Source organism: Enterobacter cloacae complex sp. EB5, assembly GCF_031432835.1.
In the GTDB taxonomy this organism is placed as follows: Bacteria; Pseudomonadota; Gammaproteobacteria; order Enterobacterales; family Enterobacteriaceae; genus Enterobacter; species Enterobacter hormaechei_C.
The window spans coordinates 1-56,112 of the sequence record NZ_CP133863.1 but is presented as its reverse complement, the minus strand read 5'-3'; the positions used below and the strand labels follow the sequence as shown (position 1 = coordinate 56,112).

General features: G+C 54.1%; 54 protein-coding genes and 10 pseudogenes (1 of these 64 only partly in view). 32 read left to right on the top strand and 32 right to left on the bottom strand.

Going from position 1 to position 56,112, the window contains the following annotated elements; all coding sequences use genetic code 11:
* The 3 genes from RHN82_RS23580 to RHN82_RS23570 all read left to right on the top strand — a co-directional run.
* Positions 1-149, top strand: the 3' portion of a protein-coding gene (locus RHN82_RS23580; protein ID WP_015572068.1) for a hypothetical protein. Its footprint begins 82 nt before the window's first position; 149 of the gene's 231 nt are visible here — the last part of the coding sequence; the start codon falls outside the window, past its left edge; it ends in the stop codon at positions 147-149.
* The gene (locus tag RHN82_RS23575; protein WP_004146150.1) at positions 146-370 is read left to right on the top strand and encodes a hypothetical protein; all 225 of its coding nucleotides are present in this window, start codon (positions 146-148) and stop codon (positions 368-370) included. The genes RHN82_RS23580 and RHN82_RS23575 overlap by 4 nt, the downstream gene beginning before the upstream one ends.
* 221 nt (positions 371-591) lie before the next feature.
* Positions 592-1,961, top strand: a protein-coding gene (locus tag RHN82_RS23570; RefSeq protein ID WP_100247355.1) for an IS3 family transposase whose coding sequence is annotated in 2 segments (ribosomal slippage) — positions 592-1,075 and positions 1,075-1,961 — 1,371 coding nt in all. Because the reading frame shifts where the segments join, the coding sequence is not laid out codon by codon here.
* Positions 1,962-2,533: 572 nt separating this feature from the next.
* On the opposite strand, the gene RHN82_RS23565 is transcribed toward RHN82_RS23570, so the two are convergent.
* Together RHN82_RS23565 and arsH are read right to left on the bottom strand one after the other, a co-directional pair.
* Positions 2,534-3,049, bottom strand: a complete 516-nt coding sequence (locus tag RHN82_RS23565) for a hypothetical protein (protein WP_032664851.1) — start codon at positions 3,047-3,049, stop codon at positions 2,534-2,536.
* Between the two features lie 157 nt (positions 3,050-3,206).
* Positions 3,207-3,905, bottom strand: coding sequence for an arsenical resistance protein ArsH (gene arsH / locus RHN82_RS23560; RefSeq protein WP_032664850.1), 699 nt, complete (start codon positions 3,903-3,905; stop codon positions 3,207-3,209).
* Between the two features lie 85 nt (positions 3,906-3,990).
* Here arsH and RHN82_RS23555 point away from each other — a divergent pair, with 85 nt between their 5' ends.
* The 4 genes from RHN82_RS23555 to RHN82_RS23540 all read left to right on the top strand — a co-directional run bounded on the left by RHN82_RS23555 (position 3,991) and on the right by RHN82_RS23540 (position 7,710).
* Positions 3,991-4,311, top strand: a complete 321-nt coding sequence (locus RHN82_RS23555; protein ID WP_032664848.1) for a transcriptional regulator — start codon at positions 3,991-3,993, stop codon at positions 4,309-4,311.
* Between the two features lie 44 nt (positions 4,312-4,355).
* Positions 4,356-5,645 (top strand): arsenic transporter, encoded by a 1,290-nt coding sequence (locus RHN82_RS23550; protein WP_032664847.1) that lies wholly within the window; start codon positions 4,356-4,358, stop codon positions 5,643-5,645.
* 12 nt (positions 5,646-5,657) lie between these two features.
* A complete protein-coding gene (gene arsC, locus RHN82_RS23545; RefSeq protein ID WP_015572074.1) occupies positions 5,658-6,083 on the top strand; it encodes a glutaredoxin-dependent arsenate reductase in 426 nt (141 codons plus the stop codon).
* Positions 6,084-6,369: 286 nt separating this feature from the next.
* Positions 6,370-7,710 carry an IS1202-like element ISEsa1 family transposase gene (locus RHN82_RS23540; protein WP_004196353.1) on the top strand — a complete coding sequence of 447 codons (1,341 nt, stop codon included), beginning with the start codon at positions 6,370-6,372 and terminating at the stop codon, positions 7,708-7,710.
* A 255-nt stretch (positions 7,711-7,965) separates the two neighbouring features.
* Here RHN82_RS23540 and RHN82_RS23535 read toward each other — a convergent pair whose 3' ends face one another.
* The 8 genes and pseudogenes from RHN82_RS23535 to RHN82_RS23500 all read right to left on the bottom strand — a co-directional run.
* Positions 7,966-8,388: a nickel resistance OB fold protein NcrY gene (locus RHN82_RS23535; RefSeq protein WP_032072095.1), complete on the bottom strand. Its 423-nt coding sequence runs from the start codon at positions 8,386-8,388 to the stop codon at positions 7,966-7,968.
* A 161-nt stretch (positions 8,389-8,549) separates the two neighbouring features.
* Entirely contained in the window at positions 8,550-9,680 is a 1,131-nt protein-coding gene (locus RHN82_RS23530; protein WP_004196366.1) for a Ni(II)/Co(II) efflux transporter permease subunit NcrC, read from the bottom strand.
* A gap of 12 nt (positions 9,681-9,692) precedes the next feature.
* A complete protein-coding gene (locus tag RHN82_RS23525) occupies positions 9,693-9,962 on the bottom strand; it encodes a nickel-sensing transcriptional repressor NcrB (RefSeq protein WP_004196355.1) in 270 nt (89 codons plus the stop codon).
* Positions 9,963-10,067: 105 nt separating this feature from the next.
* Positions 10,068-11,366, bottom strand: a complete 1,299-nt coding sequence (gene nirA / locus RHN82_RS23520) for an MFS transporter (protein ID WP_004196314.1) — start codon at positions 11,364-11,366, stop codon at positions 10,068-10,070.
* A 233-nt stretch (positions 11,367-11,599) separates the two neighbouring features.
* Entirely contained in the window at positions 11,600-12,358 is a 759-nt protein-coding gene (locus RHN82_RS23515; protein ID WP_004196325.1) for a hypothetical protein, read from the bottom strand.
* A gap of 53 nt (positions 12,359-12,411) precedes the next feature.
* Complete coding sequence (locus RHN82_RS23510) at positions 12,412-13,332, bottom strand: methyltransferase domain-containing protein (RefSeq protein WP_004196315.1); 921 nt, start codon at positions 13,330-13,332, stop codon at positions 12,412-12,414.
* Positions 13,333-13,394: 62 nt separating this feature from the next.
* On the bottom strand, positions 13,395-13,766 hold the full coding sequence (locus RHN82_RS23505) for a hypothetical protein (protein WP_004196359.1): 372 nt from the start codon (positions 13,764-13,766) through the stop codon (positions 13,395-13,397).
* Between the two features lie 109 nt (positions 13,767-13,875).
* Positions 13,876-14,083 (bottom strand): annotated as a pseudogene (locus RHN82_RS23500) (MFS transporter); the annotation flags it as partial.
* 29 nt (positions 14,084-14,112) lie between these two features.
* On the opposite strand from RHN82_RS23500, the gene RHN82_RS23495 reads away from it, so the two are divergent.
* Positions 14,113-15,090 (top strand): chromate resistance protein ChrB domain-containing protein, encoded by a 978-nt coding sequence (locus RHN82_RS23495; protein ID WP_004196334.1) that lies wholly within the window; start codon positions 14,113-14,115, stop codon positions 15,088-15,090.
* Positions 15,047-16,423, top strand: a complete 1,377-nt coding sequence (gene chrA, locus RHN82_RS23490) for a chromate efflux transporter (protein WP_004196363.1) — start codon at positions 15,047-15,049, stop codon at positions 16,421-16,423. The genes RHN82_RS23495 and chrA overlap by 44 nt, the downstream gene beginning before the upstream one ends.
* A 30-nt stretch (positions 16,424-16,453) precedes the next feature.
* Here the strand turns inward: chrA and RHN82_RS23485 are convergent, their stop codons facing one another.
* The 4 genes and pseudogenes from RHN82_RS23485 to ydfV form a co-directional block, all read right to left on the bottom strand.
* Complete coding sequence (locus tag RHN82_RS23485) at positions 16,454-17,143, bottom strand: hypothetical protein (RefSeq protein ID WP_004196322.1); 690 nt, start codon at positions 17,141-17,143, stop codon at positions 16,454-16,456.
* 13 nt (positions 17,144-17,156) lie between these two features.
* The gene (locus RHN82_RS23480; RefSeq protein ID WP_008460272.1) at positions 17,157-17,894 is read right to left on the bottom strand and encodes a HupE/UreJ family protein; all 738 of its coding nucleotides are present in this window, start codon (positions 17,892-17,894) and stop codon (positions 17,157-17,159) included.
* Between the two features lie 43 nt (positions 17,895-17,937).
* Complete coding sequence (locus RHN82_RS23475; RefSeq protein ID WP_009651956.1) at positions 17,938-18,303, bottom strand: hypothetical protein; 366 nt, start codon at positions 18,301-18,303, stop codon at positions 17,938-17,940.
* 127 nt (positions 18,304-18,430) lie between these two features.
* A pseudogene (ydfV, locus tag RHN82_RS23470) lies at positions 18,431-18,529 on the bottom strand (protein YdfV); the annotation flags it as partial.
* 24 nt (positions 18,530-18,553) lie between these two features.
* On the opposite strand from ydfV, the gene relB reads away from it, so the two are divergent.
* From relB to RHN82_RS23450, 4 genes are all read left to right on the top strand, one after another.
* Positions 18,554-18,793 (top strand): type II toxin-antitoxin system antitoxin RelB, encoded by a 240-nt coding sequence (relB, locus tag RHN82_RS23465; protein WP_004196370.1) that lies wholly within the window; start codon positions 18,554-18,556, stop codon positions 18,791-18,793.
* Complete coding sequence (gene relE, locus RHN82_RS23460) at positions 18,793-19,080, top strand: type II toxin-antitoxin system mRNA interferase RelE (protein ID WP_000323025.1); 288 nt, start codon at positions 18,793-18,795, stop codon at positions 19,078-19,080. Before relB ends, relE begins: the two co-directional genes overlap by 1 nt.
* Positions 19,081-19,227: 147 nt before the next feature.
* Positions 19,228-20,568, top strand: coding sequence for an ISNCY family transposase (locus tag RHN82_RS23455; protein ID WP_015572075.1), 1,341 nt, complete (start codon positions 19,228-19,230; stop codon positions 20,566-20,568).
* A 219-nt stretch (positions 20,569-20,787) separates the two neighbouring features.
* On the top strand, positions 20,788-20,964 hold the full coding sequence (locus RHN82_RS23450) for a hypothetical protein (RefSeq protein ID WP_154597702.1): 177 nt from the start codon (positions 20,788-20,790) through the stop codon (positions 20,962-20,964).
* Between the two features lie 126 nt (positions 20,965-21,090).
* Here the strand turns inward: RHN82_RS23450 and RHN82_RS23445 are convergent.
* Positions 21,091-22,211, bottom strand: a protein-coding gene (locus RHN82_RS23445) for an IS3-like element ISSen4 family transposase (protein ID WP_085950818.1) whose coding sequence is annotated in 2 segments (ribosomal slippage) — positions 21,091-21,953 and positions 21,953-22,211 — 1,122 coding nt in all. Because the reading frame shifts where the segments join, the coding sequence is not laid out codon by codon here.
* 208 nt (positions 22,212-22,419) lie between these two features.
* Between RHN82_RS23445 and RHN82_RS23440 the strand changes: the two genes are divergently transcribed.
* The 5 genes and pseudogenes from RHN82_RS23440 to repA all read left to right on the top strand — a co-directional run.
* The gene (locus RHN82_RS23440) at positions 22,420-22,731 is read left to right on the top strand and encodes a hypothetical protein (protein WP_015572115.1); all 312 of its coding nucleotides are present in this window, start codon (positions 22,420-22,422) and stop codon (positions 22,729-22,731) included.
* A gap of 117 nt (positions 22,732-22,848) precedes the next feature.
* Positions 22,849-25,440 carry a type IV conjugative transfer system coupling protein TraD gene (gene traD, locus RHN82_RS23435; RefSeq protein WP_015572116.1) on the top strand — a complete coding sequence of 864 codons (2,592 nt, stop codon included), beginning with the start codon at positions 22,849-22,851 and terminating at the stop codon, positions 25,438-25,440.
* Positions 25,437-30,851 carry a conjugative transfer relaxase/helicase TraI gene (gene traI / locus RHN82_RS23430; RefSeq protein WP_045418025.1) on the top strand — a complete coding sequence of 1,805 codons (5,415 nt, stop codon included), beginning with the start codon at positions 25,437-25,439 and terminating at the stop codon, positions 30,849-30,851. The genes traD and traI overlap by 4 nt, the downstream gene beginning before the upstream one ends.
* A 28-nt stretch (positions 30,852-30,879) precedes the next feature.
* Positions 30,880-31,668, top strand: coding sequence for a DsbA family protein (locus RHN82_RS23425; RefSeq protein ID WP_015572118.1), 789 nt, complete (start codon positions 30,880-30,882; stop codon positions 31,666-31,668).
* A gap of 580 nt (positions 31,669-32,248) precedes the next feature.
* A pseudogene (gene repA / locus RHN82_RS23420) lies at positions 32,249-32,869 on the top strand (plasmid replication initiator RepA); the annotation flags it as partial.
* A gap of 275 nt (positions 32,870-33,144) precedes the next feature.
* On the opposite strand, the gene RHN82_RS23415 reads toward repA, so the two are convergent.
* The 10 genes from RHN82_RS23415 to merT all read right to left on the bottom strand — a co-directional run bounded on the left by RHN82_RS23415 (position 33,145) and on the right by merT (position 41,647).
* Positions 33,145-34,149: an IS110-like element IS4321 family transposase gene (locus RHN82_RS23415; RefSeq protein WP_000427623.1), complete on the bottom strand. Its 1,005-nt coding sequence runs from the start codon at positions 34,147-34,149 to the stop codon at positions 33,145-33,147.
* 78 nt (positions 34,150-34,227) lie between these two features.
* A complete protein-coding gene (locus tag RHN82_RS23410; RefSeq protein WP_047052694.1) occupies positions 34,228-37,200 on the bottom strand; it encodes a Tn3 family transposase in 2,973 nt (990 codons plus the stop codon).
* Between the two features lie 2 nt (positions 37,201-37,202).
* Positions 37,203-37,760: a recombinase family protein gene (locus tag RHN82_RS23405; RefSeq protein ID WP_001162012.1), complete on the bottom strand. Its 558-nt coding sequence runs from the start codon at positions 37,758-37,760 to the stop codon at positions 37,203-37,205.
* Positions 37,761-37,889: 129 nt separating this feature from the next.
* On the bottom strand, positions 37,890-38,102 hold the full coding sequence (locus tag RHN82_RS23400; RefSeq protein ID WP_000993245.1) for a DUF3330 domain-containing protein: 213 nt from the start codon (positions 38,100-38,102) through the stop codon (positions 37,890-37,892).
* A gap of 65 nt (positions 38,103-38,167) precedes the next feature.
* Positions 38,168-38,404, bottom strand: coding sequence for a broad-spectrum mercury transporter MerE (gene merE, locus RHN82_RS23395; RefSeq protein WP_001087807.1), 237 nt, complete (start codon positions 38,402-38,404; stop codon positions 38,168-38,170).
* A complete protein-coding gene (merD, locus tag RHN82_RS23390; protein WP_001277466.1) occupies positions 38,401-38,766 on the bottom strand; it encodes a mercury resistance co-regulator MerD in 366 nt (121 codons plus the stop codon). The genes merE and merD overlap by 4 nt, the downstream gene beginning before the upstream one ends.
* A 17-nt stretch (positions 38,767-38,783) precedes the next feature.
* Positions 38,784-40,469: a mercury(II) reductase gene (gene merA / locus RHN82_RS23385; protein WP_000209296.1), complete on the bottom strand. Its 1,686-nt coding sequence runs from the start codon at positions 40,467-40,469 to the stop codon at positions 38,784-38,786.
* 38 nt (positions 40,470-40,507) lie between these two features.
* On the bottom strand, positions 40,508-40,933 hold the full coding sequence (gene merC, locus RHN82_RS23380; protein ID WP_000522996.1) for an organomercurial transporter MerC: 426 nt from the start codon (positions 40,931-40,933) through the stop codon (positions 40,508-40,510).
* A 27-nt stretch (positions 40,934-40,960) separates the two neighbouring features.
* Complete coding sequence (merP, locus tag RHN82_RS23375; protein WP_000732275.1) at positions 40,961-41,236, bottom strand: mercury resistance system periplasmic binding protein MerP; 276 nt, start codon at positions 41,234-41,236, stop codon at positions 40,961-40,963.
* A 15-nt stretch (positions 41,237-41,251) separates the two neighbouring features.
* On the bottom strand, positions 41,252-41,647 hold the full coding sequence (gene merT / locus RHN82_RS23370) for a mercuric ion transporter MerT (RefSeq protein ID WP_001294653.1): 396 nt from the start codon (positions 41,645-41,647) through the stop codon (positions 41,252-41,254).
* Between the two features lie 71 nt (positions 41,648-41,718).
* Between merT and merR the strand changes: the two genes are divergently transcribed.
* Positions 41,719-42,174, top strand: a complete 456-nt coding sequence (gene merR / locus RHN82_RS23365; protein WP_001166628.1) for an Hg(II)-responsive transcriptional regulator — start codon at positions 41,719-41,721, stop codon at positions 42,172-42,174.
* 199 nt (positions 42,175-42,373) lie between these two features.
* Here merR and RHN82_RS23360 read toward each other — a convergent pair whose 3' ends face one another.
* The 3 genes and pseudogenes from RHN82_RS23360 to RHN82_RS23350 all read right to left on the bottom strand — a co-directional run bounded on the left by RHN82_RS23360 (position 42,374) and on the right by RHN82_RS23350 (position 45,098).
* Positions 42,374-42,793: a hypothetical protein gene (locus RHN82_RS23360; RefSeq protein WP_047052695.1), complete on the bottom strand. Its 420-nt coding sequence runs from the start codon at positions 42,791-42,793 to the stop codon at positions 42,374-42,376.
* A gap of 278 nt (positions 42,794-43,071) precedes the next feature.
* Positions 43,072-44,301, bottom strand: coding sequence for an EAL and HDOD domain-containing protein (locus tag RHN82_RS23355; RefSeq protein ID WP_047052696.1), 1,230 nt, complete (start codon positions 44,299-44,301; stop codon positions 43,072-43,074).
* 92 nt (positions 44,302-44,393) lie between these two features.
* Positions 44,394-45,098: pseudogene (locus RHN82_RS23350) on the bottom strand (IS6-like element IS26 family transposase).
* Between the two features lie 145 nt (positions 45,099-45,243).
* Between RHN82_RS23350 and trbF the strand changes: the two are divergent.
* The 11 genes and pseudogenes from trbF to RHN82_RS23295 all read left to right on the top strand — a co-directional run.
* Positions 45,244-45,564 (top strand): annotated as a pseudogene (gene trbF / locus RHN82_RS23345) (conjugal transfer protein TrbF); the annotation flags it as partial.
* A pseudogene (locus RHN82_RS23340) lies at positions 45,561-45,845 on the top strand (P-type conjugative transfer protein TrbG); the annotation flags it as partial. The pseudogenes trbF and RHN82_RS23340, both read left to right, overlap by 4 nt.
* A gap of 64 nt (positions 45,846-45,909) precedes the next feature.
* Positions 45,910-46,614, top strand: coding sequence for an IS6-like element IS26 family transposase (locus RHN82_RS23335; RefSeq protein ID WP_023327680.1), 705 nt, complete (start codon positions 45,910-45,912; stop codon positions 46,612-46,614).
* Between the two features lie 288 nt (positions 46,615-46,902).
* The gene (locus RHN82_RS23330; protein WP_001247892.1) at positions 46,903-47,193 is read left to right on the top strand and encodes a nucleotidyltransferase family protein; all 291 of its coding nucleotides are present in this window, start codon (positions 46,903-46,905) and stop codon (positions 47,191-47,193) included.
* Positions 47,190-47,591: a DUF86 domain-containing protein gene (locus RHN82_RS23325; protein ID WP_001293886.1), complete on the top strand. Its 402-nt coding sequence runs from the start codon at positions 47,190-47,192 to the stop codon at positions 47,589-47,591. Before RHN82_RS23330 ends, RHN82_RS23325 begins: the two co-directional genes overlap by 4 nt.
* Positions 47,581-47,937, top strand: a complete 357-nt coding sequence (locus tag RHN82_RS23320; protein WP_000215515.1) for a cupin domain-containing protein — start codon at positions 47,581-47,583, stop codon at positions 47,935-47,937. The genes RHN82_RS23325 and RHN82_RS23320 overlap by 11 nt, the downstream gene beginning before the upstream one ends.
* Before the next feature lie 254 nt (positions 47,938-48,191).
* Positions 48,192-48,518 carry a hypothetical protein gene (locus tag RHN82_RS23315; protein WP_003100858.1) on the top strand — a complete coding sequence of 109 codons (327 nt, stop codon included), beginning with the start codon at positions 48,192-48,194 and terminating at the stop codon, positions 48,516-48,518.
* Positions 48,515-49,015: a hypothetical protein gene (locus RHN82_RS23310; RefSeq protein ID WP_003100856.1), complete on the top strand. Its 501-nt coding sequence runs from the start codon at positions 48,515-48,517 to the stop codon at positions 49,013-49,015. Before RHN82_RS23315 ends, RHN82_RS23310 begins: the two co-directional genes overlap by 4 nt.
* Positions 49,012-49,383, top strand: coding sequence for a hypothetical protein (locus tag RHN82_RS23305; RefSeq protein WP_047052761.1), 372 nt, complete (start codon positions 49,012-49,014; stop codon positions 49,381-49,383). The genes RHN82_RS23310 and RHN82_RS23305 overlap by 4 nt, the downstream gene beginning before the upstream one ends.
* Positions 49,377-49,934 carry a recombinase family protein gene (locus RHN82_RS23300; RefSeq protein ID WP_003100847.1) on the top strand — a complete coding sequence of 186 codons (558 nt, stop codon included), beginning with the start codon at positions 49,377-49,379 and terminating at the stop codon, positions 49,932-49,934. The genes RHN82_RS23305 and RHN82_RS23300 overlap by 7 nt, the downstream gene beginning before the upstream one ends.
* Before the next feature lie 78 nt (positions 49,935-50,012).
* Positions 50,013-51,017 carry an IS110-like element IS4321 family transposase gene (locus RHN82_RS23295; protein ID WP_000427623.1) on the top strand — a complete coding sequence of 335 codons (1,005 nt, stop codon included), beginning with the start codon at positions 50,013-50,015 and terminating at the stop codon, positions 51,015-51,017.
* Positions 51,018-51,293: 276 nt separating this feature from the next.
* On the opposite strand, the pseudogene RHN82_RS23290 reads toward RHN82_RS23295, so the two are convergent.
* Positions 51,294-51,455, bottom strand: a pseudogene (locus RHN82_RS23290) (helix-turn-helix domain-containing protein); the annotation flags it as partial.
* Positions 51,456-51,516: 61 nt separating this feature from the next.
* On the opposite strand from RHN82_RS23290, the pseudogene RHN82_RS23285 reads away from it, so the two are divergent.
* A pseudogene (locus RHN82_RS23285) lies at positions 51,517-52,683 on the top strand (IS3-like element ISKpn38 family transposase); the annotation flags it as partial.
* 20 nt (positions 52,684-52,703) lie between these two features.
* Here the strand turns inward: RHN82_RS23285 and RHN82_RS23280 are convergent.
* Positions 52,704-53,852: pseudogene (locus RHN82_RS23280) on the bottom strand (IS3 family transposase).
* A gap of 57 nt (positions 53,853-53,909) precedes the next feature.
* Between RHN82_RS23280 and RHN82_RS23275 the strand changes: the two are divergent.
* A pseudogene (locus tag RHN82_RS23275) lies at positions 53,910-54,113 on the top strand (Tn3 family transposase); the annotation flags it as partial.
* A gap of 366 nt (positions 54,114-54,479) precedes the next feature.
* Here RHN82_RS23275 and RHN82_RS23270 read toward each other — a convergent pair.
* Both RHN82_RS23270 and RHN82_RS23265 read right to left on the bottom strand, forming a co-directional pair.
* Positions 54,480-54,908 (bottom strand): GFA family protein, encoded by a 429-nt coding sequence (locus RHN82_RS23270; protein ID WP_001554382.1) that lies wholly within the window; start codon positions 54,906-54,908, stop codon positions 54,480-54,482.
* Between the two features lie 193 nt (positions 54,909-55,101).
* Complete coding sequence (locus RHN82_RS23265) at positions 55,102-56,097, bottom strand: IS110 family transposase (protein WP_040119786.1); 996 nt, start codon at positions 56,095-56,097, stop codon at positions 55,102-55,104.
* Positions 56,098-56,112 lie beyond the last annotated feature (15 nt).

Sequence of the window (56,112 nt, the reverse complement as noted above, 5' to 3'; positions counted from 1 at the left end):
AAGAAATGTGTTGCGAGTGGGACGGACTGAGTGGCTGGCTGGAAACCGAAAGCGAGCAGCTGGCTGAGAGTATAGACAGGCACCTTGAGGCGCTCGAAGACCAGATCCGTGAATGGTCAGAAGGTACGGATAACCGGGAGGGATATTGAACATCATCAGTCGCAGGTTCGACAAAAAAGAACCCGGAACCGTGTTCCGCCATGCTGAAAGCGGGAAGATCATGTATCGTCTCGATGCCCGGCTGGAGCGGGATGACTGGGAGATAGTGCAGGCGATAATCAGCCTTGTCTATAACGCCGGCGTGGCCGCCGGAAGCAAACAGCGAGCCGCTGAAATTCGTGAGGCTCTGGGGATTTCAGGAACTGAATGACGCGGAAAAACGATGAGGATTTATACAGTTTTCAGACTGTTATTCCTGGGCAGATGATCGACGACGGGATATAATGGCGATGGCGCTTGAGGCTTTTTGCCTCATGACGTGAAGGTGGTTTGTTACCGTGTTGTGTGGCAGAAAGCAGAAAGCCCCGTAGTTAATTTTCATTAACCCATGCACGGCGCCCATTTAGTTGGACTCTCAAATTGGAGAGTCCCATGTCAAGACGTAAGTACACCTTTGAACAGCGCCTCGAAGTGGTTATGCACTATTTAGCTACTGATGAAGGCTATCGCTTAACATCAGCTCGCTTTAACGTTCCCAGAACCCAGGTAAGAATATGGGTTGCAGCCTATGATGTTTATGGAGAAGAAGGTCTGAAGCCCAGAGATAAGGGCGTATCAATCGATCCCGAAATCAGAATTGAAGCTGTGAAAGCGGTGCTATCCGGTCAGATATCTCAGACACAGGCCGCGACTAAATTCAATGTTGCAGGTGCGTCATCTGTCGCCAAATGGCTAAAAGTGTACAAAGAGCAGGGTGAAGAAGGGCTTCGCTCACTCAAGGTAGGCACAAAAAGGGTATCTTACATGGCTGAACACCCTGAACTTATTGAAGCCGCAGAGGAACGATCAAAAGAGCAACGAATTCTTGAACTGGAAAGGAAGGTCAAACGTCTTGAATTACGGATACTTTATCTTCAAAAGCTGAAAGCCTTAGTTCGGTAAGAGATAAGGTTCGTGTTGTTGACGAACTAAGGCAGCATTACCCACTTGATCAGTTGCTGAGTACCGCCCGTATACCCAGGAGCACGTTTTACTATCATCTTAAAGCACTACGCTCTCCGGGAAAATATGATGAAATAAATCGTCGAATCAGCGAGATATATGATGAAAATCAGGGCCGCTATGGCTATCGACGGGTAACGCTGGCGCTCAGAAGAGAAGGGGGACTGATCAACCACAAAGTGGTTCAACGCCTGATGAATGCTCTTGATCTTAAAGCCGCTATCAAAGTAAAGCGCTATACCTCCTGGCGTGGCGAACGTGGGTGTGCTGCTGACAACCTCCTGCAACGTAACTTCAAAGCCAGCCGGCCCAACGAAAAATGGGTCACAGATGTCACCGAGTTCGCCGTCAACGGCCGCAAACTCTATCTTTCTCCGATCATCGATCTCTTTAATAACGAAGTCATTTCCTACAGTATCTCAGAACGCCCCACAATGCCGATGATTGACGACATGTTGATTAAGGCATTTGCCAGAATGGACGCCAACAGCAGACCAGTACTTCATTCAGATCAGGGTTGGCAGTACCGGCATCGGTGGTATCAGTATCAGTTGCGGGAGTTTGGGGTTCTGCAAAGCATGTCCCGCAAAGGAAACTGTCTGGACAATGCCTGCGCTGAGTGCTTTTTCGGGACGTTAAAATCAGAATGCTTCTACACCCGTAAATTCAACGATGTTGATGAGCTGAAGGTTGTTCTTGAGGATTACATTCGTTACTACAACACGCGGCGAATCAGTCTTAAATTTAACGGCCTCAGCCCGGTTGAATACCGCCTGAAGACCTACCCGCTGCGGCTTTAGCCACGTTATCCTGATTTCACCTAGGCGGTCTGATGTTAACAAGGGTGTTACGCGGCCGGACGGCCCTCAGCAGTATTGATACCAGCCCTGTTGTTGCGGGGCGTTTCTGATGTTCCGGACACGGCCAGGCTGAAATGAACAGCATTCAAAATGAGCAAAAAGTGCTTCTCGTAAAAAATTTACAAATCTTTTTTGCAGGAAAACATGCCTCTAATTCGCAACAGGAAGCCCGGAGAGCGATTCTTCGTTATGCATAAGGCCAATTGTGTTTCAACAGTAAAAACTGTTTCTGAGGCTTTTGGTTGCGAATAGTGGGCTATTAACGCGTATTCCCGTAACGCTGAAAAGTAATGAATAGCTATGAATAGCAGTGACCTTGCAGGTAAACGTCAGGTTTATTACTATTCAGGCATCGATACTGACCGGAACCACTCAACACTGGTATGTTGATGGGGTATTGATGTCGGAGAGTAATCTCCCCCAGCCTAAGAGCGGGATATCCAAAGACACAGACCGGAACCCAACAAGAGTGGATAACATCGATGATCTACTCTGGTGAAAAGGCGCTGATATCAGCGCCTTTTTGCTTTTCTGGACGTGTAAACCGTCTGTCCATTCAGTCGCAGATGTGCGACATATGCAAATTTCATGGGCCTACTCTTTGGTATGGAGTGTCGTCCCCACTGATTGACTTCATAAGCTGATACAACATAAAGCTTTAAGCCGTTCGGGTGACCGTTGTCCTTACGCAAGTCAAAGAAGATCGCATAGTCATTTACCTCCATATAATGATACATCTCATTGTTTCCCTTATTGATATGGGGAACAACGTAGGAGGTCAGAAGATTTGTTGAAAGCATCTGCGGCAGGTTAAGACTGGCAGCATATCTGTCAGCACAGAAAAATCGATCCGGTGGAATTTCCGGTCCGTTTCCTTTCTGGTCAGAAAAGACATGATTGCTGTAGTTGATTGTTATCTGTACGGGGTCAGGGATATTGGCGATTTCTGCCATAAACGTCAAAGGCGCGAGGTGCTTCATACAGTAGCTTTTTCCATTAAAGGAAAGATTTTTATGTGCGCCTTTCACTGTTATCCCTTACGAATCCAATGGAGCGGGAATTGTATCACAACCCCATGCGGGGCAGATGCGCCCGAGATGTAAAAGATGTGCATAGAGTACGCGCATGGCCGGCCTCACTGGCTGTTATCCTGAAGAGGCCAACCATGGTTACTATGTCTCCCTGTCAGATTTTGGCCTGATTTACCCGTGCGGACAGTGCCTGATGACTTTCCTTACGTTCGCTGTATCGGTCAGCCAGATAATCAGTCTGCCCTTTCAGGAGCAGGGTGATCTTAAATAATTCCTCGGTGACGTCGACGATACGGTCATACCAGGAAGAGGGTTTCATACGTCCGTTCTCATCGAATTCCTGCCATGCTTTGGCTACTGATGATTGGTTGGGGATAGTGAACATCCTCATCCAGCGTCCAAGAATACGCATCTGGTTCACGGCATTAAAAGACTGCGAGCCGCCACAAACCTGCATTACCGCAAGGGTTTTTCCCTGCGAAGGGCGAACCGCGCCTTCACTTAACGGGATCCAGTCGATTTGTGCCTTCATAACCGCGCTCATTGCCCCATGCCGCTCCGGCGAGCTCCACACCATCCCGTCACACCATCTGACCAGGCCGCGTAATTCGGTGACCTTAGGGTGCGTGTCCGGCGCCTCATCCGGGAGGGGTAAACCGGAGGGGTTAAAGAGTTTCACCTCCGCGCCCATCGCCGTCAGCAGGCGACCGGCTTCCTCCGCGGCAAAGCGGCTGTAGGAGCGTTCCCTTACTGAGCCATACAGGATCAGAATCCGTGGCGGCTCCTGCAGGTGCAGGCGTTCGGCAATGTGTTGATCAAAGCATTCAGTATTCAGGGCAGGAAATTGTTCCATTTGTCTCCTCCGGAGAGAACAGATGATTTCAAAATTAATACATATGATTTAACATATGTGTATTCTAAAGGGAACGGAGTGAAAAATGCTACAACCTGTTCAGCTTTTCAAAATCCTGTCGGATGAAACCCGGCTCGCCATCGTCATGCTTCTCCGGGAGTCCGGAGAACTGTGCGTCTGCGATATCTGTGCGGCCACCTCCGAATCGCAGCCCAAAATATCGCGACATATGGCTATCCTGCGCGAGGCCGGGCTGGTACTTGACCGTCGGGAAGGCAAATGGATCCACTATCGTCTGTCACCCCACATACCGGCATGGGCAGCAGAGACAATCATGACGTCCTGGCAGTGTATGCGGGAGGATGTGCGTGAATGGCTGGATAAATCAGCCTGCACCTCCTGCTGAGAAAGAAAAACACATTTACATAATCATATATAACGGAGTCTAAGATGCTTTTGGCAGGGAGTATATTTTTGCTGACGCTGGTATTGGTGATCTGGCAACCCAGAGGCCTGAGTATTGGCTGGAGCGCGAGTATCGGGGCTGTGCTGGCGCTGGGAACCGGTGTCATCCATATCGCTGATATTCCCGTTGTCTGGAATATCGTCTGGAACGCGACAGCGGCATTTATTGCGGTCATCATCATCAGCCTGCTGCTCGATGAGTCCGGCTTCTTTGAATGGGCCGCACTGCACGTCTCCCGCTGGGGTAACGGACGTGGCCGCTTGCTGTTCACCTGGATAGTCTTGCTCGGTGCCGCTGTCGCTGCGTTGTTTGCCAATGATGGCGCCGCGCTGATCCTGACGCCGATTGTGATTGCGATGCTGCTCGCACTGGGGTTCAGCCAGGGCACGACACTGGCCTTTGTCATGGCTGCAGGATTTATTGCAGATACGGCCAGCCTGCCACTCATTGTTTCTAACCTGGTTAATATCGTCTCGGCGGACTTCTTCGGTCTGGGCTTTACGCAGTACGCCTCCGTTATGATCCCCGTGGATGCGGCAGCGATTGCGGCCACGCTGATCATGCTGCATCTCTTCTTCCGCAGGGATATTCCGGCAACGTATGACGTTTCGCTGCTGAAGACGCCTGCCAGTGCGATCAAGGATCCGGCAACCTTCAGGGCGGGCTGGATTGTCCTGTTATTGCTGCTTGTCGGTTTCTTTGTTCTGGAACCGCTGGGGATCCCGGTCAGTGCGATAGCGGCGGCTGGCGCAGCAGTGCTGTTTGTGGTGGCGAAAAGAGGCCATGCCATCAACACCGGGAAAGTCCTGCGCGGTGCGCCATGGCAGATCGTTATTTTCTCGCTGGGCATGTACCTCGTGGTCTATGGCCTGCGCAATGCAGGGCTCACGGAGTACCTGTCTGGCGTGCTGAATCTGCTGGAAGACAAGGGGTTATGGGCAGCGACGTTCGGCACCGGCTTCCTGACGGCATTTCTCTCATCAGTGATGAACAATATGCCGACGGTACTGATTGGCGCGCTGTCGATTGACGGGAGTACGGCGACCGGCGTCGTCAAAGAGGCAATGATTTATGCCAATGTGATTGGCTGCGATTTAGGCCCGAAAATCACCCCGATTGGCAGTCTGGCAACCCTGCTGTGGCTGCATGTGCTTGCCCAGAAAAATATAAAGATTACCTGGGGATATTACTTCCGTACCGGCATTGTTATGACTGTGCCGGTGCTGTTTGTCACTCTGGCCGCGCTGGCGTGGCGGCTCTCTGTCACTTTGTAATGAGATACTGATATGAGCAACATTACCATCTATCACAACCCGGCCTGTGGCACCTCACGCAACACGCTGGAGATGATCCGTAACAGCGGCAACGAACCAACGATAATTTATTATCTCGATACGCCCCCGACCCACGATGAGCTTATTAAACTTATTTCAGATATAGGAATTACGGTACGTGCATTGCTGCGTAAGAATGTTGAGCCTTATGAGCAACTGGGACTTGCAGATGACAGGTTTACCGATGAGCAACTGATAGAATTAATGCTGCAGCATCCAATTCTTATCAACCGGCCAATTGTTGTCACACCTGTAGGAACCCGCCTGTGCAGACCTTCAGAGGTGGTACTGGAAATTATTCCGGAACCTCAGCAGGGTGCATTCACGAAAGAAGATGGCGAAAAGGTTATTGATGAGGCAGGGAAGCGGGTGAAGTAATAAGCAACGAAATGGATAATTCGATTGCGGAACACGTTATTTAGCTTTAACAGCAAACAAAAAAGAGCCCATGTATTCCATGGACTCTTTCTGAGATGCCTCGATTATTCTGTCCAACTTTTGGGGGTCAGTACACCCACGAGGCCACCTGTATGCCTAGACAACATCAGGATAGCCTCTTAGATGCCGCGAGGCAAGGAGAAGAAGGCCTGTGTTAACACCAAGCTGTAATGTCCCCTTTGAACCATTCTAAAATGTCCCCAGACAATTCTCTGGGGGATTTTTCATGATCAAAGAGACTGTTACGATGAGTCATAAGGAACTCCACCGACTTCAGATTATTCAGGAGTCAATTAATCGACATATTACTCAGGAACAAGCTGCGGCACGCATTGGCATTTCTATTCGGCAGGTTAAACGTCTGGTGCAACGGTATAGAAATGAAGGGCCTTCTGGTCTGGTTTCCCACCGACGTGGAAAGCGTCCTAATAATTCCTTTTCTACTGAATTCAGAGCAACAGTAATTTCACTCCTCAAAGGCCGTTACGCTGATTTTGGACCTACGTTTGCGTGCGAAAAATTGCGCGAGATACACGGTTTATCTTTATCCGTTGAAACTCTCAGAAAGTGGATGATAGAAGAGGGGTTATGGCGTGAACGCCGTCGTAAAATTGCCCGTATATATCAACGCCGCATGCGACGACCATCTTACGGTGAACTGATCCAGATTGATGGCTCACCTCATGACTGGTTTGAAAATCGAGGCCCCAGATGTACACTGATCGTTTTCATTGATGATGCCACCAGTGCGTTGATGGCGTTGCGTTTTGTGCCTGCTGAAACAACCCGGGCTTACATGGAAACCCTCCGGGGTTACCTTAATGATCATGGCGTACCGCTCGCTCTCTACTCTGATAGACACAGTATATTCAGGGTAAATAACCCAGAGCGGGAAGGTGAGCTGACCCAGTTCACTCGTGCGATAAAGACACTGGGCATCGAGCCAATCCATGCCAACAGCCCGCAGGCAAAAGGGCGGGTAGAGCGCGCCAATCAGACACTACAGGACAGGCTGGTCAAAGAAATGCGGCTTCAGAATATCAGTGATATTGAAACAGCAAATGCATGGTTGCCGACCTTTATTGAAGCCTATAACAACCGGTTCGCTACGTCGCCTCGTACTACTGATAATGCTCATCTTGATGTGCACCATTCTGAAGAGGAACTGGGTTATATCTTCAGCCTACAGGCGAAGCGCGTTCTGTCTAAAAATCTCACTTTCCAGTACAAAAGCAGTGCGTTTCAGGTACGCAGTGAGGGCCGGGGATATCGACTTAGGCATTCGGTTGTTACTGTATGCGAGAACTTTGACGGTGAAATTAACGTTCTGTATGACGGGAAAGCGCTGGGCTGGGAAAAGTATGTTGATGGCCCGGAGCCTATACCACTGGATGATGAAAAGAGTGTCCATGAACGAGTGGATAATGCCCGTATTGATTTACGCTCAAAATACTATGTTAAACCTAAAGCTGACCATCCCTGGCTTACGCGCCGAACGCAAAGTCATCAGCAAGTTAAGCCCCCGAAGTTACCTAAAAAGAAGCCTGATCCCGATAAAAAAGATTGAAACCAAGATCGATTCGGTTGAGTGCATATCCATTCATAGGGTAGATTCTTAAGTCGCGTTTCTGGTGTTCATTTTCGGGTGGTTTGTTACTTGTTTTACCGGGGATATGCCAGAAACGCGCTGAGTCAGTCTGGGCGGTGCGCGTAATGCGGCGTTATGGTAAATAGCCTATGCTAATGTCCGCTAAGAGCGAGAAGCGGACGTTTGGTTGACGAACTATATATATAAAAAAACATAGCCCGTCAGAATTGTGTTTTAGGGTTTGCTGATAACTGCAACATATAAAATTGAACCATCATTTTCATGGCTTACCGGTCCACTGACCCGTACCAGGTCCTGAGCATCGAAGTGCTGCCCGTTCCAGACTTTCTGCGGGATGCGGACTTTGATGGTACCGGTTGGGTCGCGGAACGTATACCACTCGTCCTGCTGCTGGCTGACAACATTGCCTTCCAGTGTGATCCACGCCCCTTCGTGCATTGACGATACGATCTGAATCCGGCTTTGACTATTCTCCTGCTGAACTTTATGACCGGCATACATGTGCTCAGTGACGACAGGCTCTTTCTCTGCGGAGAAGCCACCTTGCGCTGCCAGAGCAGGAATGGCGATGAACGAAGTGAGTAACACTCCGGTGACGAACTGACTGAAATATTGTTTTTGCATAGCAGATTCCATTTATAATTTTACATCCCCCATGGGGGATATTGTCGATGATAAATGAGCGGCTATAAAAGCTCAATTCCTATCCCCGGCAGGGGGATAAAAATATGATGGGCTTCAGAAATATAAAACCCACCGGTTGGTGGGTTCAGGCGTGAGATTCATACAGGAGAAAATCAGCTCGTTACGCCGATCCAGCCGTGATAGCCCATGTAAATGCCGACAAGTGCAATCAGTACGCTTGAGAAGTATGGAGCCCGCCGCGCCAGCGTATCCAGGCCACTCCAGCGTTTGGTTGCCTGACGAACGCTGAAAGCCGCCGCTGCGCCCACTGAAACCAGCGTGATCGCTAAACCGATGCTGAAACACAGTACCAGCGCGGCACCGAGCGTAAATTCCTTCACCTGGATGCAGAGCAGCAAAACGGTAATGGCTGCCGGGCAAGGAATAAGGCCGCCGGTCAGGCCGAACAGGATTATTTGTCCGGTGGTTACGCTGCGATTCGCAAAACGTTTTTTGATGTCGTTCGCATGCGCTTTTTCGTGAGCATCCTGATATTCGCGAGAATTAACATCCAGACCTTCCAGCGAGGAATGATCGTGGTCGTGTTCATGTTCACGGAATTCCACATCATAATCATGCACATGGCCGCGATGGCCTAAAGACAGGCGAACATCAAAGCTGTGTGGCTCCGGGATCGCCAGGGCCGATTCCATAAACCCGTCTTTTTCGACGAAATCAAATACCTGTGAAAATGTCCCTGGACCACGGTTGGTCACCAGAGAAATGTCGCGAGCTTCCCATTTCTTGCCGCTGAGCGAGCGTAAACGCCAGTGAGGGGGTTGTCCTTCTTCGAAAATCGAGAGTTCAACGCTGCCATGGCCCGTATCGATGATGCGGGTTTCGTCATGATCGTGATGACCGTGGCTGTGTTCCTCTTCCTGCTCCATCTTCCACAGCTTTTCGCCGCGCCAGGTTCGCCAGAACATCCATGCCGCCGTACCGAGAATGATGACGGCGGAAATCAGCTGAAACCAGGGTTCGGCTGATTCAGCAGTGAATTTCTGACTGATATACATTCCGCCGAACGCAATGAGCCAGACAACAGACGTATGAGAAATTGTCGCGGCAAGCCCCAGTAATACCGCTTGCTTGACCGTTCCCCGGATGGCCACAATAAAGGCGGCCATCATCGTTTTGGAATGCCCTGGCTCCAGTCCGTGAAGCGCACCGAGCAAAATAGCGCTGGGGATGAACAGCCAGGCATTGGCCACGCCTTGCTGTAAAAGAGTGGAAAAATCAGTCATGTTTCGCTTGCCTTAAAGATATTTAGTTATCTCTTTAAATTCGCTAAGCGTCTTATCAGACTCCGTGTGGTCAGCATGAAGGGCATCCTCCAGGCAGTGATCCAGATGGTCATGAATTAAGGTACGCTTCGCATTCGTTATCGCCTTTTCCACAGCGTGCAGTTGCTGGGCGATATCCAGACATGCTTTCTCATCTTCGAGCATCTGGATGGTACTTTTCAGGTGCCCTGCGGCACGTTTAAGTCTTTTAATAATGTCAGGGTGTGATGCATGAACGGTCATGGTTTATCCTCTCCAGGTGGAAGGGATAAGATAATGTGTATCAACGCCATGGTCACACTTTTTATCGGCTTATCCTCTCCTGATACGTTGTCTTTTTTTGGGAAATTACTTCTCTTTCTTCGGCCAGGACGGATGTTCATCGTCAATGACGAAATCATGCTCATGGGTCGATTCGTTGTTTGTTTCCGGGTCTTTGTGGCTGTGAACCTGAGCGTACACTTCATGCTCAGGACGCCAGATAAGTACGGCGGTGACCAGCGACAATGTTGCCACAACAGTCAGGGCGATGAATGAAGCCTGTGTCCCCCATGCCGCACCAACCCATCCGGCCAGCGGATAAGTCACCAGCCAGCATGAATGTGACAGTGCAAACTGGGCGGCAAACAGCGCCGGTCTGTCTTCCGCTGTTGACGAACGGCGCAGCAGGCGACCACCCGGTGTCTGAGAAAGTGAATAGCCCACCCCCAGCAGTGCCCAGAGCACAACCAGCGTGATGTAATCCTTCAGGAAAATGCCTGACCCCAGGCCAATGACTAAAAGCGCCGTACCTGCAAGCATCGGCATACGGTCGCTCATGTTGTCGAGGAGTCTGGGGAGAACCAGGGCCGATACCATGGACCCCACGCCGAAGAAGGCCAGCGCAATAGCGGTAGACCGCTGTGAGAAACCAAAGTCCGCCTGAACCAGAACGACGGTGTTGACGATAACCATTGCACTCGCTGCCGCTACGGCCATGTTGAGTGCCAGCAGGCCGCGCAGTCTGGGCGTTTTCAGGAAGATGCGCATACCTCGTGTAGTTTTGTCATAGATGCTGCGTTTGACCGTTAACGCTTTCATCTTCGGCAGTGTCACGGAAACAACCAGAGCTGCTGAAGCAAGGAACCCGACTGCCGTACCGGCAAACAGGTTGTGGAAACTCATGACCGTCAGCAGTGCAGCCGCCAGCATAGGGCTGATGACGCTTTCAAGATCGTAGGCCAGACGTGACAGAGACAGCGCCCGGGTATATTCACGTTCGTCAGGAAGAATATCCGGGATAGTTGCCTGGAAAGTAGGCGTAAACGCCGCCGAGGCAGCCTGAAGAATGAAGATCAGGATGTAGATTTCCCATATCTGGGTGACAAAAGGCAGCGTGATAGCCACGAGAGCGCGAACCAGGTCCAGTGTTACCAGCATGGTGCGACGCGGGAATTTATCGGCAAAAGCCGCCGCCACGGGCGCAACAAGAATATAGGCGCTCATTTTGATAGCCAGCGCGGTACCCAGCACTGCCCCGGCTCTGTCACCTGCGAGATCGTAGGCCAGTAACCCTAACGCAACGGTCGCCAGACCGGTGCCAATAAGGGCGATAACCTGTGCCATAAACAGGTGGCGATAGGTACGATTAGAAAGAATGTTGAGCATCAGGAAATCTCTTGGTTTGAAATCACATCCCCCCCAGGGGGATATTCAAAGCATAGAGGGACCTGAAAAAAATGACAAGCTTTATCCGGGTGAGGAGGATACTGATTCGTCTGTTATCTTGGATGTTAAATAAAAAAGCTTCAGGTATCCCAGCGTTATACCTGAAGCAGCATAAAAAGTGTCGAAGGTGTTATCGCCGCTTCCCTGCGCAGCCCCTCCTGACGAGAAGGGAATTAACTCAGTTGTCCCAGACAGGTTTTCAGGCTCAACCGGGTGGCTTCAATATCACTATGGATAATGGTGCACCAGTCATCACGGTTAGCCCGAATGACCTCCAGCCAGTTATTCAGTGCCTGATTAAACGCCATGGTTTTCTCGCGCTGCGGCCAGCTCATCTGGTTAGTGCTGTAAATGTCCTGCCCTGGCTGCGGCATTAGTACGGTTTGCTGCGTCGACATCCGGGAAGTCACCGGCCAGGTATCAGAGTTGCCATCCCAGGAAGGCATCACCGGGAAACCCGCTCCGCGCAAGGCCATATCCCAGGTGGCATCAAACAGGTATGTTTTGCCCTGTAGCTCAAAAGCCACAGTGTCATGAAATCCCTGTGTTTGCGGCAAAATTGCCAGAATATCCGCAGGTACAGGCAAATCAGCCCAGTCAAACCGCACCAGCTTTCGCTTTGCCGTAATGCCACCATCGGTCAGCAGTCGTTCGGCAGCAGCGGCTTTATGACGGCAGTCGCCAAAGCCCTGCTGAAACAGACTCATGCTTTCGCCATTCCATGCACCGAGCTGATAGGGTATCCGCCTGACCAGCTCAAAAATGGCTCTTCGCAGTTCAGTTGAGCCAGGTTTAAGCCCGAGCGACTGCAAAACCCAGCCCGGCGTTATCGCCTCTTGTTGATTGCGGCGGGTGTTTATTTTTTGCCATGTTTCACTGACTTTTTCAGCCAGAGAGGCTGCCAGGGTTTCCCCCGGCAGTAATGTTGTCATCAGCAACGCTCCTGTGGTGGTGAGAAAATGTCTGCGCGTCAACATATCGGGCGTTACACCTCTACGTTGCGACGAAGCGCCGACATAACCAGTGATTCACAGACCACTTCTTCATCCTCTGCCCGCTTTACGCCGGGGAAGACCATCTGACTTACCGGGGACGAACGAAGCCGGTGATAACGGGCAATCGCGCCATTCATTCCTCCCATTTGCTTACGTCTGACCAGCCGCAGTCCGTGCTCCCAGGCGACTTCATCCATCGCGCTCGCCAGAACAGGGTCATGGTTGAAGATCAGGACGCCATCCTCTTTCAGCAGGCGTGCAGCGCTGCGAAGGAAAGCCGTGTAATCCTGTTCGAAATAGGCCGCTGCCTGGGAGTAGATAATATCGACCTCACCTGCCTGAACACCTCTGTTTTCCAGCGCTCCCAGCCCGGCTGCTGTCACGTAAGGATGCTCAGTCACGCCTTTTGGCAGCGATGCATGCCACGGTGTGAGATTAGTGAAGTGCAGGAATACGCTTTCCCCAAGTTGCTCCCTGAACTCCCCGGAAAGCCCGGAAATCGTCGCCTGATGGCCGGCACATTCCTCAGCGCGAAAACCCGCCCAGGCGGCACCAATTTCCAGGAAGGTGACTTTCCCGTTTTTGTGGTGAATGTTTTTCGCATAGTGGGCGATGTCGAACCCAATTTCTCGCGCCAGGCGAAATGAACCGCCGCTGGATGTCCAGGGGCCATCAAAGCCAAAGGCAAGGATCGCTTTGAGCATCGAGCCCGTTTCCTGATGCATCATTTTCAGGAACGGAATGACTTTACGCCGTGAAGGAACCGGGACATTCGGACGCATTTTTTTGGCCTGAAGGTCGCGATTAACGCCCATGCAGAGCGTCTGCCAGTGCAGGGGATCAACACGATAATTGAGTGCAGTGAAATTACGCGCAATCTCTCGACGCGCCTGGATAGAGTCTTTATACATAGCCTCTCCGCTAAATCTGAAGTTGATTAAAGCCGGGCAGCAAAAACTGCCGGTAACAGCGATCAGATCTGGCGGATGCTGGGAGGACGGTAAATGATGTCCGTGGCCTTAACCGGGCTACGAAGATCGGCAAGCGGCAACCATCTGTCTGTTACAGGAGAGAGGGAAATCTCTACAGAGGGCGGCTGCTCAGGGGTTTCATGGAAATGGTCTGTCTGATGATGGCCTGCGTGGCCAGACTGAGGGATATCCGAATCGTGAGAGTGATCCTGCATTGACATGGTGACTTCTGCGTCATGCAGATTCATCTCGTAGCCTGTCAGGCCGTTTGTACCGTGCGACGCAAACGTCACCATCGACGACATCATCATGCCAATGGCCATGATGACGATCATCAGAACATAACGGGGCGAACGTTTAAACATCGGGTACATCGCTGATTGCTTTCCTCAATAGACAATGACAACGGTATAAAAAGATTAGCATCCCCCCGGGGAGGATGTAAGGGCTGGAATGTAAAGTCTTGTATTGGCGATATGAATAAAAAGGCCCGCATAATGCATCAGCGACCGGGGCGACCAGAATATAAGCAAGCATCTTCATTGCCAGCGCCGTTCCCGACTCCCCCTGCCCTGTCGCCCGCCAGCAGGCCCAGTGCAACGGTAGCAAGACCGGTACCGATAAGAGCAATTATGAGCACCATAAAAAGATAGCGATATGTACGGTTAGAAAGACTGAAAATATGTAGCAATCTCTACCATATGTATTAATCTCTACACTATGAAACTACATATCCTTATTCTGACACTGCCCACTGAGCAGGCCACATTACGTATGCGTGTCTGGCGGGCATTAAAAAATACCGGTGCCGCCATGCTGCGCGACGGCGTTTATCTGTTGCCTGAAGCGCAACAGAGCCATGAGATTTTTAACGAGATGAGTCGTGAAATCAGCGGTGAGGGAGGAACGGCCTTTGTTTTTGACGCAGAGACTTCCGACGAAGAGAAAATTCGCCCGTTATTCGATCGCTCTCAGCAGTACCTGATCCTGATGGAGAGCCTTCAGGTTTGTAAAAACGACCTTAATGAGGAAACCGCGGTCAGCCAACTGAAGATGGTAAGAAAACTTCGTCGCGAGCTGGATCGGATTGTGGCGATTGATTTCTTTCCTGGTGAAGCGCAGGCGCAGGCCATTTTTGCCTTGTCAGAACTGGAAGCTGGCATTAACAGGTTCATCTCTCCCGGAGAGCCTCATGCCGTCAGTGGCTTGCTGACACGGCTGAAGCCTGAGGATTTTCATAACAGGATCTGGGCTACGCGTCGCCGGCCATGGATTGACAGGCTTGCCAGCGCCTGGCTTATACGGCGTTTTATCGACCAGGATGCGCAGTTTCTCTGGCTTAAGGATGGCAACGATTGCCCGGAAGAGGCGGTGGGGTTTGATTTTGATGGCGCGACCTTCAGCCACATCGACAATCGTGTGACCTTTGAAGTGCTGATGGTCCGCTTCGGGCTGACGGGGGATGCCCTGAATGGTCTGGGGATGCTTGTGCATTACCTTGATGTTGGCGGGGTTCAGCCCCCCGAAGCCGCTGGCGTTGAAAGTGTACTGGCAGGATTGCGTGAAAGCATTACGGATGATGACACATTACTCACAGCGGCCTGTTCGCTGTTTGACGGTCTGTTAACGACGTTTGAAATGAGGTCCGGCCATGATGAACAAAACGGAGTTGCTGACGCTGGCAGAGGAAAACGTTAAGCCCAAGCCGGTCCCCCTGAAGGAGGCGTTCTGGTTCTGGATGAAGCTGGGTTTTATCAGCTTTGGCGGTCCTGCCGGACAGATTGCGATCATGCATCAGGAACTGGTCGAGAACCGGCGCTGGATTTCCGAGTCCCGTTTTCTCCACGCACTCAATTTCTGTATGGTGCTGCCCGGTCCGGAAGCTCAGCAACTTGCCACCTACATTGGCTGGCTGATGCACAGGACCTTGGGCGGAGTGATAGCGGGTTTGTTATTTATCCTTCCCTCACTTTTTATTCTTATCGCGTTGTCGTGGATCTATATCGCCTGGGGAGACGTTGCCATTATTGCCGGTATCTTTTACGGCATTAAACCCGCCGTGGCGGCAATCGTGCTGCAGGCGGCGCATCGCATCGGCTCCCGTGCGCTGAAACACGGTGCCCACTGGGCCATAGCTGCTGCGGCTTTTGTGGCCGTTTTCGCCCTGAACGTTCCTTTTCCCGTCATCGTTATTTCAGCAGCGATAACTGGCTTTATCGGCGGACGCATCGCGCCGGAAAAATTTCACAGCGGCAGCGGGCATAACAAACAGGAGAAAGCCGCCGTTGATGCTGCGGTTATTGACGATCATACGCCCGTACCGGCGCATGCCCTGTTCAGCTGGGCGAAACTGTTAAGGATTGTGGCAGCGGGTGCACTGCTCTGGCTTATTCCCATGACGGTGCTGACGCTGGGGCTGGGCTGGGCGCATCCGGTGACGCAGATGGGCTGGTTCTTTACCAAGGCTGCGCTCCTTACCTTCGGTGGGGCCTACGCCGTCCTGCCATACGTTTATCAGGGTGCTGTCGTCAATTTTGGCTGGCTGACTGCCGGGCAGATGATGGACGGGCTGGCGCTGGGAGAAACCACGCCCGGCCCGCTGATTATGGTGGTCACGTTTGTCGGATTTGTGGGCGGGTATACCCATGCCGTTTTTGGCGCGGATATGCTGTTTGTCGGCGGCGCCGTTGCCGCCTGCATGGTGACCTGGTTTACCTTTCTCCCGTCCTTCATTTTCGTGCTGGCAGGCGGGCCGTTTATCGAAACGACCCACAACAAGGCGGGTTTCACGGCACCTTTAACCGCCATCACAGCGGCCGTAGTGGGCGTCATTGTTAATCTGGGGCTGTTTTTTATCTGGCATACCGTATGGCCGGAAGGCGCAAAGGGAGGGATCGATATCCCTGCCGCCCTGATTGCCGTCGCCGCTGCGTTTGCGCTTTTCAGATTAAAATGGAAGGTTACGCACGTTATTGCCATGGCGGCTCTCGCCGGGCTGATACTCCGCCTGACCGGGCTGTCAGCTGTGTGAAAAGGGGCAGGTTATCCTGCCCCTGATTTATCAGATAACCCGTTTGATGTTCAGGTAGTCGCCGGTTGTATCAAGCTGGATCGTGATGGTCTCAGAACCACGATTTCGCCAGAACCAGCCATGTTTACCCTCGAACGCGGCCTGTAAAACGCCGTCTCCGGATGTGATCTGCCGGGCTTTACCATAGCCATGGTAGAAGCCTTTCGGGGCGTTGACCGGATCGCCGTGCGCATCCACGTTTACCGGTCCGGAACTTGTCCACTGATAGGTCACGCGGGCATCTTTGCGCATTTCCAGTTTAACTTCAGCAGCTTCGTTAGGCTTCAGGGTGATGAGCATCTGATGACGTTGCGAGCCAGCCGATGGTACTTCCGGCGCGCGCGTGGTCGCCGGAACGCTCAGCTCCGGGTAGGTGTTCTGCGTTATTGCCGGAGGATTATCCGGGATCGGTCGCTCATTAACTGGCGCAGCCAGCTGTCCTTGCTGAACAGCGCTGGCCTGATTATCGGCATCAGCTTCTTCGGCAAGCTGCGTTTTGATTTCTCCCATCTGCTTAAGCCCCAGTAAACGACCCACGCCAGTAGGATCAATGCCGTATTCCGAAGGCATGACGACGGTGATCAGCAGCGTCAGCGCCACGATGGCGGCGAGGATAGTGGACTGCATCAGTTTGATGGCAGAAGGTAATTCTGCGCGTGTTGGTAAATCAGTGTTGTACATTGTTTTGTCTCCCTCAGGCTAAAATGTAGCCACAAAGCTGGTAACTCATTAACAGAAATCCCGCGCTCATCATCACCACATTGGCGGTATAAGCGTGTCGGAAAAAGCTCGCCGTTTGCCGCCAGTAGCTCATAACGATCAGGATGGCGCTCAGCGCGAGCAGCTGGCCGATCTCAACGCCAATGTTGAAGGCAATCAGGTTGACAAACAGGCCATCGGGAGAGATTTCGAATTCCTGGATTTTGGTTGCCAGACCAAAACCGTGGAAGAATCCAAAGATGAGCGTCGCAAGCTTCGTGTTGGGCTGAACGCCAAACCAGCGCTGGAATGCCCCGAGGTTATCAAGCGCTTTATAGACCACGGACAGCCCGATAATGGCGTCAATAAGGTAAGCACTGACGCTGATATCAAAGAAGGTGCCGATGAGCAGCGTCGTTGAATGCCCGATAGCGAACAGGCTAACGTACAGCCCGATATCACGCATTTTGTAGAGAAAGAAAATCACCCCGAACAGAAACAGCAGATGATCGTAACCGGTCACCATGTGCTTCGCGCCAAGGTAGATAAACGGGATGATGTTCACCCCGGTGATTTCCTGGATGTACCCTTTGTCGCCTTCCGCCACGCCGTGCGCATACGCGCCCTGGCTGTAGAAAAGCAGTAACAACAGGAAAAACAGACAAGCCGAACGCGCCTGAGCTGAAAGCAGGCGAGCGCTCAACCGGCCCTGTGTATCAAGGCTGGTATACATAAAAATCCTTACATGTTGAATAATAACGAATTAGCAGAAGTTATTACGCAGACAGGATTCTCGGAGGGCGTTCGGGGGTGGACTGCGGCATTTGCAGTATTTGTTCTGAACTCAACGCATATATCACCCGCATGCCCGGATTCCATGCGTGCAGAGTAGGCAGAGCAAAGAGTTTATTCAGATCGTGGGAATGATCGGCATTGAGGTGATGCACGCTACCGTGGGAGTGAAACAACAATGGATCGTGCTCATTCAGTGGTTCATCGCTGTCGTGTTGATGGTCACTGATGGACGTTGTTTCCTGAACGCTGTATGCAGCCTGTGGCTTTGCCATAAACGAACTGCTCAGCACGGCAACAGCCATGATGATAAGCACGATTCTGGAAATGACTTCACGGCTGATAAACACAGTTAACGGCATCCTGATGATACAAAGTAACAACGTGCGTAATGTATCCGCTATGCTGGCTTGATTTCAATAGTTGTTTTGAGTTTGGTTTTGTCTGAAATGTTCAACAAATCCTGCCGTCCACTTCTGGCACAAAGCGGACAGTGATCACCGTTCTTACGACTACTTTCTGACTTACTTCGTGACTTGCCCTAAGCATGTTGTAGTGCGATACTTGTAATGACATTTGTAATTACAAGGGGTGTAAGACATGGGTAGCATTAACCTACGTATTGACGATGAACTTAAAGCGCGTTCTTACGCCGCGCTTGAAAAAATGGGCGTAACTCCTTCTGAAGCGCTTCGTCTCATGCTCGAGTATATCGCTGACAATGAACGCTTGCCGTTCAAACAGACACTCCTGAGTGATGAAGATGCTGAACTTGTGGAGATAGTGAAAGAACGACTTTGTAATCCTAAGCCAGTACGTGTGACGCTGGATGAACTCTGATGGCGTATTTTCTGGATTTTGACGAGCGGGCACTAAAGGAATGGCGAAAGCTGGGCTCGACGGTACGTGAACAGTTGAAAAAGAAGCTGGTTGAAGTACTTGAGTCACCCCGGATTGAAGCAAACAAGCTCCGTGGTATGCCTGATTGTTACAAGATTAAGCTCCGGTCTTCAGGCTATCGCCTTGTATACCAGGTTATAGACGAGAAAGTTGTCGTTTTCGTGATTTCTGTTGGGAAAAGAGAACGCTCGGAAGTATATAGCGAGGCGGTCAAACGCATTCTCTGAACCAAAGCATGACATCTCTGTTTCGCACCGAAGGTGACACTTCTGCTTTGCGTTGACAGGAGAAGAAGGCCTGTGTTAACACCAAGCTGTAATGTCCCCTTTGAACCATTCTAAAATGTCCCCAGACAATTCTCTGGGGGATTTTTCATGATCAAAGAGACTGTTACGATGAGTCATAAGGAACTCGACCGACTTCACATTATTCAGGAGTCACTTAATCGCCATATTACTCAGGAACAAGCTGCGGCACGCATTGGCATTTCTATTCGGCAGGTTAAACGTCTGGTGCAACGGTATAGAAATGAAGGGCCTTCTGGTCTAGTTTCCCGCCGACGTGGAAAGCGTCCCAATAATTCCTTTTCTACCGAATTCAGAGCAACAGTAATTTCACTCCTCAAAGGCCGCTACGCTGATTTTGGACCTACGCTTGCGTGCGAAAAATTGCGCGAGATACACGGCTTGTGTTTATCCATTGAAACTCTCAGGAAGTGGATGGTAGAGGAGGGCATATGGCGCGAACGTCGTCGTAAGTTTGCCCGAATTTATCAGCGCCGGATGCGGCGCCCATCCTACGGTGAACTCATCCAGATTGATGGCTCGCCTCATGACTGGTTTGAAGGTCGGGGCCCCAAATGCACACTGATAGTCTTTATCGATGATGCTACCAGCGCTCTGATGGCGCTACGATTCGCTCCTGCAGAAACAACCCGGGCTTACATGGAAACCCTCCGGGGTTACCTTAATGATCATGGCGTACCACTGGCTCTCTATTCTGACAGACACAGTATATTCAGAGTAAATAACCCGGAGCGGGAAGGAGAGTTGACTCAGTTCACACGTGCGATAAAGACACTGGGCATCGAGCCAATCCATGCCAACAGCCCGCAGGCAAAAGGGCGGGTAGAGCGTGCCAATCAGACACTGCAGGACAGGCTGGTCAAAGAAATGCGGCTTCAGGGTATCAGTGATATTGAAACAGCAAACGCATGGTTGCCGACCTTTATTGAAGCCTATAACAACCGGTTTGCTACGCCGCCTCGTATTGCTGATAACGCCCATCTTGATGTACACCATTCTGAAGAGGAACTGGGTTATATCTTCAGCCTCCAGGCGAAGCGCGTTCTCTCCAAAAATCTCACTTTCCAGTACAAAAGCAGTGCGTTTCAGATTCGCAGTGAAGGCCGGGGATATCGACTTCGGCATTCGGTTGTCACGGTATGCGAAAGCTTTAACGGTGAAATTAAGGTTCTGTATGATGGGAAAGCGTTGGGATGGGAAAAATATGTTGATGGCCCGGAGCCTATACCACTGGATGATGAAAAAAGTGTCCATGAACGTGTGGATAATGCCCGTTTTGATTTACGCTCAAAATTCTACGTAAAACCTAAAGCTGACCATCCTTGGCTCACGCGCCGCACGCAAAGTAATCAGCAAGTGAAGCCCCCTAAATTACCCAGAAAGAAGACTGATCCCGATAAAATGGACTGAAACCAGGCGTTATTCAGTTGAGTGCATATCCAGTCATAGGATAGATTCTTACGTAGCGTTTCTGGCGTGCATTTTCGGGTGGTTTGTTACTGTTTTTAACGGGGACACGTCAGAAACGCGCTCAGGCCGTCTGAGCGGTACGCGTAAATGAGACGTTATGGTAAATAGTCATCTTGTCAGTGCTATGCTTGGCATAAACACAATTCTGGATGGTGAAGCATGATTAGTTTTGATCTTGGAAGCGATGGATTCAAAGCGGAGTGTAGTGATAACGATACGGCAGAAATAATTGTCGCTAGCGCTGTTGGTGTTGCCGTAGTCGCCCTAGCCTCTGCGGGCGCTTATGCCATTGTGAACAAAGTGTCTGAGTCGGTAATTCAGTTGATTGAAGAGTGATTATTTAGTTCGATATCTTTACAAGCTTAAGCCAAAAGCTCGCCATGCGAGCTTTTTCATGCTCTTCGTATTATGCGACGTTATGGTAAATAGTCTGTGACCTGCCCCCACGATTAGATACAACACTCAGTTAGTAACGTCGGAATCTTCATTCTCAGAATGACCCTTTCTCCAGCCCGCTGCAAATTCAGACGGTGTCTGATAATTCAGCGTGGAGTGCGGGCGGCATTCGTTATAATCCTGCCGCCAGTCATTAATAATTTTCCTGGCATGAACGATATCGCTGAACCAGTGCTCATTCAAACATTCATCGCGAAATCGTCCGTTAAAGCTCTCAATAAATCCGTTCTGCGTTGGCTTGCCCGGCTGGATTAAGCGCAACTCAACACCATGCTCAAAGGCCCATTGATCCAGTGCACGGCAAGTGAACTCCGGCCCCTGGTCAGTTCTTATCGTCGCCGGATAGCCTCGAAACAGTGCAATGCTGTCCAGAATACGCGTGACCTGAACGCCTGAAATCCCAAAGGCAACAGTGACCGTCAGGCATTCCTTTGTGAAATCATCGACGCAGGTAAGACACTTGATCCTGCGACCGGTGGAAAGTGCGTCCATGACGAAATCCATCGACCAGGTCAGATTGGGCGCCGCCGGACGGAGCAGCGGCAGACGTTCTGTTGCCAGCCCTTTACGACGTCTTCTGCGTTTTACGCCCAGGCCACTGAGGTGATAAAGCCGGTACACGCGCTTATGATTAACATGAAGCCCTTCACGGCGCAGCAACTGCCAAATACGACGGTAGCCAAAACGCCTGCGCTCCAGTGCCAGCTCAGTGATGCGCCCTGATAAATGCGCATCAGCAGCCGGACGGTGAGCCTCATAGCGGCAGGTCGACAGGGATAAACCTGTAAGCCTGCAGGCACGACGTTGCGACAGACCGGTCGCATCACACATCAACATCACGGCTTCCCGCTTCTGGTCTGTCGTCAGTACTTTCGCCCAAGAGCCACCTGAAGCGCCTCTTTATCCAGCATGGCTTCGGCAAGCAGCTTCTTGAGTCTGGTGTTCTCTTCCTCAAGCGACTTCAGGCGCTTAACTTCAGGCACCTCCATACCGCCATACTTCTTACGCCAGGTGTAAAACGTGGCATCGGAAATGGCATGCTTGCGGCAGAGTTCACGGGCGGGTACCCCAGCTTCGGCTTCGCGGAGAATACTGATGATCTGTTCGTCGGAAAAACGCTTCTTCATGGGGATGTCCTCATGTGGCTTATGAAGACATTACTAACATCGGGGTGTACTAATCAACGGGGAGCAGGTCAGACCGAGTTCATTTCGGGCAGGGTGCGTCAGTGCTTTCTGTCAGTTACCAGTGATTACGCTTCCTCGCATGACTGCGCCTGGCGCAGCCCTGCCTGCGGCGAGCGTCGCGTCCTTAATTTCAAGGAGTTCGTCCATCATGATGCATCAGAGAAATGAACGTGCAGATTACTCAGCTGAATTCTGGTCACTTATCCATCTGGAAAGCGAGCTGATGGCAGCAAGGGCCTGGATGAATGTATTCGGTTCACTTCCTGAGGGGCAGGGTATGACCATTGTTGCTTTCTGGGCTGGCTATGAATTTACCCTTTACGATCTGGAGCCCCGGGGGTGGCATTCAGCGGTTTATAGGGATGTGGCCTCGTCAGTCCGTTCTGTGGCTGCATACATTAATAAACAGGACTGGGAGGACGGATGTCAGCAGGCCAGGTATGAACTGAGTCAGATGTAATAACCTGACGATTAACCCCCACGCGGTACCACATTTTTTCATCACCCTTTTCAACGTTTCTTCTCTGATAACACACATCACCGAGCAGGTGATGCGATAACGGCCGGACAACACGCTATGAGCTTCGCAGGAAAAAACCTCACCCAGGGCGGGCAGATGACCGCCTACCGCTGGCGCATGTTCATTCAGGTGAACAACTGGATAGGATTCTGGATCTTCATCCTGTTCGCCGTACTGACTACCGCCATCTTTCTCTGGCGAATCCCTCAGGAAGCCCTGGATAACGGTTCCCTGTGGTGGTTCGCCAGTATCAACAGCAGCTTTATTGACCTGATGCCGGCATCGGGAACGCCAAAAATCTACGACGTCCACTACTGGTATGCGCCAACGGCGACGGCAATGGTGCTCAAAATGACCCTGCCGCAGATTTATACCGACCCGTACATGCAGGCGATGGGCGACCAGTGCCTGCGTGAGCTGCAGTGGGCAGCCGGTGGCAGCGGGCTGTTCTGTATGGTGGTGTTTATCGCCGTGACCTGGTTTATCGCCAATATCGGCAGAAAGGAAAGTGAAGATGAATACATTTCCGGGATGCAGCTGACTGATAAGCCAGCTGAAGTGAACAAGCTCCTGCGTAAAAACGGTGAGTTCTCTGACCTGCGCGTGGGTGATCTGCATATGGTCAGGATGGCGGAGGTACTCAACTTCCTGATGCATGGCACTATCGGGGTGGGGAAGTCGACGCTGATACGCTGGTTACTCGACTACATCCGCAAACGCGGTGACCGGGCCATCATCTACGACTCAGGTTGTACCTTCACAGAAACCCACTATAACCCGTCTACCGATATTATCCTTAACGCCCACGACGAGCGATGTGCCAACTGGCAGATGTGGGGTGAGTGCGTTGACGCGGTCGATTACGACAACCTGGCCGCCAGCCTCATTCCGGTAGAAGGGGAATCCGATCCGTTCTGGGTATCCAGCTCGAGAACCATTTATGCCGACCTTGCAATTCGTATGTCAACGGACCCGGAACGGAGCATTGAGAAGTTCCTCAAAACCCTGCTGTCCCTCAGCATGAAAAATCTGCGTGACTATCTGGCCAACACGCCCTCAGCCAACCTGGTTGAGGAGAAGATCGAGAAAACGGCCATTTCCATTCGCTCAGTGGTAACCAACTACGCCAAAGCCCTTCGCTATCTGCAGGGGCTGGATGACGGCACCAGGCCGCCGTTCACCATCCGGGAGTGGATGACGCAGGAGCGCTATGACAGCAGCTGGCTGTTTATTTCAACACAGGCCCGTCACCGCAAGAGTGTACGCCCGCTGATCTCACTGTGGGTATCTCTGGCCACGCTGATGCTGCAGAGCATGGGAGAGAACAGCGACCGCCGCGTATGGTTCATTATCGATGAAGCCCCCAGCCTGCAGCGCATCCCCGAGCTGGCCGAGACGCTTGCCGAGGCGCGTAAGTTTGGCGGATGTTTCGTGCTGGGGATGCAGAACATGGCCCAGCTGGTTCACGTCTACGGCCGCGAGCTGGCCAAAAGTATCTTCGACCTGATGAACACCCGTATGTACGGCCGCTCACCGAGTGCGGAGATGGCCAAAGTGGTGGAAGAGGAGCTGGGCAACCAGCGTAAGCGCAAAATCCGCGAGCAGAACAGCTACGGTCTGGACCAGGTGCGTGACGGTGTGTCCCTCGGTAAGGACGAGGTCAATAACCCGATTGTCGACTACGAGCAGATCATGCGTCTGCCGAACCTCAACTTTTATGTGCGCCTCCCGGGGGAGTATCCGGTCGTCCGTCTGAAGCTGAAATATCGCGCGCTGAAGAAACGGCAGGCAGGCCTCATTGAGCGCAATATCCGCGATGCGCTCAGTCCGGAGCTTGAGAGGGTTATTCAGGAGAACGAGCGCGCAGCGGCAGCTGCCGGTCTGACGTTCCCGACCGGTGAAGAAGTGCTGGAGAAGGGAAGCGAAATGTCAGCCGCAGCTGACGGTACGGCTCATGTTGCTTCTGCCGGTACGCCGGCATCATCGCCCGTCGAAAAAAAGACAGCAACACCAGAGACAGCGCCGAAGCCTCCTCAGGGCACAGTGCCTGAACGGAAACAGGTTGCTGTCATGGAGCCTGTTATCTCCGGTTCTGCGACAGTCGTACCGGAAGAGGGGGGCGGAAAACACAACACGGTGACACCTCCTGTCATTGCAGAGAAAAAAGATAACGTTGTTTCTCTCCGTTCTGTTGGCGCAATGAAAAAACCGACTGAAGCACCGGGCAAATTACCGGTCTCTCCCGGAGTGACCGGTCACCCGGGTACCGCTGACTCTGTACAAACAATGCCCGATGCCCTCAAGGCCCTGCGAAACCGACATCATGTACCGGAACCACCTGTCGCCTCACCTCTGAGCATGCTGCACAGGGCACGCCAGCGGCCGGCCTCTTCGGAAAGCGATCCGCAGACAGAGGAAAACGGCGGTGAGTCCATGAACCTCGACATGAAAGTGACGGCACTGCCTGACGGCGGCCTGAGTGTGACGACGGCAGGGAAGCCAGTGACACCGAAAACCCCGGATGAAGCCCACGGTACTCACCGGCAGCTGGCGCAGGAAGAAGAGAACATTTTAATTCACCGTCACGCGGACGACCCGGGTTACGACGAAAACGACCATTACTATTACGACAGAGAGCCTGAATTATGATGTCAGTCGCCCCAGTAGCGTCAGCCGGCGAGGCTGCAGGCTACTACAGCAATTCCGATAACTACTATTTTCTGGGCAGCCTTCAGAGCCTCTGGATGGGGGAAGGTGCAAAAGCGCTGGGCCTTGAGGGCAATGTCCGTGGCGATGATCTCACGGCCGTCCTCGAGGGCCGCCTGCCGGACGGCTCACGGCTTGGCAAGGAGGTTAACGGACAGCACGTCCACCGTCCCGGCCATGACCTGACCTTTTCCGCCCCCAAAAGCGTGTCCATTCTGGCACTTATCGGCAACGATAAAGAAATGGTGGAAGCACATAACCACGCGGTCCGTGTGGCGGCCGGCTATGTGGAGAAGCTCATCTCGGCCCGCGACACGAAAGACGGCGTCACGTCCATCGTACACACCGGCAAGATGGTGGCAGCTGCTTACACGCATGACACGTCACGTAATCTTGACCCGCAGCTGCACACCCATCTCCTGATTGCCAACATGACGGAGTATACGGGCAAATGGAAAGCCCTGGCCACGGACTATATCCATAACGCGGGCTTTATCGAAACCGTCATGAAGCATCAGGTCACGCTTGGGAAAATTTATCGCAGCGCGCTGCGTGAGCGGGTTGAAGCGCTCGGCCATGAAGTGGAAGAAGTAGGCAAGCATGGCATGTGGGAGATTAAGGGCGTTCCGGAAGACGTCAGGGACGAATATTCCTCCCGGGGCAGGGAAATTCAGGGTGCCGTGGGGGCTGAAGCCACGCTGCGCAGCCGGGATGTGGCCGCCAAAGACACCCGCAGGGCGAAAGTCGACCCTTCGAGGATGCGCCTGATGGAACGCTGGCTGGGCCAGATGAAGGAGAAGGGATTTGACCTGAAGGCGTATCAGGAGAGCGTGGTGCCGCGTGATGCAGGTCTTCGTGAGACCGCGCCTCAGCCGGAGCGAGATCACCAGGCTAAGCCGGTTCCTGCCGGGCCTGAGCTGGCTTCTCTGCAGACGTCGTCCAGGGCAGAAAAGAGCGTCGATACACCTGCTCAACCCGCAGAACGGGAGAGCCAGTCCCGTCAGGCTGTAACACAGCCGGCTGACACACTGCGTCAGACGGTACAGACCGGCCCCGAAAAGACGCCGGCGACCAGGAGCGTTCCTGCAGCGCAGCTGGACACTGAAATACCCCGCCCGGAACTGACTGAGTCTGTCCGGCTGGCCATCTCGCAGCTCAGCGACAGTAAAACGCGCTTCACCTTTGGCGAGCTGATGATGACCACCGCTGAGCTGAGTGAACAGCTGCCGGAGATTCAGGAAATTCGTGTGGCCATCGATGCGGCGCTGAAGGACGGCATGATTGTACCGCTGGACAGTGAGAAAGGGGTCTTTACCTCCCGTATTCACCTGCTTGATGAACTCTCGATCCAGGCGCTGAGTCAGGAACATCTCAAATCCACAAAAGTCGTCAGTTTCACCCGCCCGGCGCAGTACGCGCCGGCGGCGCTGGAAGTGGTGGAGAAAGACGCCCTGGTTCTGATGAATGCCCCGTCAGGCGTGGCGGGTATCCGTGACCTGACCGCGCAGCTGGCCGGTATTGCCGGCGCGAACGGTCGTGACGTGCAGGTGCTGGCCAGCTCTGCCGAGCGCGCCATTTCGCTGGCGAAATCCGACGATTTGCGGGAACGGATCATCAGCCGGCAGCATGTTCTGAGCGGTGATTTCCACCTGAAACCCCAGAGCACGCTGATTATCGAAGGGGCAGAGCGTCTGGGGTTAAAGGAGACGCTGGTTCTGCTGGGCGAAGCGCGCGCGCAGGATGCACAGCTGGTCTTTCTCGACAGTGCCGGACGTCAGGCGAACGGTAACGCCATGTCCGTGCTGGAGTCCGCGGGGGTTGCCCGCTCCCGCCGCACGGAGCCGGCGCCCGGGCTTGAGGCCGAAGTGGTCAGTATTCCGAACAAACGCGACCGTTACGAGGCGCTGGCCAACCGGTTTGCAGAGCTGAGCGGAGGAACTGAAAACGTCACCGCCGTTGTGGTCGGCAGGCGTGAACAGGCACAGCTGACGGGCCTGGTACGTGAGGCGCTGCAGAACGCAGGACAGCTGGGGCGCGACGGCGTGGAGATAGAGGCCCGGCAGCCGGTCTGGCTCGACAGCAAAACGCGCCGCATGCCCGGTTCATACCGTCCCGGGATGGTACTTGAAGATCGCACGGACGCAAAAGCGCGTAAGTCGTATGTGATTGACCGGGTGCATGAGGACACGCGAGTCCTCTCGCTCATCGACGGGGACGGCGTGCTGACCCGGATGAAAATCGGCGATATCAGCGCTGACTGGCGTCTCTTCAGCCGCGAAACCCTCAGTGTGGCCACCGGCGAAAAACTGCTGGCCGTGGCGGGGGATCGTGAGCACAGCCTGAAGGCAAAAGACCGTCTTGAGGTGACCGGGATAAGTGAAAAGGGGATTGAGGTGAAACGGGGGGAAGAGACCCTGACGCTGCCAAAAGACCAGCCGCTCTACCTGTCGCATGCCTACGTGACCGCGCCGGGCGGCCGGGATAACGACACCGGTGTGGTGCTGGCCGCACTGAACAGCCGCGACATATCGACCCAGACCATGAATTCGCTGGCACAGAGTGGCCACCGGGCGGAAGTGTTCACAGCCGAAGTACAGGACCGGGCTGAAGCCCGGCTGCAGCGCATGAAGACCAGTGCCTCTCCCGTGCAGCTGGTCAGAAACCTGAGCGGTCACCAGGACATCAGTCAGGCGGTGGATTCACTGCATGACAGCGTCCGGACGGACGCCGGGCTGGCCGTCTGGCGTGCCATCAATGACCAGCGCACTGTGGTATTCAGCGAACTGAAGCTGGCGACGGAAGCGCAGAAATATCATCCCGACCTTGAAGCTATCGGGAATGAAATTGGCGCGATGATTAAAAATGGCGAGCTGTTGTCCGTATCCGCAGGGGGAGAGCCGGTACTGGTTTCCCGGTCCACCTGGGAGATGGAGAAAGCCATTCTGCGTGTGGTGGAGGAAGGGAAAGGCACACAGCAGCCGTTGCTGGAACAGGTACCGGAAGCCGTGCTGAACGGACTCACCGATGGCCAGAAAAAGGCGACCACCCTGGTGCTGGGAACCACGGATCAGTTTATCGGGATTCAGGGCTATGCCGGCGTGGGGAAAACCACGCAGCTGAAGGCGGTGATATCTGCACTGGAGACCATACCGGCGGACGTTCGTCCGGTGATGACGGGGCTTGCCCCGACGCACCAGGCGGTGAAGGAGATGAGCGACGTCGGTGTCCGGGCGCAGACCATCAAATCTTTTATCGTTGAACATGACCAGGCGACGGCCGCAGGCGGTAAGCCCGACTATAAAGGACAGGTGTTTCTTATCGATGAGTCCTCAATGGCAGGCAACCAGGATACGGCGGCACTGTTCCAGGCCATTGCCAGCGGCGGCGGTCGCGCGGTCTCGATGGGGGATATCGACCAGTTTGAATCGGTCGACGTGGGCGCACCGTTTAAGCTGATGCAGGAGCGCAGCCCGATGGATGTGGCCATCATGAAGCAAATCGTCCGCCAGAAAGACCTGCAGCTGCGCGGTGCCGTTCACGACATCATTGATAACCGGATCGATGCGGCCCTGCAGCGCATTGAAACCCAGCCGGCTGACCGTGTGGCGCGTAGCGCTTCAGCCTCGCTCCCGGGGAGTGCCATTCAGGAAACGGAGACGCCTGTTAACGACATCGTGGCTGACTGGACGGACCGGACGCCGGAGGCGCGGTCCCGTACCCTCATTATCACCCAGCTGAACGCCGACCGTCGTGCGGTAAATGCCGGCATTCATGCTGTGCTGGCTGCCCGGGGAGAACTGGGGGAGAAGGCCATTACGGTGCCGGTGCTCGATAAAATCACCCACACCCGTCATGAGTTCAATAAAACCGATGCCTGGGAAGCCGGGATGGTGGTTAAACGCGGCGATCGTTACCAGGACGTGCTGGCCGTTGACCGCAACGGCAGTACGGTCACGGTACGCGATGAGGAGGGGAAGATTGGACTGTATTCCCTGAAGGAACTCATCACCGGCGACGTGCAGCTGTTTCGCCGCAGCGAGAGGGAAGTCCGTGCCGGCGATCTGCTGAAGTTCACGGCGACAGACAAGGAGCAGGGACAGATGGCCAGCCAGCGCTATACGGTCGAGTCGGTCAGCGAAACGGGCAATATTCGTCTGAAGGGGGAAAACGGCCGCATTACCATCAATCCTCAGGCGGTCAGGGCGCAGCAGCATATTGACTACGGCTGGGCCGTCACCGGGTACGGTGCTCAGGGGGCCAGTAGCGACTATGTCATTGCGCTTGAGGGCACGGAAGGCGGGCGTAAGGCACTTGCCTCCCGTTGCGCCTTCTACATCTCGGCCTCGCGCGTGAAAGAGCACGTCCAGATTTATACCGACGGGAAGGCGGACTGGGTTAAGGCGGTAAAAACGCCGGAGCGGGATATCAAAACGGCGCACGATGCGCTGGCGCCAGAAACGCAGCGTAAACAGGCGAAAGCCATCTGGGCAATGGGACAGCCGGTGAATAAAACGGCCATGGGCCGCGCCTGGGTGCGCCATCAGGGCATGCAGGACGCGTCACTGACGGCAAAAATCATCCCGGCCACCCGGCGCTTTCCCGAACCGGCGCTGGCGCTGCCGGTGTATGACAACAACGGCCGGAGTGCGGGCCTGGCTCTGGTTTCCCTGGTTGCCAGCCCGGAAGGGCGGATGACACAGGGGGAGACCCGGATGGTCATGACAGAACGTGCCCGTGGTGCGGTACTGCAGCGAAGCCAGTCAGGCAACACGATTGTGGCCAGTGACCTGGCGGCCGCGCTTGATGCAGTACGACATCACCCGAAGGATGGTGTGGTCTGGCAGACCGGCGATGAGCCACCATCAGCACATCTGCTGAAAGTCAGCGGAGGTATCGTTACGGAGGCCGCATCAGAACACAAACTGATCCGTGACCAGGAGGAAACCACACGACAGACGGAAAAAGACATGCTTAACAAAGCCGTTAAAGCGGAAAAAGAAAAGAGTGAGACTCAGGAGCGTATTGTTGTGCCGGTGGAGGACGCGGTGCGTATTACGCCCGGGATGCTTGAGGTTGACGACCGGAATGAGCCAACGATTCCTGCCGGAAAAGTGCTCATTCAGGTTGCCAGCTCGGACAGCGTTAGCCACGATGAGATTGGCCGTCATATCAGGGCAGAAAAGGAACCATTGGCCAGCAAAGTTGCTTCGGAACGTGCGGGAGTCAGCCGCATTGTGAATGAGCTGGCCAATACCGAGCGGGATATTATCCGGCAACCCGAAAATAGCGAGCGCGGCCGCATGCCGGAGCGAGAAGAACAGACCCTCACCCGTACCATTCAGAAAGAACGTTAATCTCCCTTTTAACCATGAGACTCAGACGATGAAAGTACACAAATTAGCTGCATTAATAGTTACAACATACATAGGCTTTATTGCAACGGCACACGCTTCGGCCCCGCAGCTAGTCTTCAGCCCGGAGCAGGAGGCCCGTATCGGGGAAATCGCAGCAGACTACCTGGTGTCCCACCCGGAGATACTGGTAACGGTCAGTCATAAGCTGCAGGAACAGCAGGAGGCACGTAAGCAGAAGATGTTTGCACTCAGCGTGATGGAGAATCAGGCGAACCTTCTGCATGATCCGGACACACCGGTTTACGGTCCTGATAATGCAAAGGTCGCGGTGATTGAATTCTTTGATTACCAGTGCGTGTTCTGCAGCCGCTTCGCGCCGGAGCTGGAGAAGGTCATGAAAGCGCAGCCGGACGTCCGCTACCTCTTTAAGGAGTGGCCAATTTTTGGTGGTCGCTGGGAAGCCTCACTTCAGGCAGCGCAGCAGGGGCTGACGGTCTGGCAAAAGAAAGGGCCGCAGGCCTATGTCACCTATCACAATGCCATCTACGCCACCGGCCATAATGAAGGCAAGCTGACGGCGGAGGATATTCACGGGGCAGCGTCAAAGGCGGGGCTGACCACTCCAGCTCCTGGCGACCATACCGCGTCCCTTGAGAAAAATAGTAACCTGGCAGAGGCGCTGGGACTCACCGGAACGCCGGGGATCATCGTCATGCCCGTTAGCGGAGCCACTCCTGACACCATCACGGTCTTCCCGGAAGCCGTTACCGCTGAAAAACTCCAGGCTGCAATCCGGAAAGCCACCAGGGTGAAATGATCCTCAGTCCGAAGAACGTCTCCCGCCAGAGACTGTTTTTCATGTTCCGCGCGTAAATGCCATCTTCCTGTTCCGTTCTCCTGCGCTTCCTCGATCAGACCTGCCGGCCTGATACTGCGGCGAGCGCTGCCGGTTAAACGTCCCTTCAGGACAATTAGCACGCAAACAATGAACGCTAATCTGGCCTGACATCTGGAAATATTGCCAGCGAGAAGGTAGTATTCGGATCGTCAGCGATCGTCTTGTGGTGGGACAGATTGTTGATTCAGATTACTTTTGTGACCTAACTCAAACTGACGGTTTGACTGCTTTGTGGTGAGGCAGGCGGGTGGCAGAAGATGGTTTTACGGAAGAAATGCGGACTTCCGGAAACAGACAGGGACAGGACGTGTCCAGTAAAACGTTCAGGAGCAGGTGACGGGATTTCCCGGAGCCTGAATGCACAAACCCCCCGATATCTGCTACGAACTTGGCGGAACGTCAGATATCAGGGGGTCCAAAAGCAGGCGCGTTGCCTGTGAAGGATTATAACGCATGCACCATAGAAAACAACACCCGGCCGCCATAAGAACAGGCCGCCGTGAATGACAAGCAGATTTCTGTTCACTGGTCTGAGCTTCCGGCCGAAGAGTTAATCCGTTTCTGGCAGGACGTCGATGCCGGCACACAGGATAATTTTCTTACTGAGCCGGTCAAAAAGCGGACCCGCCGTAAGCGCGGTGAACACTCCACAAAAGCCAAATGTGAAAACCCGTCCTGGTTCCGTCCTGAGCATTATAAAAAGCTCTCCGGACAGCTCGGTCATGCCTACAATCGCCTGGTGAAAAAAGACAAAGAAACGGGGCAGGTCAGCCTGCGCATGCATGTTTCCCGTCACCCTCTCTATGTTGCCGGCCGCCGTAAAGCGGGACGTAAATATGGCTTCCGTCCGGAACGTCAGCGCCTGCTCGATGCGCTCTGGCCAGTGCTCATCAGCTTCTGTGATGCCGGCAAGCATACCGTTGGCATGTGTATCACCCGTCTTGCAAAAGAACTCAGTGCAAAGGACGCAAAAGGCAATGTCATTCCTGAAACGGAGGTGACGGTGTCACGCCTTTCACGGCTTATTGAGGAACAGGTACGGTTTGGCGTTCTGGGCCTTGCGGAAGAACGCACCTGGGATCGTGAATCCCGCTCCTGGCTGCCAACGTATGTTTATATGGGGTCCGCTTGGAAAACGGATCTATGGTCACTCCCGTTTTTGCAACACCGATTTTGACGACAAGTTGGCTTGCTTGAATCTATCCGGCGTCTGAATGGGATTTTATTCCCGCGCCTTGATGAGTTCCGCGCCTGATGAACCTCCAGAAAATATACGGCTTCAATGAGCCTTTCCGTTTTACAGGTTCCTCAACAGGCCGGTGGGCCGTTAGTATCATCAATATCAGTATTCGCAAAACCAGATCAGTAATTCTTTAAACCGGTGTATTTCTGCCGTTATGCTACATAAGTTTGCTGTCGTGCCGTTAGGGCCCAGGCTATTCTGGCCAGCTTGTTTGCCAGAGCACAAGTGACGACAAAGTTGCTTTTCCGGCACAGTAAATCCCTGACCCAATCGGCCAATTTGCCAGACTGGTGTTCCAGTTTTTGTATGAATACCCTGGCACATTGAACCAACAAAGTTCGGATCTTTTTATTACCTCGCTTACTAATTCCCAGCAATGTCGTCCTACCTCCCGTGCTGTACTGCCGAGGTACAAGCCCTGTTGCCGCCGCAAAGTCACGGCTGCTGGCGTACTGCTTCCCGTCGCCAATCTCAGTTGAAATAGTACTCGCTGTCAGTGTTCCGACGCAGGGAATGCTCAGCAAGCGCTGTCCAACCTCATCTTCGTCCAACTTTCGTTTCAACTGGGATTCCAAATCTTTAATCTGCTCAACAAGATAGTGATAATGCTGTTGTAATTTCAGCAATAACTGGCTGAGGTAAAGAGGCAAACTATTATCCTCAAGAATGGTACTCAGTCGGCTAATAACGGCAGCTCCTCGGGGAACGCTAATGCCAAATTCCAGCAGAAAAGCATGCATTTGATTGGTTGTTTTTACCTTATCCTGAACCAGGGATTCACGGACACGATGCAGAGCCCGCATTGCCTGCTGAGATTCCGTTCTGGGCTGCACAAAACGCATAGACGGACGCGATGCAGCTTCACAAATAGCTTCGGCGTCGACAAAGTCGTTTTTATTGCTTTTAACGAACGGGCGGACAAATTGTGGTGATATCAGCTTTGGGGAATGCCCCAACTCTTCCAACTTGCGTGCCATAAAGTGAGAACCGCCACAGGCTTCCATTGCGATGGTTGTAGCGGGGCATGTCGCCAAAAATTCGATCAACTTTGGCCGGGTAAATTTTTTACGGTAAACAGCCTTCCCGCGACGATCCTGGCAATGAATATGGAAAGAGTTTTTACCCAGATCGATACCAATGAGCGCAATGTTTTCCATGATAGTTCTCCGAATGAAAGCCTGTCCTCAGCATAGTACCGGGAAGGAGGGAGTGACCATCTCATTAAATAAAGCACGCTAAGCCGGTGGCAGCGGTCGCAATGGCCTAAACTTCCCCGCACCGAGCTTGGCGCTGCTGCGCCATAGGTAATCGCCGGTCAGGTTGATGTGCTCCCACCCCAGCGGCGACAGATATTGCAACAATGTGTCGTCCAGCGCCGTGCCGTTGCCACGCAAAGCACTGGTGGCACGCTCCAGATATACCGTGTTCCACAACACGATGGCCGCCGTCACCAGATTGAGGCCGCTGGCCCGGTAGCGCTGCTGCTCAAAACTGCGGTCGCGGATTTCACCCAATCGGTAGAAGAAGACCGCCCTGGCCAGCGCGTTGCGCGCCTCGCCCTTATTCAGCCCCGCATGGACGCGGCGGCGCAGCTCCACGCTTTGCAGCCAATCCAAAATGAACAGCGTGCGCTCGATGCGCCCCAGCTCGCGCAACGCCACGGCCAAGCCGTTCTGGCGCGGGTAGCTGCCGAGTTTGCGCAGCATCAGCGAAGCCGTTACCGTGCCTTGCTTGATGGAGGTGGCCAGCCGCAGAATTTCATCCCAATGGGCGCGTATTTGCTTGATGTTCAGCCTGTCGCTGCTAATCATCGGCTTGAGCGCGTCATAGGCGGCATCGCCCTTGGGGATGAATAGCTTGGTTTCGCCCAAGTCACGGATACGCGGCGCGAAGCGAAATCCCAGCAAATGCATCAAGCCAAACACGTGATCGGTGAAGCCTGCCGTGTCGGTGTAGTGTTCCTCGATGCGCAAGTCCGACTCGTGGTACAGCAGGCCATCAAGCACGTAAGTTGAATCACGAATGCCCACGTTGACCACCTTGGCACTGAAGGGCGCGTACTGGTCGGAGATATGGGTGTAGAAAGTCCGTCCTGGACTGCTTCCATACTTCGGGTTGATATGACCAGTGCTTTCTGCTTTGCTGCCGGTTCTGAAGTTCTGGCCGTCCGACGATGACGTGGTGCCGTCACCCCAGTTGCCGGCGAAGGGTTGCCGAAACTGCGCATTCACCAGCTCGGCCAGCGCCGTCGAATAGGTTTCATCGCGGATGTGCCAGGCTTGCAGCCAAGACAGCTTGGCGTAGGTGGTGCCAGGGCAGGACTCGGCCATTTTGGTCAGACCCAGGTTGATCGCGTCGGCCAGGATCGTCGTCAACAGCAAGGTTTTGTCCTTGGCCGTGTCGCTGGTCTTCAGGTGTGTGAAGTGGCGGGTGAAGCCCGTCCATTCATCGACCTCCATCAGCAACTCGGTGATTTTGAGGTGCGGCAGCAGCATAGCTGTCTGGTCGATCATGGCTTGCGCGGCGTCTGGTACTGCCGCGTCCAGCGGCGTGATCTTCAGGCCTGACGCGGTGGTGATGATGGCATCCGGTAAGTCGTTGGCCGCAGCCATGCGGTTGACTGTGGCGAGTTGCGCCTCCAACAATTCCAACCGGTCATGCAGGTATTGGTCGCAGTCGGTGGCCACTGCCAGCGGCAATTCGCTGGCCAGCTTCAAAGTGGCGAACTTCTCGACCGGCACCAGGTATTCGTCGAAGTCCTTGAACTGGCGAGAACCCTGCACCCAGACATCACCGGAGCGCAGCGCGTTCTTCAGCTCCGACAGGGCGCATAACTCGTAGTAACGCCGGTCGATGCCGTCGTCGGTCAGAACCAGCTTTGCCCAGCGCGGCTTGATGAATGCGGTTGGCGCATCGGCGGGCACCTTGCGCGCGCTGTCGCTGTTCATGCCGCGCAGCATGTCGATGGCATCGAGCACACCCTTGGCGGCGGGCGCAGCCCGCAATTTGAGCACGCCCAGGAACTGCGGCGCGTAGCGGCGTAGCGTGGCATAGCTTTCACCGATGTGGTGCAGGAAATCAAAGTCGGCAGGCCGCGCCAATGTTTGCGCTTCGGTGACGCTGGCGGCGAAGGTGTCCCAGGGCATAACGGCCTCGATGGCGGCGAACGGATCGCTGCCGCTTTGCTTGGCCTCAATCAACGCTTGACCGATGCGCCCATACATCCGCACCTTGTCGTTGATCGCCTTGCCGGAAGCCTGGAACTGCTGCTGATGCTTGTTCTTGGCCGCGTTGAACAGCTTGCCGATGATGCGATCGTGAAGGTCGATGATTTCATCGGTGACGGTGGCCATGCCTTCGATGGCCAGCGCTACCAGCGTGGCATAGCGTCGTTGCACCTCGAACTTTGCCAGATCAGCAGGCGTCATCTGGCCACCTTCACGAGCGATTTTGAGCAGGCGGTTCTGGTGAACCTGCCGCTCGATGCCTGCGGGCAGATCAAGTGCTTGCCAGGATTTCAGGCGCTCAATATGTTCGAGCATGTGGCGAGAGTTCGGTTTGGCAGGCGACTGGCGCAGCCATGCCAGCCACGTCACTTTACTGCCGTCCTTGCGCTTGAGAAGTTCGTCCAGGCGCTGACGGTGGGGTGATAACAAAGAATCGGTCAGCGCCGCGTAAATGCGTCGGTTGGCACGGGTGATGGCCTCGGCGCTTGCGCGCTCGATGGCATTCATGGCGGGCAGGATAATGCTCTGCCGCCGCAGATTCTCGACAAGTGCGCTCGCCAGCACGATGCCTTTGTCGGTCTGCAAGGCCAGCTCGGTCAATGTATGCACGGCTTGCCGATAGTGGCTCATGGTGAAGGGCTTGAACCCAAAAACCGTTTGCAGCTCGACCAAGTGCTCCCGCCGTGTCTGTTCGCGCTGGCCGTACTCGCTCCAACTTTCCACTGGCATCTTGAGTTGCGCGGCCACCATGCGCAACAGGGGCGGAAACGGAGGCTCATCGACGCCCAAAAAGGTGCCAGGGAATCGCAAGTAGCAAAGCTGCACAGCGAAGCCCAATCGATTCGCGGCGCCGCGACGCTGACGGATCACCGACAGGTCGGTTTCGTTGAACGTGTAGTGCCGTATCAGTTCGTCTTTGGCATCTGGCAGTGCCAGCAGGCTTTCGCGCTCGGTGGCGGACAGGATTGAGCGGCGTGGCATGGTCAGTCTTCCCGCAGGTACTGGTACAAGGTTTCGCGGCTGATGCCGAAGTCACGGGCCACCAAGGTTTTTTGGTCGCCTGCCGCAACTCGCCGTTTCAACTCGGCAATTTGTTCGCTGTTCAGCGATTTCTTTCGTCCCCGGTAGGCACCGCGCTGCTTGGCCAGCACGATTCCCTCGCGCTGACGTTCGCGGATCAGGGCGCGCTCGAACTCAGCGAAGGCTCCCATGACCGACAGCATCAGATTGGCCATCGGTGAGTCCTCGCCGGTGAACTTCAGCCCTTCTTTGACGAACTCCATGCGCACGCCCCGTTGTGTCAGCCCTTGGACGATGCGGCGCAGGTCATCAAGGTTGCGTGCCAGCCTGTCCATGCTATGCACCACCACGGTGTCGCCCTCGCGGACGAAGGCCAGCAGCCTTTCCAGCTCGGGACGCTGGGTGTCCTTGCCAGAAGCCTTGTCGGTGAACACCCGCGCCACCTGAACACCCTCCAATTGCCGTTCCGGGTTCTGGTCGAAGCTGCTGACGCGGACATAGCCGATGCGTTGACCTTGCAAGATGCCTCCAAAGGCAAAAGTGTCAGGATGAAATCTATTACCTTTGACGGAATATGTCAATCAATAGGAAATTTAACTCTATTCTGACATCGTTTGCACATGGCATCTGACATCAAGTTAGGGTATGCCTCAATCTGACGGCTGCGAACCGCCAGGGACAGGCGCAATGTCAGATTCTGTCGCGGCCTTGGCGCGTGCCTGGAAGCGTTCATAGCAATCCAGCCCGCAGAAATGTTCGACGTATTCCGCGCCTTCCGGGGTGAAGGCGGCATCGAGCGGAATTTCTTTGCAGCATACGCAGCAGGTGGTGCAACTGGCAGTGTTCGGGGCGTTTGCGTTCATGGTGGTACTCCTCCAGATTGGTAGCGAAGCTCAAAGCTGCCCACTCTCGGCTGGCTGGGAAGCGGTCATGATCTTCCCTTGAAGGCCCGCAGCAGCCGCGTCACAGACAGGACAAACAAGCCGGTCAGCGTGAGGGCTGCAATACCCCAGTGCTCCCCGATGAACGCGCCGGCCGTCGTGCCGGCTAGCACAATGGCGAGAATCGGCAAATGGCAGGGACAGGTGAGCACGGCCAGCGCGCCCCACAAGTAGCCGGTGATCGGTTTGTGCGTCTCAGACGGCAAGTGCTCTGGGCTGTTCATGGCAGACTCTCCGCGTGCTGTGCCGGTTCGGTTGGCATGGCGGCCAGTTGCATTTCGAGGCTGGCCAGGGCCTCGCGCCGACGCTCGACGAGTTGCCGCAACACGGCAAGCTGCGCAGACGCACCGTCACCGTCCGCAGCATCCAGCGCCCGGCACAGCCGCGCCAGTGCGTCCAGGCCGATACCCGCTTCGAAGGCAGCCCGTACAAAGCGCAGCCGTTGCAACGCGGTGTCATCGAACAAGCCGTAGCCGCCCGTGGTGTACGCGACCGGCCGTAGCAATCCGCGCAGCAGGTAGTCGCGCACGATATGCACGCTCACCCCGGCATCAAGGGCCAGCCGGGACACTGTGTAGGCGCTCATTGAACACCTCCTTTTCCTCATCCGGCGCAGCACGAAAGCTGCTTCACGTCCTTGCTGAAGGTCTGCGCCGCGAGCTTCAGCCCTTCGACCATGGTCAGGTAGGGGAACAATTGGTCGGCCAGTTCCTGCACGGTCATACGGTTGCGAATGGCGAGCACCGCCGTCTGGATCAGTTCACCCGCTTCCGGGGCCACCGCTTGCACGCCGATGAGCCGTCCGCTACCTTCCTCGATGACCAGCTTGATGAAGCCGCGTGTGTCGAAGTTGGCAAGCGCACGCGGCACGTTATCCAGTGTTAGCAGGCGACTGTCGGTCTCGATCCCGTCGTGATGTGCTTCCGCCTCGCTGTAGCCCACGGTGGCGACCTGCGGGTCGGTGAACACCACGGCCGGCATTGCGGTCAGGTCCAGGGCCGCATCGCCGCCAGTCATGTTGATCGCCGCACGAGTGCCGGCCGCTGCCGCCACATAGACGAACTGCGGCTGGTCGGTGCAGTCGCCGGCCGCGTAGATGTTCGGGCTACTGGTGCGCATGCCCTTGTCGATGACGATGGCCCCCTGCGCATTGACGGCTACCCCCGCCGCTTCCAATGCCAGGCTGCGCGTGTTCGGTGTCCGGCCGGTGGCGACCAGCAGCTTGTCGGCGCGCAATTCACCGTGCGTGGTGGTCAGCACGAATTCACCGTCCATATGGGCGACCTGGCTGGCTTGCGTGTGCTCCAGCACCTCGATGCCCTCGGCACGGAAAGCGGCTGTCACCGCCTCGCCGATGGCCGGGTCTTCACGGAAGAACAAGGTATTGCGCGCCAGGGCCGTGACCTTGCTGCCCAGCCGGGCAAAGGCTTGCGCCAGCTCCAGCGCCACCACCGACGAGCCGATTACGGCAAGGCGTTCGGGAATGGTGTCGCTCGCCAGGGCCTCGGTGGAAGTCCAGTAGGGTGACTCTTTCAAGCCCGGAATCGGCGGGACCGCCGGGCTGGCACCCGTGGCGACCAGGCAGCGGTCGAACATCACGACGCGCTCGCCACCCTCGTTCAAACTAACGATAAGGCTCTGGTCGTCCTTGAAACGCGCTTCACCGTGCAGAACGGTGATGGCTGAATTGCCGTCCAGGATGCCTTCGTACTTGGCATGACGGAGTTCTTCGACACGGGCCTGCTGCTGGGCCAGCAGCCGCTCGCGCAAGATCGTCGGCGGTGTGGGTGGCATGCCGCCGTCGAATGGGCTTTCCCGGCGCAGATGGGCGATGTGGGCGGCGCGGATCATGATCTTGGACGGCACACAACCGACGTTGACGCAGGTGCCGCCGATGGTGCCGCGCTCAATCAGCGTGACCTGCGCGCCTTGCTCGACGGCCTTCAGTGCTGCCGCCATCGCGGCTCCACCGCTACCAATGACGACGACCTGCAACGGGCGTTCGTTGCCACTGGGCTTATCAGCGGCCCCTATCCAGCCGCGCATCTTGTCGAGCAGGCCGGCGCGGTTGTCCGTCGGTGGCGCATCGGCAAGCGTTGCCTCGTAGCCCAGTCCGGCCACGGCGGTAGTCAGCGCATCCGATGACGTGCCCGCCTCAATGGCGAGTTGCGCTGTGCCCTTCGGATAGGACACCAGCGCCGATTGCACGCCGGGCACTTTCTCCAAGGCTTCCTTGACGTGAGCCGCGCACGAGTCGCAGGTCATCCCGGTGATTTTCAGGGTGGTCATGTATTTTTCCTTTTCTGTGGTGGCTACGGCTGTTGCCGTCAGCCACGTTGTTCTGGCAATTCACAGCTGTCCGGCCCGCAGCGGCGATGTGCTGGCGAGATGAAATCCCAGACCGACACCCCAACCATCAAGGCCAGGCCGACATAGAGCAGTCCACCGCTCTGCCAGCCGTAAGCCCGCATTAAAAACACCGCTGCCAGCACCAAGATCGGGCCTATCGTGCCGAGCGCCGTGCGTCGCCACTGTCGATGATTGAGCCAAGCGATAGCATTGGCGAGTAACGCGATGCCGGCGAACATCGGCAGCAGGATGCCAATGAATAGCCCCTCGTACTGGCTCAAGAAGCCCAGTCCGATGGCCGCGCCAAAGCTGGCGATGGCAGGAAAACAGGCGGCGCAGCCCATCGCGGAAACGACGCTGCCGAGCGCGCCGGTTTTGCCAGCGATGCGCGTGATGAGTCCCATGTGTCGCTCCCGAGTTCGGTTAACGGATCAGCGTTTGAGGCTGGACGGATAGCCCGCGTCCTCGGTCGCCTTGGTCAACTTCTGGACGTTGGTCTTGGCATCGTCGAAGGTGACGACGGCCTGGCGCTTGTCGAAACTTACGTCGGTCTTGCTCACGCCCTCAACCTTGGAAAGCGCGTGCTTGACAGTGATCGGGCAAGAGGCGCAGGTCATGCCAGGCACGGACAGCGTGACGGTCTGGGTGGCGGCCCACACGGGGGCAACAACGGCAGCGAGGGCGAGGGCGGCAAACAGTTTTTTCATGATGAACTCCTGTGATTAATAGAAAAATGGCATGACGTAGGGAAATCCGAGCGAGACCAGGACCAGCGCGGCCACGATCCAGAAAATGAGCTTGTAAGTAGCTCGCACTTGGGGAATCGCGCAGACCTCACCCGGTTTGCAGGCTTGCGCCGGGCGGTAGATGCGCCGCCAGGCGAAAAACAGCGCGACCAGCGCTGCGCCGATGAAGATCGGGCGATAGGGTTCCAGCACCGTCAGGTTGCCGATCCATGCCCCGCTGAACCCCAAGGCGATCAAAACCAGCGGCCCCAGGCAGCAGGCCGACGCAAGAATGGCGGCCAGCCCACCGGCGAAGAGCGCGCCGCGCCCGTTTTGTGGTTCAGACTTTTGTGGTTCAGACTTTTGTGGTTCAGACTTTTGTGGTTCAGACATACGCTTGTCCTTTCAAATTTGGTTTGGATAGCTTAAGCTTACTTCCGTAGTTATGTACGGAGTCAAGCGATATGCAAATTAATTTTGAGAATCTGACCATTGGCGTTTTTGCCAAGGCGGCCGGGGTCAATGTGGAGACCATCCGGTTCTACCAGCGCAAGGGCCTGCTGCCGGAGCCAGACAAGCCCTATGGCAGCATTCGCCGCTATGGCGAGGCGGATGTAACACGAGTGCGGTTCGTGAAATCGGCCCAGCGGCTGGGCTTTAGCCTGGACGAAATCGCCGAGCTACTGCGGCTGGAGGATGGCACCCATTGCGAGGAAGCCAGCGGCCTGGCCGAGCACAAGCTCAAGGATGTGCGCGAGAAGATGGCCGACTTGGCACGCATGGAGGCCGTGCTGTCTGAACTGGTGTGCGCCTGCCATGCGCGGAAAGGGAACGTTTCCTGCCCGCTGATTGCGTCACTGCAAGACGGAACGAAGCTCGCTGCATCGGCGCGGGGGAGTCACGGGGTGACTACGCCTTAGCGTGCTTTATTTTCCGAATTCTGAGACGACCCCGGTTTAAAGAATTACTGATCTGGTTTTGCGAATACTGATATTGATGATACTAACGGCCCACCGGCCTGTTGAGGAACCTGTAAAACGGAAAGGCTCATTGAAGCCGTATATTTTCTGGAGGTTCATCAGGCGCGGAACTCATCAAGGCGCGGGAATAAAATCCCATTCAGACGCCGGATAGATTCAAGCAAGCCAACTTGTCGTCAAAATCGGTGTTGCAAAAACGGAAGTGACCATAGATTCCGTTTTCTGAGACGACCCCCTGATAAGCTTTCGCCCAAGCACACTCTCCTTTCGGGGCGTTCATACCGTCTTTATACCAGGGTTGCTTCCAGTATTTAGCCGATTCAGTCTGGTTCCAGACCGTATTGAGCTGGAGAACACCGCCGGCATCACGGGCATAGAATGTACTGAACCGATCGCGGTCCGGGTCACGCTGCGCGGGTAATGGCCAGATCCCGCCGCCAAAAACATATAAATCACCGTACTGATTCACCAGTTGGGGTTGCAATGTGTCAATCTGATCGCTTTGCAGCGTCGTGACGAGCTCTGTAATTACCCGTTGCTGGGCCTTAACGCGGTTCATTTGTTCTGAAATTGCGTCACTTTGCAATACGACTGTGGTTCTTATATTTTTAATTTCGGTATCAATAATCTGGGGGGGAAATAAACAATTTAATTACAGCATAGGTAACAAGCATTAATATAATAAAAAAGCCGATCAGTACAAGGGGCCCCCGACTCTGTGTGGTTTTCCACGTCATAATAGTAATGTCTCGATCTGTTTGGATAACCAGATATAAAGACGTATATCAGAAATTCTTTAGACTCATTCCGGGAGATACCCTGAAGCAGGTGCTGTCATTAATAAAGTGAAAGTTCATCAGCCCATTTAGTTGCAGTTTGCATTGCTTCTATTACAGAGAACTCAGGCAGATTAAGCGCATGACATATTTCAGTGGTCCCGTTCCAGTCCAGTTTCTCATAGCATAAGGACAGGTTAAGTATGGTAAAAAGCTCCCCCTTTTGCTCACATAGCGCATCCGTGACATTTTCAGGGATAGTAATTTGCTTAATTAAATCGGCCATCGGGAGTTCCAGAATAACGTCAAGTAAAGAAAATAAACCACAAATAAAAGCGTTATATGACAATGACGTTTTATCGATTTTACCGCAAATCAATTCGCAAAATTTACCGCGAACTATACTCTGATGGTAAAGTTCACTGACCCCCGAGGTACTCATACTGGCTAACGCGGCCACGGAGACAAAACGACGAAGCTCATTGCAGCCAAGGAACATCAGCATTTGTTTCAGTGTTAGGTTATCAGATTGATTAATACCATGCGTTTTAAATAAAATGTTTCTTACATAGCGCATGATCTTATAGGATAACGTGAGATCACTTTTGAATAACCGTTCAAGCGTTGCAAAATCAGGCGATTCACGGTGAACTTCCATCATCAGTCTGGACAGGGTTAACGGGTTCTGGGAAAGGCATTTATTTTTCATGATTTCAGGGCGACTGAAGAAAAAACCCTGGAAGAGAGAAAATCCGGCCTGGCAGTAACGGTCATACTCTTCGCGTGTCTCAACTTTCTCGGCAAGAAATTGTATGCCCTTCAGCAGAGGTTTATTATCCTTAATGTACTGAAAAATTTCATTTTGATGTTTTTCCCGCACATCGAATTTGATGACGGAGATATAGGGCATAAACCTGTTCCACGCGCTGTCCAGAGTGAAATCATCGAGGGCAAGCTGATAGCCTTTCTCATGCATGCTTTTAACGGCGCTAAAGAGTGCATCATCCGGCACAGCATCTTCCAGAATTTCAATAACAACCTTCTCCCCTGGCAGAGTGTCGACGAGTCCGCTGATAATCATCTGGTGCGGCACATTGATAAAAGAGCTGTGTTTACCTGCTATGCGGTGAATAGGTATGCATAAAAACTGGTCAGATATCATTTTTGAGGTGGCGTATTCAGGTGACACATCCGGGAAAGCATTATTCATCCCGTCCCTGAAAAGCAGTTCATACGCGACAGTCTGCATTTTGCTGTCAAAAATAGGTTGTCGTGCAATAAAGGAATACATTTTCGGCCTCCAGGTCAACGTTATAATTATTAGAAATTTAGGCACTGTTGCAAAGTTAGCGATGAGGCAGCCTTTTGTCTTATTCAAAGGCCTTACATTTCAAAAACTCTGCTTACCAGGCGCATTTCGCCCAGGGGATCACCATAATAAAATGCTGAGGCCTGGCCTTTGCGTAGTGCACGCATCACCTCAATACCTTTGATGGTGGCGTAAGCCGTCTTCATGGATTTAAATCCCAGCGTGGCGCCGATTATCCGTTTCAGTTTGCCATGATCGCATTCAATCACGTTGTTCCGGTACTTAATCTGTCGGTGTTCAACGTCAGACGGGCACCGGCCTTCGCGTTTGAGCAGAGCAAGCGCGCGACCATAGGCGGGCGCTTTATCCGTGTTGATGAATCGCGGGATCTGCCACTTCTTCACGTTGTTGAGGATTTTACCCAGAAACCGGTATGCAGCTTTGCTGTTACGACGGGAGGAGAGATAAAAATCGACAGTGCGGCCCCGGCTGTCGACGGCCCGGTACAGATACGCCCAGCGGCCATTGACCTTCACGTAGGTTTCATCCATGTGCCACGGGCAAAGATCGGAAGGGTTACGCCAGTACCAGCGCAGCCGTTTTTCCATTTCAGGCGCATAACGCTGAACCTAGCGGTAAATCGTGGAGTGATCGACATTCACTCCGCGTTCAGCCAGCATCTCCTGCAGCTCACGGTAACTGATGCCGTATTTGCAGTACCAGCGTACGGCCCACAGAATGATGTCACGCTGAAAATGCCGGCCTTTGAATGGGTTCATGTGCAGCTCCATCAGCAAAAGGGGATGATAAGTTTATCACCACCGACTATTTGCAACAGTGCCGATTCAAGCAAGCCAACTTGTCGTCAAAATCGGTGTTGCAAAAACGGGAGTGACCATAGATTCCGTTTTCTGAGACGACCCCTGGCTGCGCGCCTACGACTTCACGACTGACCGCGGCGCCATGGCGCTCAATGACTACGCCCGCTCCAACGACCCCTTTACACGGGTCGGCCGGCAGCAGGTCGCTGTCGACGTCTCCAGCGTCATCCGCGCGTCCCCGGACAGCTTCCGCGTCGCCTGGGTCTAGCGCCGATACGAAAATGGCCAGCTCGCCGAGACCACGCGCTGGACCGCGATCCTGACGATCGTCGTGCAGATCCCCCGAAACGCCGACCGGCTCAGGGCGAACCCGCTCGGCATCTACGTCAACGCCATCAACTGGTCACGGGAGCTTGGGCAATGAAGCCGTATTTCCGTAAAGCCGGAAACCCGGCTTCACACACACACGTACTCCCGGCTCTCCGTAGAGCCGCATTCCCGGTCGTTCTGCTAGCGGCGACCGCGCTCGCGGGCTGCGCGACCACCAATCCGCCGCCGGAGATTTCCTACGACAATGCGGCTCCGGCGGTGCAGACCGTCGATCCACCCGCGCCGGTCACCGTGGTCGAGCTGCCCCGGCCGCTGCCGCTGCCTGGCCAATTGCAGCGTGTGGAGGAGACGCGGCGTGCCCCGGAGCCTTCTAATCGGCACTGTTGCAAATAGTCGGTGGTGATAAACTTATCATCCCCTTTTGCTGATGGAGCTGCACATGAACCCATTCAAAGGCCGGCATTTTCAGCGTGACATCATTCTGTGGGCCGTACGCTGGTACTGCAAATACGGCATCAGTTACCGTGAGCTGCAGGAGATGCTGGCTGAACGCGGAGTGAATGTCGATCACTCCACGATTTACCGCTGGGTTCAGCGTTATGCGCCTGAAATGGAAAAACGGCTGCGCTGGTACTGGCGTAACCCTTCCGATCTTTGCCCGTGGCAAATGGATGAAACCTACGTGAAGGTCAATGGCCGCTGGGCGTATCTGTACCGGGCCGTCGACAGCCGGGGCCGCACTGTCGATTTTTATCTCTCCTCCCGTCGTAACAGCAAAGCTGCATACCGGTTTCTGGGTAAAATCCTCAACAACGTGAAGAAGTGGCAGATCCCGCGATTCATCAACACGGATAAAGCGCCCGCCTATGGTCGCGCGCTTGCTCTGCTCAAACGCGAAGGCCGGTGCCCGTCTGACGTTGAACACCGACAGATTAAGTACCGGAACAACGTGATTGAATGCGATCATGGCAAACTGAAACGGATAATCGGCGCCACGCTGGGATTTAAATCCATGAAGACGGCTTACGCCACCATCAAAGGTATTGAGGTGATGCGTGCACTACGCAAAGGCCAGGCCTCAGCATTTTATTATGGTGATCCCCTGGGCGAAATGCGCCTGGTAAGCAGAGTTTTTGAAATGTAAGGCCTTTGAATAAGACAAAAGGCTGCCTCATCGCTAACTTTGCAACAGTGCCGATCAACTCATCCTTGGTGTCCGGCAACGCCAGCAGGCTTTCGCGCTCGGCGGCGGAGAGGATCGAACGGCGGGGCATGCGGTTTCCTTCTTCTTGAAAACGTAGGTTTGTGACAAGCCCGCCAAGGCAACCGGCGCGGCACGGGAATCAAGGCATTGCGATTCTCGAAAATAGTTCTTGAAATTCTATTCTTGATTGCATATCATCTCAACGAGTTTCGATAAGAAAGGATGCGCATGCGACCGTCTGTTGTGCTTGACATGAAGCGAAGCGCAGTGCGTGAAGCGGTAGGCCGCTTTCGCGCCGCGAACCCGCGCGTCTTCGGCTCGGTGCTGCATGGCACCGACCGGGATGGCAGCGACCTCGACCTGTTGGTCGATGCGCTGCCCGGTGCCACGTTGTTGGACTTGGGCGATTTGGAAGAAGAACTGAAATCGCTGCTCGGCGTTGACGTCGATCTGCTGACTCCCGGCGACCTGCCGCCGAAGTTCCGGGCCAAGGTGCTCGCGGAGGCGCAACCGATATGAGCGAGAACCGCCTGCCCGATTACCTCGACCACATTCAGCAGGCCGCAACCGATGCGCGCAGCTTCGTGGAAGGGATGGCCAAGGACGACTTCTTGGCCGACAAGCGCACCCAGCAGGCCGTCATCATGAGCCTGATCGTCATCGGCGAGGCGGCCACAAAGGTGATGGATGGCTACGTCGAGTTCACCCAGGCGCATGCCGACGTGCCGTGGCGCAGCATGCGCAATATGCGTAATCGCATGGCTCACGGCTATTTCGACATCAACCTCGATGTGGTGTGGGAGACGGTACAGGAATGGCTGCCGGCGTTGCTCCAGCAATTGCCCGCCGTGCGTCAGGATGCCGACGATGAAGACCGTAACGACAACTGTGAAAGAGGGATCTCCGATGACTGTTGAATCGAGAATATTTTCTGTAGCCGAGTATGTTCAGCCGTCCGAAGGCGAGCCTATTCGTTCCGTTGTGCTTGAAACCCGAGACTCAATTATCGTGGTTTGGCATGTCCATCCCGGGCAGGAAATTGCGGCTCACATTCATCCTCACGGCCAAGACACGTGGACTGTTTTGTCGGGAATGGCTGATTACTTTCAGGGCAATGGGATTGTTCGTGCCCTCAGGGAAGGTGAGATAGCCGTGGCAAGACCGGGCCAAGTGCACGGGGCGCGAAATACAGGTACCGAGCCATTTGTGTTAGTCTCGGTTGTGGCATCAGCCAATGCCGGTTTCGTATTGGCTGAGCGATAGAGCCCAATCTCTGGAGTTGGTCCAATGAGCGGTCGGGGAGATAGGTAACAGACATGCAGCGGACACGGCTGCTAAACCAGGTCGCAAACCTCCTTGCGTCGCAGCGTGCCGCAAGCGACGCGATCAATCGAATGGGGTCGGCATGAGACTGAACACCATCCAGTTCCCGACCGCGTAGCCGCCTGTCCTGCCGATCAGGTCTTGACCATCGACGCCTGGGATCAGTCCTGAATGTTCTTGGAGACCACTACGTTATGAGCCGCAGCCGCCGCAAAACACCCATCGTCGGGCACACGACCTGCGGCAGCGAGCGCGAGGACAAGAAGCTCTGGCATCAGCGCTGGCGCACCCGTGAGCGCACGGCGCTGACCAGCGCGTCGCCCGAAGCCCTGAGCGCCCATCTGCCCCTGCTGGAAAACCAGGCCAGCAGCGTCTGGTCGATGGGCAAGGATGGCCGCTCCTACTGGCCCGTCAAGCGCCAGGCCGCCACGGCGGATCGCATCGCCAATCACAAGGGACGCAACCCGCAAGAACGCGCCTCCCTGAAAAAGCGCCTGCTGCGCAAGTGGATGAGCAAATGAAGCTCTCCTTCCATCAGCACATTGCGCTGTTCTGGATGATCGGTGCTCCGGGCGTCTTCGCGCCCGTGATCGAGAACGCCAAGCGGCCCGATGCCGGCGCCGTCATGGCGTGGGGTGTCGCGATCGTGGCGGTGATGATCCTCTTCACCCCTTTGCTGCTGCGCTGTCCACCATTCCGGCGCTGGTATGGCCGGACGGATGCGCTGTCGGAGCGGCAGCGCCAGGCGCTTGCCGAGCGCGGCCTGCGCCGCTACTACCAGACCGCTTTCGATGACGGCTACGTGCCCCGCGTGATGCCCTACGTGTGGCGCATCATCTGGACGGTCGGCGGGTTGATGGCTGTGACCGCCGTACTGCCTACCAACACCGGACGGCCAGCCTTCGATGCCTTGGTGGTCTTCTCGACCTGGTATCCGATAGGCGTGATGCTGCTGGTTTTCGCGTCGAGGCCCCTTGGCCGGTTGATTCGCCAAAGAGCACAGGAGCGGCGGAAATGAGCACGTCAACCATCGAGGCGCTGGCCAGCGCCTGGGCAAGGATTGCCGAGGACGCGGAATTCCCCGCTGACTACGAGGGGACTGCCACACCACAAGCGCATCGGGCTAGCGAAGCTATTCAGGAGCAGATTCGGGAGCGCATCGTCGCCACCAACGACATGCGGCTGTTCAGCCTGCTGCACCTGCTGGGTCAGGCGTCGCTGCGCATGGAGCAAGCGCTGTGGCCGGAGGATTACGAGCGGATGACGCGCGAGGTTGAGGAAGCCCTGCGGCAAGCCACCGACGCCAACGCCAGATCGTACACCCACGAAGAAGTGATGCAGGCGATGCAGGAACGCATCGACCGGGCGCGAGACAAGCCATGTTGATTGGCTATGCGCGCGTCTCGACGCAGGATCAGAACCTGGAGCTGCAACGCGAAGCCTTGAGCAAGGCCGGATGTAAAAAGGTCTTCGAGGACAAGGTGAGTGGCACGCGGGCAGACCGGCCTGGCTTGGCCAAGACGCTCGAAATGCTGCGCGAAGGCGATACTTTGGTCGTCTGGAAGCTCGACCGGCTGGGCCGGTCGGTCAAGCAACTGGTCGATCTGGTCGGCGATCTGCACAAGCACGGTGTCCAGTTCAGGAGCCTCACCGACTCCATCGACACCGGCACACCATCCGGGCGGTTCTTCTTCCACGTCATGGCGAGCCTTGCCGAAATGGAGCGCGAGCTGACCGTCGAGCGCACCCGCGCCGGGCTGGAAGTCGCCAAGCAGCTCGGCCGCAAAGGCGGCCGCAAGCCGAAGATGACCGACAGCAAGATCGAGTCGGCCAAGAAGCTGCTGGCCAGCGGGGTGCCGCCCAAGGACGTGGCCAAGAACCTCGGCGTGTCCATTCCGACGCTGTACCGCTGGGTGCCAGCCTCCACGCACGCTTAGCGTGCTTTATTTAATGAGATGGTCACTCCCTCCTTCCCGGTACTATGCTGAGGACAGGCTTTCATTCGGAGAACTATCATGGAAAACATTGCGCTCATTGGTATCGATCTGGGTAAAAACTCTTTCCATATTCATTGCCAGGATCGTCGCGGGAAGGCTGTTTACCGTAAAAAATTTACCCGGCCAAAGTTGATCGAATTTTTGGCGACATGCCCCGCTACAACCATCGCAATGGAAGCCTGTGGCGGTTCTCACTTTATGGCACGCAAGTTGGAAGAGTTGGGGCATTCCCCAAAGCTGATATCACCACAATTTGTCCGCCCGTTCGTTAAAAGCAATAAAAACGACTTTGTCGACGCCGAAGCTATTTGTGAAGCTGCATCGCGTCCGTCTATGCGTTTTGTGCAGCCCAGAACGGAATCTCAGCAGGCAATGCGGGCTCTGCATCGTGTCCGTGAATCCCTGGTTCAGGATAAGGTAAAAACAACCAATCAAATGCATGCTTTTCTGCTGGAATTTGGCATTAGCGTTCCCCGAGGAGCTGCCGTTATTAGCCGACTGAGTACCATTCTTGAGGATAATAGTTTGCCTCTTTACCTCAGCCAGTTATTGCTGAAATTACAACAGCATTATCACTATCTTGTTGAGCAGATTAAAGATTTGGAATCCCAGTTGAAACGAAAGTTGGACGAAGATGAGGTTGGACAGCGCTTGCTGAGCATTCCCTGCGTCGGAACACTGACAGCGAGTACTATTTCAACTGAGATTGGCGACGGGAAGCAGTACGCCAGCAGCCGTGACTTTGCGGCGGCAACAGGGCTTGTACCTCGGCAGTACAGCACGGGAGGTAGGACGACATTGCTGGGAATTAGTAAGCGAGGTAATAAAAAGATCCGAACTTTGTTGGTTCAATGTGCCAGGGTATTCATACAAAAACTGGAACACCAGTCTGGCAAATTGGCCGATTGGGTCAGGGATTTACTGTGCCGGAAAAGCAACTTTGTCGTCACTTGTGCTCTGGCAAACAAGCTGGCCAGAATAGCCTGGGCCCTAACGGCACGACAGCAAACTTATGTAGCATAACGGCAGAAATACACCGGTTTAAAGAATTACTGATCTGGTTTTGCGAATACTGATATTGATGATACTAACGGCCCACCGGCCTGTTGAGGAACCTGTAAAACGGAAAGGCTCATTGAAGCCGTATATTTTCTGGAGGTTCATCAGGCGCGGAACTCATCAAGGCGCGGGAATAAAATCCCATTCAGACGCCGGATAGATTCAAGCAAGCCAACTTGTCGTCAAAATCGGTGTTGCAAAAACGGGAGTGACCATAGATTCCGTTTTCTGAGACGACCCCATATAGTCCATGAACGGCCTGAGTTTGGCCATTTTGTGGCGTGTTTTTCTGGCCGGAGGTTCCGGGTATTTCAGGTACCGTCTGACAGTCCGCTCAGAGCAACCAACCTGAGTGGCAATATCAACAATATACGCACCCTGCTGGCGCATTTGCTTTATCATGTAAAAGTCCTCATGAGCATGGGGAGTGCGGACGAATTCCTGGACCTTCAGGGGTTAATTTATGCATTCATACGAGGACCGGATCCGGGCCGTCGAACTCTATTACCGGTACGGAAAGAAAGCCTCCGTTGTCGTCATGGAGCTGGGATATCCTTCCACAAAACAGCTGGGCCGTTGGGTTCGGATTTATGAAGAGAAGGGCGATTTACCCAGGGAATTAAAGCCAAGAGAACGCTATTCACGGACACAGAAAATTGCTGCTGTTGAGCATTATCTTACTCACGGTGGTTGCCTGTCGTACACTCGCCGAGCCATCGGCTACCCCAGTAACGAAATTCTAAAGCGCTGGATTGAAGAGTTTTACCCAAATGCGCGTCCCCTGGTCATTCGCTCAGGCACAAACAAATGCTTCAGCCCGGAAGAGAGGTCTCAGGCCGTCCGGGAGCTCTGTAACCGACGTGGAACCGCGCGTAAAGTTGCACAAAGCATAGGCGTCAGCGTCCCGGTCCTGTACAAATGGAAGAAAGACCTTATCAGTGACGAGGCTTATCAATCCATGCGCAAACGAAAGGCAGCCCCTCAAGATAAAAATCAGGATGCTTTACTCGGTGAAATCCAGCGACTCAGGCAGCAGGTTCATCAGCTGCAGCTCGAACGTGACATACTGATAAAGGCGAATGAACTGATAAAAAAAGATCTGGGCATCAGCTTTCTGACACTGAAAAACAGGGAGAAAACCCTGATAGTTGATGCCCTTAAGAAAAAGTACCCCGTTGCTGAGTTGCTAAGCGTTCTGCAACTTGCCCGCAGCTGTTATTTTTACCACAAAGCCAGCAAACGTCTGTGCGATAAGTATGCGGAAATACGCGTGATCATGGCCGATATCTTTGAGGAGAATTACCGCTGTTACGGCTACCGGCGCCTTCACGCGATGCTTCGCGGTAACAACAGGGTTATTTCTGAAAAGGTTGTCCGCAGACTGATGGCAGAAGAGCAGCTCGTTGTTAAGCGCACCAGGCGACGACGATACAACTCTTACTGTGGCGAAATCGGCCCGGCACCGGAAAATTTACTCGCCCGGGATTTTAGTTCCTGCAGGCCAAATGAGAAGTGGCTGACCGATATTACGGAGTTCCAGCTTCCTGCTGGAAAAGTCTATCTGTCGCCGGTTATCGACTGCTTTGATGGCCAGGTTGTAAGCTGGTCGATAGGAACACGCCCGGACGCGACTGAATCGCCACGGATAATCTAGACACTTCCTAGCCGTTGATAATACTGGTTTTCATATTCTGTCGGTGACATCTGATCGCTGGAACCATGCCGACGCTTACTGTTATAAAACATTTCGATGTAATCAAAAATATCGCTGCGGGCTTCTTCCCGCGTTCCGTAGCTCTTTTTTCTTTATCCGTTCGCGTTTCAACAACTGGAAAAAGCTTTCTGCAACCGCATTATCATGGCAGTTACCGCGACGGCTCATGCTGCCCTCCAGGCCGTGTGATTTCAGGAACGACTGCCACTCATGGCTTGTGTACTGACTGCCCTGATCCGAATGAACCAGCACCTGTTTTTGGGGATTACGGCGCCATACAGCCATCAGCAGTGCGTTCAGGACAATGTCCTTTGTCATCCGGGATTGCATGGACCAGCCGATAATTTTGCGTGAGAACAGATCAACAACCACGGCAAGATACAGCCAGCCTTCGTGGGTCCTGATGTAGGTTATGTCCGTTACCCAACGCTTATCCGGAGCATCCGGATTGAACTGTCGCTGGAGCCTGTTGGGCGACACGATACTGGCCTCGCCTTTACGTGCCCGCGGGCTCCGGTATCCGACCTGAGCCTTTATCCCGACACGTTTCATCAGTCGCCAGACTCTGTTCACTCCGCACTGTTGCCCGCTGTCCCGCAGATCCAGATGGATTTTGCGATAACCATAGACGCATCCCGATTCCAGCCAGAACTGTTTAATCTGTCCTGTCAGTCTCAGGTCTGCCTGATGGCGTTGTGAATGCGGCTGCTGAAGCCAGGCGTAAAAACCACTGGGATGAACATCCAGCACCCGACAGAGCAGGCGAACAGGCCAGCAACAGGTGTTGTCACGGATAAAGGCGTACCTCAGTCGGACAGCTTTGCGAAGTACGCCGCGGCTTTTTTTAATATGTCCCGTTCGTCGGTAACCCGCTTCAGCTCTTTCTGGAGACGGCGGATCTCGGCCTGAGCATCTGACTGTTCTTTATTAGCGGAAGAATCCGGACCGTACTTCTTTATCCAGGCGTAAAGGCTGTGGGTGGTGATATCGAGACGTGTTGCAACGCTGGCAACAGAATAACCGCGATCAACAACCTGTTTGACTGCTTCAGTTTTAAACTCTTCGGGATAACGCTTACCGCTCATGGGCACCTCTCTTTAAGCCATCTTAAATGACTCTGAGGTGTCTGTTAAACCCGTGGCGATTCACTTTATATGCAGGAAGCCCTGAGCTGGATGCGCAGTAATGGAGAGGAAACCGGTGGTGAAGATATCGCCAGGTTATCCCCACTGATGCACGGACATATCAATATGCTGGGGCATTATACGTTCACGCTACCGGAGGATATTTTGAAGGGGGAACTGAGAGCATTAAATTTCAATTTAAACAATGAATTACCTTCTTAGCGTACGTTTTCGTTCCATTGGCCCTCAAACCCCATGAACATCCCCCCTAAGCGTCAGCAGCAAGCTGTCGCCGCTAAGGCCCCGGAAATCACGCCCTTTACGTCGTAAACGCCGTAAAGCCCGCTCACCGGGGTTAAAAGGGATTACTTTGACTTCTTCATTGCTGTTAGATGGTTAAGGCTAATCAGGGCAGGGGGTAGGGTGGCAGAATTTATAGCCCGGTAACCGGCTACGCCGGGCTTTCGGCGCCATTTGACGCCACAGACACATGTAACCTCATCTGGCGCCTCCATGCCGCTGACGCGGCATCCAGAAGTTTCCCGATGCTGTAAGTCTTAACGTCTGCTTTGTGCCAAATGCTGACGCTCAGGAATTGAGTTTCAGGTACTTTAAAAGCGAGGCTAGAGACTCGACAGGTCCAGCGTGACAACTAGGTGAGCGGGTTTCATCCCAGGGCATTGCATCATCAGTGCAGAAGTCTCCTGCACATTCCATTTCAAGACGTTCGTCAATTAAACCAACAGGAACCCAGACATAAGGTACATCTCGCAGACTGTTAGGCACAGTTGAGCCACATACATTGCAAAAATCTGTACGGTACCCCGTTGGCTTAGACCATGAAGCAATGCAGTTTTCCCCTTTAATCCAGCGAAACTCACTGTCTTTGACTAGTGTGGCGAGATTGTAACCCACGCCGCTCTGCTTTCTGCAAAGCGAGCAATGACAACGATAAAACACTGCTGGTTTATGAGTAAGTTCAAATTCAATTGTTCCACACAAACAAGATCCATTCATTTCAAAACCATTCCTGCAAGGCCTAAGAGATTTTATGAAACATTACCATCTTTTTTGTACTGAATAGGAGCGCTCTTTTTGGCAACTCAAAATCAGCTATCAGTCGGTCTGAATATCCGCTCTTCGCTCATAACGGACTGCGCTCACTTATTGCAGTGAGCGTTACCTTGTGTTTAATGCCAGCCTGGTATAGTCAGGTTGACAGTACCGGTTTCAGGTCTTCGTCATTAAAAACGGTTCCGGTCTTCAGGACGCCATAACACCAGTGCACCAGTTTCCGCATCAGCGCGCCAATGGCCACCATTTTAGGTTTACCCCGCAGGCACATCTCATCGTAAATATTACGCATTCGCTTATTGTAGATTTTTCCGCACAGGGCGGACATGTAAAGCTTCGCTCTCAACTGAGGGGGGCCGATTTTCGACATCCGCGGCCGGCGCCGGACCGATGTGCCTGAGCGTTTCTCGATCGGCACCACGCCCAGAAAGGCGGCAGCCTGCTCAGCCGATACAAAGTTATGGCTGCGAAGCACGACCAGCATATGCATCCCCAGCTGGGGACCAACCGATTTAATTGAGGTCAGCAGTGTATAATCACGCCTCAGTGCAGGGCTGGCTTTGATATGTGCTTTTATCTGCCGCTCGATATTACTTACCTCCTCGCGCAGAAGCTGCGCCATACGCCTGCAGGAACTGATAATATCTGCAGGTGTGTCTGTCGACAGGTATTTTTCCAGCCTGTTCTCCTCACGCAGGGCATCACCCAGCAGAACATCCCGCCGTCGCAGGAGTGCACCGAGATATCTGATTTCGGGTGCCGGCGGCTCCCAGCGGTGTGGCTTCTTAAGGAATGCGTAACAGGCCAGCATATACGCATCCACCTTATCCGTTTTTGTCATGATTCCCATGCCACGCGCAAACTCCCGACTACGGTGAGGGTTGGCCAGAGAAACCCGGAAACCGGCATCATGTAATTCAGTGGCCAGCCGTTCGTGATAAACACCGGTAGCTTCCATTACCACATGAACATCTTCCGGACTGCAATGTTGAAGCCTGAGCCAGCGAAGAATATTTTCAACTGAATGTCTGTTATTCTGGATGTTACGGGTTTTTATGCGTCCTTTGATACCGTCATAAAGCATGCAAAGATCCAGGGTTTTTTTACTTACGTCAATGCCGACTGGAAACATGGTCAAACTCCTCTC

Excerpts from the sequence above, each read along its gene's own strand:
- arsH (WP_032664850.1), bottom strand. The coding sequence starts at position 3,905 with ATGGAACAATTTCCTGCCCTGAATACTGAATGCTTTGATCAACACATT.
- RHN82_RS23555 (WP_032664848.1), top strand. The coding sequence starts at position 3,991 with ATGCTACAACCTGTTCAGCTTTTCAAAATCCTGTCGGATGAAACCCGG.
- RHN82_RS23550 (WP_032664847.1), top strand. The coding sequence starts at position 4,356 with ATGCTTTTGGCAGGGAGTATATTTTTGCTGACGCTGGTATTGGTGATC.
- arsC (WP_015572074.1), top strand. The coding sequence starts at position 5,658 with ATGAGCAACATTACCATCTATCACAACCCGGCCTGTGGCACCTCACGC.
- RHN82_RS23540 (WP_004196353.1), top strand. The coding sequence starts at position 6,370 with ATGATCAAAGAGACTGTTACGATGAGTCATAAGGAACTCCACCGACTT.
- RHN82_RS23535 (WP_032072095.1), bottom strand. The coding sequence starts at position 8,388 with ATGGAATCTGCTATGCAAAAACAATATTTCAGTCAGTTCGTCACCGGA.
- RHN82_RS23530 (WP_004196366.1), bottom strand. The coding sequence starts at position 9,680 with ATGACTGATTTTTCCACTCTTTTACAGCAAGGCGTGGCCAATGCCTGG.
- RHN82_RS23525 (WP_004196355.1), bottom strand. The coding sequence starts at position 9,962 with ATGACCGTTCATGCATCACACCCTGACATTATTAAAAGACTTAAACGT.
- nirA (WP_004196314.1), bottom strand. The coding sequence starts at position 11,366 with ATGCTCAACATTCTTTCTAATCGTACCTATCGCCACCTGTTTATGGCA.
- RHN82_RS23515 (WP_004196325.1), bottom strand. The coding sequence starts at position 12,358 with ATGACAACATTACTGCCGGGGGAAACCCTGGCAGCCTCTCTGGCTGAA.
- RHN82_RS23510 (WP_004196315.1), bottom strand. The coding sequence starts at position 13,332 with ATGTATAAAGACTCTATCCAGGCGCGTCGAGAGATTGCGCGTAATTTC.
- RHN82_RS23505 (WP_004196359.1), bottom strand. The coding sequence starts at position 13,766 with ATGTACCCGATGTTTAAACGTTCGCCCCGTTATGTTCTGATGATCGTC.
- RHN82_RS23495 (WP_004196334.1), top strand. The coding sequence starts at position 14,113 with ATGAAACTACATATCCTTATTCTGACACTGCCCACTGAGCAGGCCACA.
- chrA (WP_004196363.1), top strand. The coding sequence starts at position 15,047 with ATGAACAAAACGGAGTTGCTGACGCTGGCAGAGGAAAACGTTAAGCCC.
- RHN82_RS23485 (WP_004196322.1), bottom strand. The coding sequence starts at position 17,143 with ATGTACAACACTGATTTACCAACACGCGCAGAATTACCTTCTGCCATC.
- RHN82_RS23480 (WP_008460272.1), bottom strand. The coding sequence starts at position 17,894 with ATGTATACCAGCCTTGATACACAGGGCCGGTTGAGCGCTCGCCTGCTT.
- relB (WP_004196370.1), top strand. The coding sequence starts at position 18,554 with ATGGGTAGCATTAACCTACGTATTGACGATGAACTTAAAGCGCGTTCT.
- relE (WP_000323025.1), top strand. The coding sequence starts at position 18,793 with ATGGCGTATTTTCTGGATTTTGACGAGCGGGCACTAAAGGAATGGCGA.
- RHN82_RS23455 (WP_015572075.1), top strand. The coding sequence starts at position 19,228 with ATGATCAAAGAGACTGTTACGATGAGTCATAAGGAACTCGACCGACTT.
- RHN82_RS23450 (WP_154597702.1), top strand. The coding sequence starts at position 20,788 with ATGATTAGTTTTGATCTTGGAAGCGATGGATTCAAAGCGGAGTGTAGT.
- RHN82_RS23440 (WP_015572115.1), top strand. The coding sequence starts at position 22,420 with ATGATGCATCAGAGAAATGAACGTGCAGATTACTCAGCTGAATTCTGG.
- traD (WP_015572116.1), top strand. The coding sequence starts at position 22,849 with ATGAGCTTCGCAGGAAAAAACCTCACCCAGGGCGGGCAGATGACCGCC.
- traI (WP_045418025.1), top strand. The coding sequence starts at position 25,437 with ATGATGTCAGTCGCCCCAGTAGCGTCAGCCGGCGAGGCTGCAGGCTAC.
- RHN82_RS23425 (WP_015572118.1), top strand. The coding sequence starts at position 30,880 with ATGAAAGTACACAAATTAGCTGCATTAATAGTTACAACATACATAGGC.
- RHN82_RS23415 (WP_000427623.1), bottom strand. The coding sequence starts at position 34,149 with ATGGAAAACATTGCGCTCATTGGTATCGATCTGGGTAAAAACTCTTTC.
- RHN82_RS23410 (WP_047052694.1), bottom strand. The coding sequence starts at position 37,200 with ATGCCACGCCGCTCAATCCTGTCCGCCACCGAGCGCGAAAGCCTGCTG.
- RHN82_RS23400 (WP_000993245.1), bottom strand. The coding sequence starts at position 38,102 with ATGAACGCAAACGCCCCGAACACTGCCAGTTGCACCACCTGCTGCGTA.
- merE (WP_001087807.1), bottom strand. The coding sequence starts at position 38,404 with ATGAACAGCCCAGAGCACTTGCCGTCTGAGACGCACAAACCGATCACC.
- merD (WP_001277466.1), bottom strand. The coding sequence starts at position 38,766 with ATGAGCGCCTACACAGTGTCCCGGCTGGCCCTTGATGCCGGGGTGAGC.
- merA (WP_000209296.1), bottom strand. The coding sequence starts at position 40,469 with ATGACCACCCTGAAAATCACCGGGATGACCTGCGACTCGTGCGCGGCT.
- merC (WP_000522996.1), bottom strand. The coding sequence starts at position 40,933 with ATGGGACTCATCACGCGCATCGCTGGCAAAACCGGCGCGCTCGGCAGC.
- merP (WP_000732275.1), bottom strand. The coding sequence starts at position 41,236 with ATGAAAAAACTGTTTGCCGCCCTCGCCCTCGCTGCCGTTGTTGCCCCC.
- merT (WP_001294653.1), bottom strand. The coding sequence starts at position 41,647 with ATGTCTGAACCACAAAAGTCTGAACCACAAAAGTCTGAACCACAAAAG.
- merR (WP_001166628.1), top strand. The coding sequence starts at position 41,719 with ATGCAAATTAATTTTGAGAATCTGACCATTGGCGTTTTTGCCAAGGCG.
- RHN82_RS23360 (WP_047052695.1), bottom strand. The coding sequence starts at position 42,793 with ATGAACCGCGTTAAGGCCCAGCAACGGGTAATTACAGAGCTCGTCACG.
- RHN82_RS23355 (WP_047052696.1), bottom strand. The coding sequence starts at position 44,301 with ATGTATTCCTTTATTGCACGACAACCTATTTTTGACAGCAAAATGCAG.
- RHN82_RS23335 (WP_023327680.1), top strand. The coding sequence starts at position 45,910 with ATGAACCCATTCAAAGGCCGGCATTTTCAGCGTGACATCATTCTGTGG.
- RHN82_RS23330 (WP_001247892.1), top strand. The coding sequence starts at position 46,903 with ATGCGACCGTCTGTTGTGCTTGACATGAAGCGAAGCGCAGTGCGTGAA.
- RHN82_RS23325 (WP_001293886.1), top strand. The coding sequence starts at position 47,190 with ATGAGCGAGAACCGCCTGCCCGATTACCTCGACCACATTCAGCAGGCC.
- RHN82_RS23320 (WP_000215515.1), top strand. The coding sequence starts at position 47,581 with ATGACTGTTGAATCGAGAATATTTTCTGTAGCCGAGTATGTTCAGCCG.
- RHN82_RS23315 (WP_003100858.1), top strand. The coding sequence starts at position 48,192 with ATGAGCCGCAGCCGCCGCAAAACACCCATCGTCGGGCACACGACCTGC.
- RHN82_RS23310 (WP_003100856.1), top strand. The coding sequence starts at position 48,515 with ATGAAGCTCTCCTTCCATCAGCACATTGCGCTGTTCTGGATGATCGGT.
- RHN82_RS23305 (WP_047052761.1), top strand. The coding sequence starts at position 49,012 with ATGAGCACGTCAACCATCGAGGCGCTGGCCAGCGCCTGGGCAAGGATT.
- RHN82_RS23300 (WP_003100847.1), top strand. The coding sequence starts at position 49,377 with ATGTTGATTGGCTATGCGCGCGTCTCGACGCAGGATCAGAACCTGGAG.
- RHN82_RS23295 (WP_000427623.1), top strand. The coding sequence starts at position 50,013 with ATGGAAAACATTGCGCTCATTGGTATCGATCTGGGTAAAAACTCTTTC.
- RHN82_RS23270 (WP_001554382.1), bottom strand. The coding sequence starts at position 54,908 with ATGAATGGATCTTGTTTGTGTGGAACAATTGAATTTGAACTTACTCAT.
- RHN82_RS23265 (WP_040119786.1), bottom strand. The coding sequence starts at position 56,097 with ATGTTTCCAGTCGGCATTGACGTAAGTAAAAAAACCCTGGATCTTTGC.